This window comes from Ensifer sp. Root558 (genome assembly GCF_001427045.1).
Taxonomy (GTDB): Bacteria; Pseudomonadota; Alphaproteobacteria; order Rhizobiales; family Rhizobiaceae; genus Ensifer; species Ensifer adhaerens.
On sequence record NZ_LMGC01000035.1, the window covers coordinates 52,247 to 108,658 of the forward strand.

Below are 56,412 nucleotides of genomic sequence, written 5' to 3' on the forward strand. Positions count from 1 at the left end.
TGACGGATGCGACGCTGTATCGTCAATTCACCGGCCTTGCCGGTCAACCATACCACCCGCATTCGTTGGCGGGACTGGATAGGAGATCACTATGTCGAATCCTGTTTCCCTTACATTTCCTGATGGCTCGGTGCGCGAATATCCCTTCGGCACGACCGGCCGCGACGTGGCAGAATCGATTTCGAAGTCGCTCGCCAAGAAGGCGGTTGCGATCGCGCTCGACGACGAGCTGCGCGATCTGTCCGATCCGGTGACTAATGGTCGCCTGGAAATCGTCGTTCGTGACGACAAGCGCTCGCTCGAACTGATCCGCCACGATGCCGCGCACGTGATGGCGGAGGCCGTTCAGGAACTGTGGCCAGGAACGCAGGTGACCATCGGCCCGGTCATCGACAACGGCTTCTATTACGACTTTGCCCGCAACGAGCCCTTCACGCCCGACGACCTGCCGCTCATTGAAAAGCGGATGAAGGAGATCATCGCCCGCAACAAGCCTTTCACCAAGGAAGTCTGGTCGCGCGATAAGGCCCGCCAGGTTTTTGCCGAAAAGGGCGAGGCCTACAAGGTCGAACTCGTCGACGCGATCCCCGAAGGGCAGGATCTCAAGATCTACTATCAGGGCGACTGGTTCGATCTTTGCCGCGGCCCGCACATGGCCTCGACCGGCCAGATCGGCACCGCCTTCAAGCTGATGAAGGTGGCCGGCGCCTATTGGCGCGGCGACAGCAACAACGCGATGCTGACCCGCATTTACGGCACCGCCTGGCACACCCAGGAAGAGCTCGACCAGTACCTGCACGTGCTCGCTGAAGCCGAAAAGCGCGACCACCGTCGCCTCGGCCGCGAAATGGACCTGTTCCATTTCCAGGAAGAAGGCCCGGGCGTCGTCTTCTGGCATGGCAAGGGCTGGCGCATGTTCCAGACGCTGGTTGCCTACATGCGTCGCCGGCTCGCCAACACCTATCAGGAAGTCAACGCGCCGCAGGTGCTCGACAAGTCGCTCTGGGAAACCTCGGGTCACTGGGGCTGGTACCGGGACAACATGTTCAAGGTGACCGTTGCCGGTGACGAGACCGACGACGAGCGCATCTTTGCGCTGAAGCCGATGAACTGCCCGGGCCATATCCAGATCTTCAAGCATGGCCTGAAGTCCTATCGCGAACTGCCGGTGCGCCTCGCCGAGTTCGGCAACGTTCATCGCTACGAGCCGTCGGGCGCGCTCCACGGGCTGATGCGCGTGCGCGGCTTCACCCAGGACGACGCGCATGTCTTCTGCACCGACGAGCAGATGGCGGAAGAATGCCTGCGCATCAACGACCTCATCCTCTCGGTCTACGAGGACTTCGGCTTCAAGGAAGTCGTGGTCAAGCTCTCCACCCGTCCGGACAAACGCGTCGGTTCCGATGAGCTATGGGATCGCGCCGAAAGCGTGATGACGGACGTCTTGAAGACGATCGAGGCGCAGTCGGAAGGCCGAATCAAGACCGGCATTCTGCCGGGCGAGGGCGCCTTCTACGGTCCGAAGTTCGAGTACACCCTGAAGGACGCGATCGGTCGCGAATGGCAGTGCGGCACGACCCAGGTCGACTTCAACCTGCCGGAGCGTTTCGGTGCCTTCTACATCGACAAGGAATCCGAAAAGCGCCAGCCGGTGATGATCCACCGCGCGATCTGCGGCTCGATGGAACGCTTCCTCGGCATCCTGATCGAGAACTTCGCCGGCCACATGCCGCTCTGGGTTTCGCCGCTGCAGGTCGTCGTCGCGACGATCACTTCGGAAGCCGACGACTACGGTCGCGAGGTTGCCGAACTCCTGCGTGATGCAGGGCTGACTGTAGAGACCGACTTCCGCAACGAGAAGATCAACTACAAGGTCCGCGAACATTCGGTCACGAAGGTTCCGGTCATCGTGGTCTGCGGCAAGCGCGAAGCCGAAGAGCGCTCGGTCAACATCCGCCGTCTGGGCTCGCAGGCCCAGACCGCCATGTCGCTCGACGAGGCGATTGCATCGCTTGCGCTCGAAGCCATGGCGCCGGATCTCAAGCGCAAGGCAGAAAAGAAAGCTCGGGGTTGAGACCCCGAGCACTTGCTTTGTCAGCAAACTGTCATATTAGCGGAATATCCGGATAAGATCGTATCCATCGGAGATTTCCGTGCAGTTCAAAGAGCTGTCCTACGCCAATGAGAACGACCGGCGCCTGAAGCGCTGGTTCATTCGCTCCATGGAAGGCCTGTCGGGCCGCAACCGCTATGCCAAGCTTTATACGCGCTGGCGGTCCGACATCGTCGGCAAGAGCGAGCGCGTCTTCGGGGAGATGTTGCAGCTCATCGATGTGACGCTGCAGACAAAAGGCGAGTGGCCGCCGCGGAACCTGCCCGATACGCCGATCGTCATCATCGCCAATCATCCTTTCGGCATCGGCGACGGCATCGCCGTGCTGGCGCTTGCCGAACAGCTCGGCCGTCCCTTCCGCGTCCTCATCAACAACGAACTGCTGAAGGTGCCGGAAATGGCGCCTTACTCGCTGCCGGTATCGTTCGAAGAGACGAAGGAGGCGCTGGCCGTCAACATGGCGACACGCCATGAAGCGCTGCGACTGCTGAAGGAAGGCGTGACCATCGTCATCTTCCCGGCCGGCGGCGTGGCGACCGCGCCGAAGGGTTTTGGTCGGGCCGAGGACCTGCCGTGGAAGATCTTTCCGGCAAAGCTCATTCAGGCGGCGCGGGCGAGCGTGATCCCGATCTACTTCGAAGGGCAGAACGGCCCGTTCTTCCACCTGGCGAGCAAGATTTCACTGACGCTGAGACTGTCGCTCTTGATCCGCGAATTCCGGCGTCTGTCCGGAACGACGATCGCGGCGCGCATCGGCGGCGTGCTCACGCCCGAGGATCTCTGTGCCTGTGGCGATCGCAAGGACCTTTTGGCGCGCATCTATGAAGCGGTCTTTTCCATGGCGCCGCCGCGTCGGCGGTTCATGCGACGGGCAGGCTGACGTTAGGTCAACTGCGTTCCGTTACGTCGAAGCTCAGTCCTGTGCTTCCGACACAACGCTCGCATTGGTGTTCGCATTGTTGCCGCCGCTGCTGAGCAGCACTTCCACGTCCATATTGACGCCGGCCTTCACGGTGAAGTCGCGCTCGTAGATCTTGTCCTTGTAGCGCGCCACGGCGGAATAGCTGCCTTCGAGCAGGACCTGCGTCGGGAAGGCGCCGTTGGCTTCGCTCACCGTATCGCCGGCGGAGGTGAGGATCGTCCAGGCGGTGTTGGCGATCGCTTCGCCGCCCGGTTCCGAAACCAGCTTGAGCGTGAGCTTGGCGGCGCGGTGCTGCATGGTTGCTTCGGTCAGCTTGCCCGCTTCGACCTGGATGTCTGCCGCGGTCGAGGCGTTGGTCGTGCCGCCATAGCTGGAGGTCACGTGATAGGTTCCGGCACCCAGCCGGACCACCGTGTTCGGCTTGACGTCCTCGACAATGAGCGCCCGTTCGCCGTCGCTCTTGGTGTCGGCGGAATAGACGTCGAAGCTGAGTTCGGCCGGTGGGATGCGCACGTCGCTGCCGGAGACCGCATTGAGCTTCATGCCGCCGGCATCGAGCACCAGCACCTGCTTGTCGAGCGCGCCTTGCTCCGGCACGCGGACCTTGCGCGTGGCCGAGGCGCGTCCAAAGGAGACATTGACGAAATATTCGCCCGGTACCAGATTGAACGCTGTCGAGCCGCCTTCCGACGTTGCGAGAAGCGGCAGCTTGCCGTCGCTTCCGGGGATCGGGCTGAACACACGCCAGGTGAGCCCAGCTTCGACCGGTCCGCCTTTTTCGGTCAGCAGCGCCTCGAGCTTGATATCCTTCAGCGTGCCGTCCGCCAGCGGATCCGATGTCATCGGGCTGAAGCCCGTCAGCTTCGGCATCTTGCGCGGGCCGGCGATCGAGGGGAAACTTTCAAACGCCTGGGTCGCATCCTCTGCGAACACATTTCCCGTAGCGGTGCCGGCGACAAGGATCGCAAGACCGGTCTGAAGGAAAATACGAGAGCGTGCACGCATGAGAACAGTTGACTTCCTGACTGAGTGACTCCACTTGGGACGCCGGTATGGCATTTTCGTGGCTGCCTGTGGGGCGGCAAATTAGTGGAATTCATCTGACATGAAAACCGAAATTAAGCTCGTCGACTACCTGACGTCCCGTCGCTCCATCCCCGCTTTCCAGATGGGAGGTCCCGGTCCCGGCAAGGCCGAGGTCGAGGAAATGCTGAAGCTTGCTTCGCGCGTGCCGGACCACGGCAAACTCGCGCCCTGGCGCTTCATCGTCTATCGCGGCGAGGAGAGGGTACGCATCAGCGCCAAGCTGAAGGCAATGGCGCTTGAGCTGAAGCCGGATCTGTCGGAAGAGATGATCAAGGTGGAGGAAACTCGCCTGTCGCGTGCGCCTGTGGTCGTCGCCGTCGTCAGCACCGCCGCGCCGCATTTCAAGATCCCGGAATGGGAACAGGTCATGTCCGCTGGTGCCGTCTGCCTCAACCTGCTGATGGCCGCCAACGCCCTCGGTTACGCATCCAACTGGCTGACCGAGTGGTATGCTTTCGACGAGCGCGCCTATCCGCTGCTGGGCGTGAAGCCGGGCGAGAAAATTGCTGGCTTCATCCATATCGGTACCGCCATGGTGCCACCGACGGAGCGGCCGCGGCCGGAGCTGGCCGAGATCGTCACCTGGGTTGGCGAGGAAGCCTGATGTTTTACGATACGACCTCGAACAGTCACGGTCTGCCGCATGATCCTTTCAAGGCGATTGTTTCGCCGCGGCCGATCGGTTGGATTGGCACGCGGTCGGCCGAGGGCGCGCTGAACCTCGCGCCCTATTCCTTCTTCAATGCCATCAGCGACCGGCCGAAGCTCGTGATGTTTTCATCGAGCGGCTATAAGGATTCGGTTCGCAACATCGAGGCAACCGGCGAGTTCACGGCGAGCTTCGCCAGCCGTGACCTGGCGGCCGCCATCAACAAGACGTCGATCCCGGCGCCGCATGGCGAGAGCGAATTCGAGATCGCCGGATTGACGCCGGTCGACGGCGCGCTGGTTGGGGCGCCGTTCGTCGGTGAAGCCTATGCCGCGCTCGAATGCCGGATGACCGAGATGTTCCAGCCCAAGGATCTGGATGGTGCATTGTCCGACAACTACGTCGTCATCGGCCAGGTCGTCGGCATCCACATTCGCGAAGATGCGATCCGCGATGGCCGTTTCGACATGGCGACGGTCAAGCCGCTCGCCCGCCTCGGCTACATGGACTATTGCGACGGCGGCGACGTCTTCCAGATGACCCGCCCGACGCGCTGACGGTTACCGCGCCGGCTCGGCGTCATACGCTGCCGGCGATGACTGCTTGCTCGGGCGAGCGGCAGACGACCGAAGCGAATCCGTCGTTACTGCTTTGTGAAAGCGCCCAGCGTGTGGCTGCAGCATCGGCGGTGGGCGGCAGCACCTCATAGGCGCGGATGCCGGCGTCATGGGCCCTTAGCACCACATTGGCGCGACCCGCGAGCACGGGCGCGGCCACGCCCTGATGCGCGGCACTCGCCGGCTCCTTGCAGCCGACTGCCTTTGCCAGCGCCGAGCCGTTGAAGATCAATCCTTCCAGTCGCTGCGAGCACCCCGCCAGTGTGTGCGGCGACAGCAGGCCTTCGGGTGCTGCGCCGTATTCGGCGTAAATCCGGGTGCGATTGGCTGGAAGGCCAATCCTTGCTTCGGCAACCCGCAGCATCACGTCGAGCTTCTGTATGTCCGCGCGGCCGCGGCATCCGGTAAGCACGACGCCATCGATGCCGCTATCAAGCAGCCGGTGTACGTCGTCTTCATGGAGCAGCCCTACCGGTTCCACACAGGCGAGCAGCGCGAGATCGCGTCCTTCCATCCGGGCGAGGCCAAGACGCGTTTCGTGGCCGAGGCCGGCAGTCAGGATCAGCCCAGCCAATGTGTTGAGAACGCTCACGTCCAGGCTAAGCGCGTCGTCGTCCGCAAACAGCAGCGGCCTTATGGTTTGGAGGCGGTTAACAGACATGGTGAACCAATCTTAAACCTTTGCTCGCTAGGCTCAGAACATCGGTGGCATTGGCGTGGTCTAGTGGGGCGTAGGTGATCATACAAGCATTTCTTCGCTGGGTGGAAACGGCGAGAACAGGCGAACGCATTCGCGCCGCCAGCGCGCTCGGCCGCGCCTATGTTGACGCGCAACTGAATGGCCTCGATCGTCGCGCCGCCGAGATGGCGATGACCTTCCTGCTGGACGATCCGTCGCCCAAAGTTCGCCTTGCCTTGGCCGAAGTCCTTTGCGGTTGCTCTTCCGTGCCGCGCGCCATCATTCTTGGTCTTGCCGGGGACCAGCCTGAAATTGCCTATCTCGTCGTTTCGCATTCTCCCGTCCTGACCGACGACGACCTGGTCGACCTCGCGGCTCGGGGAACGCTGGAGACCCGCGCGCTGATCGCGGCGCGCAGTTTCGTTTCGCGCGGGGTCGCCGCTGCGATCGCCGAAATCGGCGACGAAGACGAAATGCTGATCCTGCTCGAAAACCCCGGCGCTCTTCTGTCGCGCCGTTCGCTGAAGCGCATTGCCGAGCGTCTTGGCCATTCGGCTTCGGTTCGTGACCTGCTTCTTGCGCGCAACGACCTGCCGAGTGCCGCCCGCCACGCGCTTGTCGAAGAAGTCGGTGCAGCACTTGCCGCCTTCGGCCTCGTACAGGTGACGATTGGAGAAGGTCGCGTGCAGCGGGTCACCCGCGAAGCCTGCGATATCGCCGCCGTCGGCATGGTTGGAACGACGGCCGTCGAGGAGCTGCCGGACCTCGTCACGCATCTGCGCGAGACCGGCCGCCTGACGCCCGCCTTCCTGCTGCATGCGCTCGTGACCGGCCGTGCAGAGTTTTTCTCGGCCGCAATCGTCGACCTCTCCGGCGTCAGCGAAAAACGCGTGCGTTCCATCCTGTCCGGTGGGCGCGTCCACTCGATCCGTGCCCTGTTCGAAAGCGCCGGGCTCGGCCGCGACGTCAGCGAGACGTTTGCGACAGCGGTCCTCCTGTGGCGTCAGGACGGGCCGGGTTCAATCGGCGGCCACGCGACGGTCTCGGCAGAACTGCTCGTGCGCCTGCGACGTGGACGGGCAACATCGCCGACCGACGCAGCGATGATCGATCTGCTCGAGCGCCTGGCATTCGCCGAGGAACGCCAGTCGGCCCGTGACTACGCGGAACTTGCCGCACGCCAGGCCGCCTGATCGCGACCCGCTTTAGCGAGGAATGGACCCATGAACGCGAGGACCGCGACCGTTGCCGTGACCGGAATCGGCGGTTTTGTCGGACGGCACGTCGCGCTCGCCTTGCTGCGCGAAGGTTATCCTGTGCACGGCACGGTTCGCGCGCTCGGGCGCGCCGAGGAGATCGAGCGATCCATTCGCGCGGCCGGTGGTACGGATGCCGCGCGCCTGACGTTTGGAGAGGCGGATCTCCTGGAGGAGCGGGGCTGGGCTGAGGCCTTTGCCGAGGTTTCCTACGTCGTCCACACCGCCTCGCCATTTCCGGTTCGCTTGCCTGCCAATGAAGATGAGCTGATCGGGCCGGCCCGTGACGGCACGCTGCGTGTGCTCAGGGCAGCCCATGCGGCCGGTGCCAAACGCGTCGTGCTCACGTCGTCGGTCGCCGCGGTCATCTACGGGGCAGGGCGCGCGCCGTTTACGGAGGACGATTGGACCGATCCGCAGTCATCGCTTGCGACACCCTACTACCGCTCCAAGACCTTCGCCGAACGCGCGGCCTGGGACTATGCGGCTGACAGCGGCCTGGAGCTTGTGGTCATCAATCCCGGAATCGTCCTCGGGCCGGTTCTTGGCCATGAGATCGGCACATCCGTCGCCGTGGTGCGCAACCTGCTCAAGGGGAACTATCCCGCCTTGCCGAAGTTCGCCGTGCCGGTTGTCGACGTCCGCGACGTGGCGGATGCGCATGTGCAGGCCTTAAGCGTCGCCGCAGCGGCAGGCGAGCGTTTCCTGATTGCGGGAGAGGCGCTTTCCCTTGCGGATATCACGGCCATCCTCCGGCGCAGGTTCCCTGAACATGCGGGCAGGCTTCCGAGGTTCGTGCTGCCCAATTGGCTGGCAGGGCTTGCCGCCCCCTTCGATGCGGGCCTGCGCCTCATCGTGCGCGAACTCGGGCATGACCCCCGCATTTCCAACGAAAAGGCGCGCCGTGTTCTCGGGTGGCAGCCGCGCTCTGCCGAAGAGGCCGTCGTGGCCTCGGCGAACAGCCTGATTTCGGCCGGCCTCGTCTGAGGCGTGCTTGGCGCGTCAGTCGGTAAAGCGGCGCGCGACCCAGGAATAGCCATCTTCGACATAGCGCACCGGCTTCGTGACGATGGTCTTCAGCTTCTCCCGATCGGGGATGGCGCCCGACAGGAAAGCCAGCGTGCGTTTCGGCAATCCTTGCTCGGGTTCCGGCTCCGCTGCCGGAACGGGCAGCGCCTGGTTCTGCTGGGCGCCCGGTGGCGGCGCGGGGATTTCGGCGACGCTGGGCGCCGAGCTCTCGCATACCGCAACGACGACCGGATAGTTCGCATTGGAAAACTTCGGCAGTTGCGCGTTCGAAGCCGTGTCGCACTGCGCGATCGATGGCCAACTGCCGTTGACCGTCGAGATGTACTGGCATTGGCTGACGTCGTGGTCGCAGCCGAGAATGGTCATGACTATCAGCGCCGCTTGCATCGCATTCCCATCGTCTTTGCAGGTTGTGGTGGATCAACCTATGCCTGCATGATTCTCCTCGAAATAGGGCGATGCTGCCGGCAGCGCGGAACAAATTGTTTCAGCCTGTTAGGCGGATTGATGGGGAGGCATACGAGCCTGCGCCATTTGACGTATTGGTCCGGGCGTAGGCCGGCGGTAGTTTGGCGCAAAACCACGCCTGAATGAAAAGGACGACCGATTGCCTGCCGTAATCATAGCCCAGGAGACGCCGCGCCAAGCTGAAGTTCTGCGTCTCCTGGAACTCTCTGACGCCTACGCCGCCTCGCTCTACCCCGCCGAGAGCAATCACATGGTCGATCTGTCGAACCTGGAAAAGCCGGAGGTATCGTTCTTCGTCGCACGGCGTGGCGGCGATACCGTCGGCTGCTGCGCCCTGGTTGATGCCGGTGACGGGACTGCGGAAATCAAGCGCATGTTCGTCGATCCCGAGGCGAGGGGGCTGAGGGTCGGCAAGTTGTTGCTGCAGGCGCTGGAGGTGCGCGCGGCGCAACTCGGACTGGTGGCAATCCGCCTCGAAACAGGCATCTATCAGCCCGAAGCGATAGGCCTTTACAAGGCGGCCGGCTACGTCGAGCGCCCGCCGTTCGGGGGGTATCAGCCGGATCCGCTGAGCCTCTTCATGGAGAAGCCCGTTCACGTTGCGTAAGCTCGAGCGGCCTTCAAACCCTGAATACAGAAACGGCGGCCTGTGAGCCGCCGTTTCTGTATGGATTATTGTGATCCTGCTTGCCGGCAGAAAGCCGGCTCAGATGTCCAGGTTGTCCGCAAAGACAGCGCGCTCCTGGATGAAGCGGAAGCGGGCATCCGCCTTCGTGCCCATCAGGTTGTCGACCGCTTCGCGCGTGCCCTCGAAATCGACATCGTCGATCTCGACCTTGAGCAGCGTGCGGAACTTCGGATCCATCGTCGTTTCCTTGAGCTGCGCCGGCAGCATCTCGCCGAGACCTTTGAAGCGGCCGATCTCGACCTTGCCGCGACCGGCAAACTCGGTGCGCATCAGCTCCTCGCGGTGCGCGTCGTCGCGGGCATAGAGCGTCCTTGCGCCCTGGCTGATGCGATAGAGCGGCGGCACGGCGAGATAGAGGTGACCGCCGCGGATCAGTTCGGGCATCTCCTGGTAGAAGAAGGTAATCAGCAGCGAGGCGATATGTGCGCCGTCGACGTCGGCGTCGGTCATGACGACGATGCGCTCGTAGCGCAGATCCTCTTCCCGGTACTTGCTGCGGGTGCCGCAGCCAAGCGCCTGGATGAGGTCGGCAATCTGCTGGTTGGCGCCGAGCTTTTCTCGACCAGCGCTCGCCACGTTGAGGATCTTGCCGCGCAAGGGCAGGATCGCCTGGTTGGCGCGGTTGCGCGCCTGCTTCGCCGAGCCGCCTGCTGAGTCCCCTTCGACGATGAAGAGTTCGGCGCCTTCAGCGGTGTTCTGCGAGCAGTCGGCAAGCTTGCCGGGCAGGCGCAGCTTGCGCACGGCCGTCTTGCGGTTGACTTCCTTTTCCTTGCGCCGGCGCACGCGCTCCTCGGCGCGCTCGACCACCCAGTCGAGCAGCTTGTCGGCCTCGGCCGGATTGTCGGTAAGGTAATGGTCGAAGGGATCGCGCAGCGCATTTTCGACGATGCGTTGTGCTTCGACTGTCGCTAGCTTGTCCTTGGTCTGGCCGACGAATTCCGGTTCGCGGATGAACACGGACAGCATTCCGGCGGCCGAGATCATCACGTCATCGGTGGTGATGAGCGCTGCACGCTTGTTCTGCTTCAGCTCGGCATAGTTCTTCAGTCCCTTGGTCAGCGCGATGCGGAAGCCCGCCTCGTGTGTACCACCCTCAGGCGTCGGAATGGTGTTGCAGTAGGAATGAACCTGCTGGTCGCCGCCATACCAGGTGACCGCCCATTCTAGCGAACCGTGACCGTTGGCCTTCTCCGATTTGCCGGCGAAGATCTCGCGGGTAACGGTGAATTCCTTGCCGAGCGTCGCCGCCAGGTAGTCCTTCAGGCCGCCCGGGAAGTGGAAGACGGCCTTGTCCGGGATCTCCGAACCTTCCTGCAGCAATGACGGATCGCAGGACCAGCGGATCTCGACGCCACCGAAGAGATAGGCTTTCGAGCGCGCCATGCGGAAAAGCCGGCCGGGCTCGAAATGCGCGTGCGGTCCGAAAATATCCGGGTCCGGATGGAAGCGGACGCGCGTGCCGCGGCGATTGTGCACGTCGCCGAGTTCCTCGAGCCCGCCCTGCGGAATACCGCGGGAGAAGCGCTGGCGATAGAGCTTGCGATTGCGGGCGACCTCGACTTCGAGCGCGTCGGAGAGTGCGTTGACGACGGATACGCCGACGCCGTGCAGACCGCCCGAGGTCTCGTAGGCCTTGCCATCGAACTTGCCGCCGGCATGGAGCACCGTCATGACGACTTCGAGCGTCGACTTGCCGGGGAATTTCGGATGGTTTTCGACCGGGATGCCGCGGCCGTTGTCGGTGACTGTCAGGAACCCGTCCGCGTCGAGATGGACCTCGATGAAGTTCGCATGGCCGGCGACCGCTTCGTCCATCGAGTTGTCGATGACTTCGGCAAAGAGATGGTGCAGCGCCTTCTCGTCGGTGCCGCCGATATACATGCCCGGGCGACGACGGACCGGCTCAAGGCCCTCGAGCACCTCGATCGCCGACGCATCGTAATCGCTGCCATCGCTGCCTTTCGGGGCAGGGCGCGGCTCTTCGCGCGCGATGGGGGCTGCAGCCACGGCCGGCTTGGCGCTCGGCTGTACGGCCTTCGGTTGCTCGGGCATTGAGAAGAGGTCGCTGTTGTCGTCCATGGGGCCGTTCGGATCGTTCCTGTCGTTCGGGAATGCCAGAGGCCATAGCAAGCCCCAGGCTCTGCCGCCATCCCCCGGCGGTCGAATCACCTGAATTCTGCCAGACTCTCACAGGATACGCGAACAAAAGGAGAATTTCTGGCGCCGGCCGCCGATGATTTTTCGCACGAACGGCCGTGTTTCGGGCCAAGTGTTGCTTTGCGGTGCGGCCAATGGCAAGGCTTGCGGCGAAAGAGGGAGCCCGTCATTTGGCCGTGTCCACAGTTGTTTTTCCGTTTCGTGCCTGCCTGTTCGCCCTAGCCTTGGCAATTGCCGCCTCGTCGGCAGAGGCGCAGACGCTCAAGCCCTACAAGGACGATCTGTTCTCCTATGCCAAGGTGCTCGACCAGGAGGATGGTGGTGACGACCTGACGGTCGACTACCAGGAACTGCGGGATATCAACGAACGCGACGAAATCCCGGAACGCCGGGTGAAGCGCGCCTATGTGTCGCTTGGCGTGAAGAACGAGCAGGTCAATGAAACGCTCGATATCGGTGGCCGCGCGCTCGACGTGACCCGTGTCGGCCCCGATCGCGGCGCCAGCTTCTCGGTCATCTTCATCCATGGCCGCAGCGGCGACCGTCGGCTCGGTGCCAACGACTTTTCCTTCGGTGGAAACTTCAACCGGCTGAAGAACCTCGCCGTCGCCAATGGCGGCGTCTACTACGCCCCGAGCGTCCGCTCCTTCGATACGGCAGGTGCCGCCGATATCGCCGGCCTGGTTCGATACGCGTCCGAACGTTCCGGAGGCCGTCCGGTCGTGCTCGCCTGCGCCTCGATGGGAAGCTTCATCTGCTGGGGTGTCTCGCGCGACGCCTCCGCCGTCGCAGCACTCTCCGGCATGATGGTCATGGGCGGCGTCAGTGATCCGGACTTCACGAAAAGTGCCGCCTACAAGGCGAAGCTGCCGATGTTCTTCAGCCATGGAAGCCGTGACAGCGTCTATCCCGCCGAAGGCCAGAAGGCGCTCTATCGCTCTCTCAAGGCCAAGGGCTATCCGACGCGCTTCGTGCTTTTCGAAACCGGCTCGCACGGAACGCCGGTGCGCATGACCGACTGGCGCGATGCGCTGAACTGGATCGGCAGCCGCTAATGCATGTCGCGCAAAAGTGTGCAGCGGTTTTGCTGCAGCGACATGCATCAAAACAAGAGCCTAAGGCCTGGTGCGTGAATCTTCGTTCACGCGACAGGCGATAGGCGTCGCCCTGCTGCTGCGGATTTGTTAACCAGCCCGCCAATTTGCGAGCGAAACAAAGGCCTGCGTTTCCACTCTGGAAAGTTGAAGTCGTGATGATACCGGCAACTATGGCTGGGATGGACTTCATGGACGCGCGCACCGAGACACGGCACATTCCGCTGTGTGTGGATCTTGACGGCACTTTGCTGGCCGCCGACACCCTGTGGGAAGGGGCGGCGATCATCCTGCTGCGCAATCCGCTGATGCTGTTTCCGATGCTGGTCTGGCTGGCAAAAGGTAAGGCACGCCTGAAGCACGAAGTGGCCCTTAGATCCGGCCGCCGTGCGGAAGACTGGCCTTATCGGCAGGCCGTCATCGACCGGCTCATGGAGGAAAAGAAGAGCGGGCGAGAACTCGTGCTCGTGACCGGCGCAGCACCGTCCGTTGCAAACGACATTGCCGCCCATGTCGGCATGTTCTCCTCGGTCATGCATTCGACCGACGCGCTCAACCTGACGAGCAGCAACAAGCGCCGGGCGCTGGTAGAGCGGTACGGCGACGGCGCCTTCGACTACATGGGCAACAGCCGTGACGATATCGCCGTCTTTGAGGTGGCACGCCGCGCGATCGTGGTCTCGCCCGATGCGGCCGCGGAAAGATGGCGTCGCAACCATGATGCCGAACGGCTCGATACCGGCAAGGTCAGCGCGCTTGCGCCGATGAAGTCGATCCGCGTGCATCAATGGGCGAAGAACGTGCTCATCGGCGTGCCGATGATCCTCAACCACGAGGTACTGCACTTCGATGCGATCGTCAGCGTCATCATCGCCTTCTTTGCCTTCAGCTTCCTCGCATCCGCCGTCTACGTCATCAACGATCTTTCGGACCTTGCCAACGATCGCCGCCATGCGAAGAAACGTTACCGGCCGCTCGCGAGCGGCCAGATGTCCGTGCCGACAGCGCTGGTGCTTGCAGGCTGCCTCATCATCGCGTCCGTGGCGCTGACCGTTCTGTTGCCCTGGAAGTTTGCCGGGGTGCTCGCCTTCTACGCCTGCGCGACGACGGCCTATACCTTCGTGCTGAAGCGCAAGCTGCTCGTCGACGTGTTCACGCTCGCCGGCCTCTACACCACACGCATCGTCGCTGGCGCGGCCGCGACCGGCACGGAACTGTCCTTCTGGCTGGTGTCCTTTGCGATCTTCTTCTTCCTGAGCCTCGCGCTGGTGAAGCGTTACGTCGAGCTGCACGAATTCGAGGACAAGGACGGCGGCAACGTGCCGGGGCGTGGCTATCTCGCTGTCGACTTCGAGATGGTCGGCCAGGCCGGCGTTGCCTCCGCCTTCACCTCGGCCCTGGTTCTGGCGCTCTACGTGCACAGCAAGGAACTGCAGGAGATGTACACCACGCCCTGGGCGTTGTGGCCGCTCTGCCCGCTGGTGCTCTATATGTTGCTGCGCATTTGGATGCTTGCGCGCCGCGGCATGCTGCATGAGGATCCGGTCGTCTTCATCATGCGCGACTGGCGCAGCCAACTGACCATGCTGATCGGCGCGCTGCTGATCCTATTTGGAGCCATCGGGCCGCAATGACCCTGCAAGACCATGAAAGCTGGGGCCGCATCGACAATCGCGTGCGGCCTGGAATTTCGCCTGACGACTATGAAGACCGGCTCGGCAGCCTTGAGGCCGAAGGCTATCTGCCTTTCGGCAACGGACGCAGCTACGGCGACAGCTGCCACAACGATCGCGGTACGCTGATCGAAAGCAACCTTCACGGCCGGATACTCGCCTTCGATCCCGGCACCGGCATGATGACCTGCGAGGCGGGGGTGACGCTGCGCCAGGTGCTGGAACGGGCGATCGAGCATCGTTTCTTCCTGCCGGTGACGCCTGGCACGGCTTTTGTCACCGTTGGCGGCGCGGTCGCCAACGACGTGCACGGCAAGAACCATCACGCGCGCGGCACCTTCGGCAATCACGTGACGCGTTTCACGCTGCTGCGCTCGACCGGCGAACGGCTGACCTGCTCGCCGGTCGAAAACCCGGAACTCTACGCCGCGACCATCGGCGGTATGGGGCTGACCGGACTGATCCTCACCGTCGATATCCGGTTGATGAAGGTGCCGTCGCCGCATGTGCAGCAGCACGCGATCCGTTTCGAGAACCTGGACCAATATTTTGCCCTCGTCGACGGCGTCGATGCCGAGCATGAATACTCCGTCGCCTGGATCGACCAGCTCGCAAAGGGATCTCGAATGGGCAGGGGCGTGCTGCTCGCCGGCGATCATGCCGACGGTTCCTGCGAACTGCCCGACATCCCCAAGGGATTGAAGCTGTCCGTGCCGTTTTCGCCGCCGTTCAACCTCCTCAACCAGGCAACGCTCAAAGGCTTCAACGAGTATTACTTCCGCAAGGTGAAGCCGGGCGAGACGGTGACGACCGTTCCCTGGACGTCCTATTTCTATCCGCTGGATGCGATCGGCGCCTGGAACCGGCTCTATGGCCCGCGCGGGCTCTACCAGCATCAGAGCGTCTATCCCGCGGAAAACGCACCGGAGATCACGGCCAAGCTCATGGAAACCGCCCGCCAGGCCGGCCATGCGTCGTTTCTGACGATCCTGAAGCGTTTCGGCGACATCGGCTCCCGGGGCATCTTGTCCTTCCCGCGTCCCGGTTTTACTTTGACGCTGGACTTCGCCAATCAAGGTGAACGGACAGTAAAGCTGCTCGATGCGCTCGATCGCATCGTAGTCGAGGCCGGCGGTGCGATCAATCCGTACAAGGATGCCCGCATGAGCCCGCAAGTCTTTGAAAAATCTTTTCCTTTCTGGAGAAAGATCGAAACGTTGCGCGACCCTGCGCTGGTTTCGAACTTCTGGAAACGCACGGCTCTGGCTTTGCCAGAATGAGAATGCAGACAATTTTATTCAATTAAATGCGCAAACTTCACGGAATATCCGTCTCTTGCCCGTAAGTAGATTTTCGGGACTGGGAGTAAAACTATGAAATATATTCCATTCATTCTCTTTACCGTGCTCACCAACGCCGCCGCTCAGCTGATGCTGAAGCAGGGCATGATGACGCTCGGACCGATTTCGATGACTGCCGAAACCGCGATCGTCCGGCTGTTTCAGATCGTCTTCAACCCATGGGTCTTTGCCGGTCTTGCGACCTTCGTCATCTCGATGGCGTCGCATCTTTATGTGCTGTCGAAGGTCGAGCTTTCCTTTGCCTATCCGTTCCTGAGCCTCGCTTACGTTCTCGTTGCGGTCTTCGCCTATTTCGTCTTTCGCGAAGACCTCAATGCCTGGCGTATCGCCGGCATCGCGCTGATCTGCGCCGGAACCGTTCTTATCGCCCAGTCGGGCATCTCATCCAGCGCCGACGAGAAATCGGCTGATGCCGCCGGGGTGAGCACCGCAGAATTCGGGAGCAAGTCATGAAACACATCATCTTTGGTGGCGACGGCTTCGTTGGCCGTCATTTGGCGGAACGCCTCGTCAAGGAAGGCGAGGACGTCGTTGTCGCCGATATCGTCAAGTCCGACCTGCCGCACTACGGCCGCGTCCGCTTCGTCCATTGCGACGTCACCGATCTGGAAGCCGTCCAAAAGGTCGGCATCGGCGCCGACGACATGATCTACAACATGGCGGCCAAGATGCTGTCGCCGTTGCAGGTCCGCGCCAAGCGCTGGGAGTTCTTCTGGCCCGTCAATTATTACGGTGCCGAAAACATCATGAAGGGGATGGATACCGCCGGCGCATCACGCCTGGTGCAGTTCACCACCGACATGATCTATGGCCACACCGTCCAGTCGCCGCAAACCGAGACCCATCCGGCAAAGCCGCTCGGCGAATATGGCAAGTCGAAATGGGCAACCGAGCAGCTGGCCATGCAGTGGCGCAAGCAGGGCATGAACATTTCGATCTTCCGCCCGCGCCTGATCATCGGTCCCGGCCGTCTCGGCATCCTCGAGAAATTGTTCAAGCTGATCGACCTGAACCTGCCGGTGCCGATGATCGGCTCGGGCAAGGTGCCCTACCAGTTCATCTCGGTCTTCGATTGCGCCGAAGCTGCGCGCCTTGCCTGGAAGGGCGGCGTGCCGAACGAAGCGTACAATCTCGGCTCTGACAATCCGCCTTCGGTGCGGGAGTTGCTCGGCAACCTGATCAAGCACGCCGGCTCGAAGTCGTTCCTGCTGCCGACACCGGCCTTTGCGGTGAAGCAGACGCTGGCGCTGTTCGACCTGATCAACAAGCCGATCATGGATCCGGAGCAGTACCTGATCGCCGACGAAATGTGCGTGCGCGAGACCGGCAAGCTGAAGCGCGAGCTCGGCTGGCGCGCGGAGTTCAACGATGGCGACATGTTGATCGCCGCCTATGATGAATATCGGGCCAAGAAGATGGGCGCCGCAGTTCCTGCAACTGTCGCCGTGCCGGCCGAATGAGGGGAGAGATCATGCTGGACAGACCGAACCGTATTGCCGTTGCCGCCCCTTCGCTCGGTGGCGGCGTTGCCAGGCCCGATCTCATCACCGTCGAACAGGCGAAAGCCATGTCGATCGGCGACATCACCTCCGCGTTCAAGGAACACCTGAACCCGGGCCAGCTCCACTTCATGAAGCTGCTCGGCTTCCACAAGGTGAAGATCGAGAGCGCCGAGGGCATGTTCTACACCGACCAGAACGGCCGCCAGATCCTCGATTTCTTCGGCGGATTCGGCTCGCTCGCCTTCGGCCACAACCATCCGCGCATTCTGGAAGCCCGACAGAAATTCCAGGACGAAAAGCGCCACGAGATCGCGATCGCCTTCATGTCGCAATATGCAGCGGCGCTGGCGAAGAACATCGCGGCCTGCTCGCCGGGTGATCTCGACATGGTGTTCCTCGGCTCTTCCGGTTCGGAGGCCATGGAGGCTGCCGTCAAGCTTGCCGAACGTGCCGCCGGCCCGAAGCGGCCGAAGGTCGTCTATGCGGAGAATTCCTTCCACGGCAAGACCAAGGGCGTGCTCGCCATCACCGATGGCCAGCTTTACCGCGCCGACTTCAAGATCACGGACAACACCGTGCGCGTGCCCTTTGCCGATATCGACGCGGTGGAGAATGCCTTCAAGTCCGACCCGGAAATCGGCGTCATCGTGCTCGAAACCATCCAGGGCGGCGGCGGCATCATCCAGGCACCGGCGGAGTACTGGCAGAAGCTGCGTGCGCTCTGCGACAAATACGGCGTGCTCTGGGTCGCCGACGAAGTGCAGTGCGGCTATGGCCGCTCCGGCCGCTTCTATGCCTTCGAGCATTACGGCGTCGTGCCTGACGTGACGGCGCTCGCCAAGTCGCTGGGCGCCGGCAAGGCCGCCGTCGGCGCGATGATTGCCCGCCGTGAGGTCTACATGAAGGCTTACGGCACGCCGAAGACCGCCATGATCCATGCGATGGCCACGTTCGGCGGCATGGGCGAGGCCTGCGTCACGGCGATTGAAGGCATCAATGTGCTTTACGACGAGCACCTGATCGACCGCGCCGCCGACAGCGGCAACTATCTGCTCGAGCGTCTGCAGGCGCTGAAAGAGAAGTATCCGAAGATCATCAAGGACGTCCGCGGCAAGGGCTTGATGGTCGGCCTGGAATTCCAGGACTTCAGCCAGACGCTGCCGATGGTGCTGCGTCCTGTTGTCTCGATGCTCGACGACAAGCTCAAAGGCTCGCTCTCCGGCTTCATCGGCGCGCTGCTCCTGCGTGACTACGACGTGCTGGTGGCCTTCACCGAATACAATCGCAACGTCATCCGGCTCGAACCGCCGCTGATCTGCGAGCGCGGTCATGTCGACCAGTTCATCGCCGCCCTCGACGACCTGCTCGGCCGCGGCATCGTGCGGATCGTCAAGGATTTCGTCGGCAGCCAGATCGGTTGATCGAGAAGCCTATCGACTTGCAAAGGACAGGGGCGTTCAGCGCCTCTGCCCTTTGATGTTCATGTCGAACTCGACGACGTTGGAATAGATCGGCGTGCCGACATCCATGCCGTAGGGTGATCGGTGGATATTGCCGCGGATGTTGAAGGCGATCGAGCCGCGGTTCCAGTCAAGCAGCGTTACCGAGAAGCGCTCCTTTCTCGACGTGCCGCGCGCCGTCAGCGTTCCCTCGACCGCGGCCGTGTCCGGTCCGGTCTGTTTCACGGTCGTCGAATGGAATGTGACGGTGCTGAAGTTTGCGGTATCGAAGACGGCGCTCGACTTCAGGAAGTCCTCGATCCGCTTTTCTCCGGTTTTCACGCTCTCCGGGTAAAGCGTGAATTCGACCGTCGAATGGCCGACATCATTTCGGTCGATGCGGAAGTTGCCGGAAAACTTGGCGAAATCGCCGACAATGCCGCCGCCGCCCGCTTGCGCAACGGTGAAATGGATACGCGAAGCCGGCGTGATCCCGTAGTTGCCGGCAGCATCGGCAAGGTCCGGCGCGGCTGCCGTGGCGGGCGACGGAATGCTCCCGAGCGCCAGCAGCAGCGTGAAGGCAATGGCCTTTGTTGGTGATTGCGAGTGCAGTGTCATGGTTTCTTCCTTCCGGCGATAACCGGATCCGAACCAGCCGCTTGGGAGGAAGCGCGTTGGCGTGATCCGGTCTGAAGCATGCGGACGAGGACGTCGTCGCGGCGTGCGAAGTGATGGTAGAGGGCGGCCAGGACGTGAAGCGCGACGAAGCAGAGCAGGAGGTAGGCGAGCGTCATATGGACGAGCGTCCAGAGGTCTTCGGCCGCTTCCGATTTCGCCATCGGCAGGTGGGGGATGACGATCCAGTTGAAATAGAAGCTCGGTATGTTCAGCGTCGATGTCGAGGCCACCGCCCAGCCGGCAAGCGGAACGGCGAGCGCGAGGAGGATGAGCACCACATGGGTGGCGCTGGCTGCACGGCGCTCGAGCGCGTTGAGGCCTGCGGGCGGACGCGGACGAACCTCGACCAGGTGCCAGAGCGCGCGGATTGTCGCCAGACCGAGCGCGGTGAAACCGAGCGACTTGTGCCATTGGTAAAGCGAAAACTGCAGCACCGGATCGACGGGCGTTCGCCGCATGCTGAAGCCGAGGCCGAGTAGGGTGAGGATCAATGCCGCAATCGCCCAGTGAAGGACGATGGTGATCCACCCAAATCCGGCTTTGTCGTTGCGCAGCATGTTCGACCCCATGGTCGCTCGCCCGGCCGCTATTGGCTCGGCGACTGCGGTAAGACTCATGAGTTCGTGCTTTTATTCGCCTAGAATACCATAAAATTGCACTGAGATCTTGTTGATCTCGGCAAGCTATGGTCCATTTGCTGGTGGAGGGGACACGGAGGGGTTGTTCCTGGGAGCATGTGGACTGGCGTACATGACAAAGAAGAAAACGACACCAATGAACCCGCACGAGCGGGAAGCCTACGAACACGGCCGCGCGGGCATCCGGCTTGGAACCGAAGGCAACTATGGCGAAGCGGTCGACGCCTGGCGTCTGGCATCCAACATAGCCGATGTCCACCTCGCTTTCACGGACATGTATTATTGGGTCAAGAGCGGCTACGGCGCCGCCCTTTGCGATGCCGGGCACCATCGGGAGAGCATTGCCGTCTCCCTGCTTGCCCGTGAGTGGACGCTCGCGCGGCGCCAGCCGCTCTCGTCGCTTTCGATCGCGCGCGCTTATCTGGCGCTCGGCGAAGGCGAGGCGGCAGCACCCTATCTCCGCGAGGTTCACGCCCTGATCGGCGACGCGATCTTCGAGCAGTTCGACGAGGACGCTGAAGCCGACGTTCACGCGGCGATCGCCGGCTTGGAGAACGGCGGCAATCAGCCGACGGCCGGCCGCCCGAAGTGAAGGCAGGCGTATAGCCTAGTAACAGCGGTGCCGGAATCTGGCGAGATGCCGGCAGTTCTGACTTTGGCGTTTTCTCGCCATGATTTCATTTTATCCGCCGATTGCCCCTTTAACGGGTGATTCGAGGTCCGCCGGTCTGGTTTGGGCCTTTTTTTAACATTTTGATTTTTCTAAGGAGTTTCCCGTGAGTGAAACCGTATTGCCGTCCGATGCCGAAATTACCCTTCGGCGCATATCAGCCTTGACCGTCTGCGACGTCTGCGAACTCAGCGAGACGCTGAGCGACGAACAGCGCAACATGGTGGCGGACAACGGCACCTCGATCGCCGAGGCGCATTTTTCCGAGAATGCCTGGTTCCGTGGGGTCTATGCCGATGAGACGCTCATTGGCTTCATCATGCTGCACGAAGGATCCGACTGGGATGACGGCATCGATTGCCCGGGAGTCTATCTCTGGCGCTTCATGATCGCTCGGCCTTTCCAGGGCAAAGGGTATGGCAAGCAGGCGATTGCCCTTGTCGTGCGCGATCTGAAGGCGCGGGGCCTGCATGAGCTCTACACGAGTTACGGGCAGGGCCCTGGCAGCCCTGAGGGCTTTTACCAAGGCCTCGGCTTCAAGCCGACGGGCGAGTACTATGATGACGAGCTTGAGGCTGTGCTGAAATTCTAAGGGCGCCGGGATACGGGGAAAAAACCTCCCGTGTCTCTCCCAGATGTTCAAGAGTTGGAACATGAGTATTGATCTTCACGAGGCCAATCGCCTCTCGTGGAATGCCGCGACCGTCGCGCACAACAGTCACAAGGGCGACCAGGCCGCTTTCTTCCGCGCCGGCGGCTCCACGCTCTATCCGGAAGAGATCGAGTTGCTCGGCGATATCGCTGGGCTCGACGTCCTCCACCTGCAATGCAATTCCGGCCAGGATAGCCTGAGCCTGGCGCGGCGCGGCGCGAACGTGACCGGCGTCGATATCTCGGATGAGGCGATCGCCTTTGCCACACGGCTTTCGGCGGAAAGCGGCATCGCCGCCGTCTTCGAGCGGTCCGACCTGTTCGGCTGGTTCGACGACGCCCGCAAGGCCGGCCGCCGGTTCGATCGCGTCTTTGCTTCCTATGGTACCATTTGCTGGCTATCGAACCTCGGTGTCTGGGCGCGTGGCATTGCCGATGTGCTGAAGCCCGGCGGGCGTTTCGCCTTCGTTGAATTCCATCCCTTTGCGATGGTTTTCGATCAGGGCTGGAAGCCACACTACGACTACGCGCCCAAAGACCCGGTCGCGGAAGCGGGCGTCGGTGACTATGTCGCCGACTCGGGCGCAGGCCTTGCCCATGGCGGCTATCAGGAGGGCGTGGTGGGATTCGCCAATCCGCACCCGTCCTTCGAGTTCAACTGGGGTATCGCCGATGTTGTGCAGGCGCTGATCGACGCCGGGCTCCGGATGGAAGTCCTGAAGGAATACCCCTATGCCAATGGCTGGGTGGCGTTTGAAGGCATGCGCGACCTTGGCGGCGGGCGCATGGCGCCGCCGGCGGCCATGCCGAGCCTGCCGCTGATGTATGCGATTGTGGCCGCAAAGGTCGGGTCGACGGCGGAATATCGCGAGAAGGCAGGGCGTCCTTCGTCATGATGCTGGCGACGCGCAACGCCTGATGGCGGGGCAGGGCAACCGGCCCCGCGGCCCATGAATAATCGCCGGCGGTGCTTTTATTTGCCGGCTGCATTTGCTAGGCCGCTTCCGGAGAAAAGTACCCGGAGGAAATAGCATGACGCCCGATATCCGCCCGCTCGTCGCCGGCAACTGGAAGATGAACGGAACCCGCGCTTCGCTCGATCAGATCAAGGCGATGGCCGAAGGGGTCAAGGGCGAACTCTCCGCCAAGGTCGAAACGTTGATCTGCCCGCCGGCAACGTTGCTCTACGTGGCGACGGCGCTTTGCGACGACAGCCCGCTGCTGATCGGCGCGCAGGACTGCCACCAGAAGCAGTCGGGCGCCCACACTGGCGACCTTTCCGCCGAAATGATCGCCGATTGCTTCGGCACCCACGTCATTGTCGGCCATTCCGAGCGCCGCACCGATCATGCCGAAAGCGATGCGCTGGTACGCGCAAAGACGGAAGCGGCCCATTCGGCCGAACTCGTCGCGATCGTGTGCATCGGCGAGACCGGTGATGAGCGCAAGGCCGGCAAGACGCTCGATGTTTTGAAGCGCCAGCTCGCCGAAAGCCTGCCGGATGCAGCAACCGCGGAAAACACCGTGATTGCCTATGAGCCCGTCTGGGCGATTGGCACCGGCCTGACGCCGACGGCCACGGATGTCGAGGAAGCCCACGCCTTCATGCGCAAGGAGCTGATCGCACGCTTTGCCGACGCCGGCGCCAAGATGCGCATCCTCTATGGCGGCTCGGTCAAGCCGTCCAATGCGAAGGAATTGATGGGCGTTGCCAATGTCGACGGCGCACTGATCGGTGGCGCAAGCTTGAAAGCCGAAGACTTCCTCGCCATCTACCGGGCTTATGAAGAATTGACGGCCTGATCGCCCGGGTTACCGGGCAGGGGCTTTTAATGGCGCACGGCATGGTATAAAGAGGCGCGAAAATTGCGCCCGGCCATGCCGAGTTTGCGCAGGGTTTGATTCGTGTGCCCCAAGGGCAGGACTGGAAGCTGATGCAGACCGTACTACTCGTCATCTATCTCATGGTCGTCGTCGCCCTGATCGGCGTCGTACTCATTCAGCGTTCCGAAGGCGGTGGCCTGGGCATCGGCGGCGGCTCGGGCTTCATGTCCGCGCGCGGCACGGCCAATGCGCTGACCCGCACGACGGCGATCCTTGCCGCGCTCTTCTTCGTCCTGGCGCTCGGCATGGGCATTCTCGCGCGTTACCAGCCGCAGGCGACCGACATCCTCGACCGTATCCCGGGCACCAGCTCGAACGGCGGTGGCGTTCTCAATTCGCTCGGTGGCGGCGCTCCGGCTCCGGCTGGCGGTGCGACTGGACAGCAGCCGGCAACCGGCAACGCCGCTCCGGCCGACAATGGCGTTCCCTCGACGACCGCACCGGCAACGACGGGCGAAGCCCCGGCCGGCGGCGCAACGACCCCGGCGCCCGCCGCTGGCGCCAACAGCAATACGGGATCGCAAGTTCCCAGCGGCCAATAAGGTCGCAATTCTGAAGAACCCGCCGGCGGATGTTTCATCCGCCGGTTTTGTTTTGTGTGAAATCTGCCTCCATCCCAAGACGAAAAGTTCTGGAACATGAATTTTTCGGTGGCGGAATCATTTGTTAAAAGGTATCCGGTGACTCCCATGGCGCGATATGTATTCATCACAGGCGGCGTGGTTTCCTCCCTCGGAAAAGGCATCGCTGCAGCGGCTCTCGGAGCACTGCTGCAGGCGCGTGGCTACCGGGTGAGACTGCGCAAGCTCGACCCCTATCTCAACGTTGACCCGGGCACCATGAGCCCGACCCAGCACGGTGAGGTTTTCGTAACCGACGATGGCGCGGAGACAGATCTCGATCTCGGCCACTATGAACGCTTCACAGGGCGTTCGGCGACGAAGACCGACAACATCACCACGGGCCGGATCTATAAGAACATCATCGACAAGGAACGTCGCGGCGACTATCTCGGCGCAACCGTTCAGGTGATCCCGCACGTTACCAACGAAATCAAGAACTTCGTCACCGAAGGCAACGACGACTACGACTTCGTTCTCTGCGAAATCGGCGGCACCGTCGGCGACATCGAGGCGATGCCCTTCATGGAGGCGATCCGCCAGCTCGGCAACGACCTGCCGCGTGGCACCGCCGTCTACGTCCATCTCACTCTGATGCCCTATATCCCGGCTGCCGGCGAACTGAAGACCAAGCCGACGCAGCATTCCGTCAAGGAACTGCAGGCCCTCGGCATCCACCCTGATATCCTCCTCGTTCGTGCGGACCGCGAAATTCCGGAGGCCGAGCGTCGCAAGCTCTCGCTCTTCTGTAACGTCCGCCAGTCGGCAGTCATCCAGGCGCTCGACGTTGCCTCGATCTACGACGTTCCGATCGCCTACCACAAGGAAGGCCTCGACAACGAAGTGCTGGCAGCCTTCGGCATCGAACCGGCGCCGAAGCCGCGCATGGACGCCTGGGAACGGGTTGCCGATCGCATCCGCACGCCGGAAGGCGAAGTCACGATCGCGATCGTCGGCAAGTACACCGGCCTCAAGGATGCCTACAAGTCGCTGATCGAAGCGCTTTACCATGGTGGCATCGCCAACCGGGTGAAGGTCAAGCTCGAGTGGATCGAATCGGAAGTCTTCGAGAAGGAAGACGCAGCGCCCTACCTTGAAAAGGTACACGGCATCCTCGTTCCCGGCGGTTTCGGCGAACGCGGTTCGGAGGGCAAGATCAACGCGGCGCGCTTTGCCCGCGAGCGCAAGGTGCCGTATTTTGGCATCTGCTTCGGCATGCAGATGGCTGTCGTTGAAGCTGCCCGCAACCTCGCCGGCATCGAGAAGGCGTCCTCCACCGAGTTCGGTCCGACCAAGGAACCGGTCGTTGGTCTGATGACCGAGTGGGTGAAGGGCAACGAACTCGAGAAGCGTTCCGCATCGGGTGATCTCGGTGGCACGATGCGGCTTGGCGCCTATCGCGCATCGTTGAAGGCCGACACCAAGATTGCCGAGATCTACGGTTCGACCGAGATCTTTGAGCGTCACCGCCACCGCTACGAAGTCAACGTTGACTACAAGGATCGGCTTGAGTCCTGCGGTCTGGTGTTTTCGGGCATGTCGCCGGACGGCATCCTGCCGGAGACGGTCGAGTATCCGGATCATCCGTGGTTCATCGGCGTTCAGTACCACCCGGAACTGAAGTCGCGTCCGCTCGATCCGCATCCGCTGTTTGGAAGCTTCATCGAAGCTGCACTGGAACAGTCGCGTCTCGTTTGAGGCGCACAGGAAAGACAAGCAAAAGGCCGGTCGCAAGACCGGCCTTTTTCATTTCTGCCGTTGCGCTGCGGCCGAGCTGCGACGCCTGGAGCCACTAACTGCGACGGGCGATGTGGTAGCTATAGAGCGCTGCAATTGCGACCGGCAGCAGCAGCGCGGCGATCGTCGCTGCGGCAAGCGCTGGACCGGTGCTCATGACGAGGGCCAGCAGCGCCAGGGTGATACCGGCGCAGACCATCAGCAGGCCCGCAAGCCGGTGCGTTGCCCGCCAGTTGGCGTTATCGGCGAGCGTCCACGGCAGCCGAATGCCGGCAAGGCCGTTCGGCTGCGATTTCGGCAGGACGTTGCCGACGACGATCGACAGAAGTCCGAGGCCGAAGGCGATCACGCGCGTCATCGAGAGGTCGCCGCCAAGCCCGATCAGCACGATCACAGTTTGAATGGCGGCAAAGAGCGCGAGGATCGCCGGGAGGGTGACTTCGGCGATATGCCGGCCCGCCTGAAGCTCGGCCTGTGGTGCGAACCGACCGACGACGAACGAGAATGCGGCAAGCACGGCGACCGCCACAGGCGCCAGCGCTAGCGCCCGGTTACGCGGCCAGAAGGCATCGGCCGTGCCGTCAACACCCCAATGGATCGGAAGCAGCGCCTCGGCGGGGATTGCGAGATAGCCGACGAGCGTCGCGGAAAAAAGTATGCCGCCAGCGACCAGCGCGATCGGGGAACGCAAAAGCAAGGTCATGGTGCTTGATCCCTTGTGCTGAGGAGACCGCCGAGCGCCTCTTCGAGAATGGACATGTTGAGGTGGTAGATGAGGCTCGTGCCGCGCCGCTCGACCGCGACGAGTTCTGCCTCGCGCAGCTTGTTGAAATGCACGGAAAGCGTCGGCTTGGTCAGGTCGAAATGCTCGGCGAGTTCGCCGGCGCTCATCGGCCCGGCCTTCAACAGTGCCAGGATCTGCCGCCGCACGGGATGAGAAAGCGCCTCGAAAACCCTGTTGATCCGCATCGTCTCCGCTCGCTTGTTGTCTCAATATTTAGACAAACATCTAATTAGAGTCAAAGCGAAATAGTGCCGAACTGCGTCTCAAGCCAGGAAGCGAAAATGCCCAGCGCCGAAGGCGCCGGGCAGCATTGGTTGCGGGAATTGGCTGGTGTCCGTCAGCGCGCCTCCGCCGGGCGGCGCCACTGCGGCACGCGGCCGATGGTGATGAAGCGCAGGATCCATTCGAGCGGGCCATAGGCGAAACGGGCCATCCACCAGTGGCTGATGAAGAGCTGGGCGGCAAAGATCGCAAGCGCGATCAGCACGCTTGCCAAAGGCGCGACCTGGCCGATGAGACCAAGGCCGTAACCATGGAAGATCAGCGCCGCGATCAGCGACTGCAGCAGATAGTTGGACAGCGCCATGCGGCCGGCAGGCGCCAGCAGGTTGCGCAGGCTGTGGCCGGTTTCGGATCCGAAGAGCAGCATCATGGCGCCGACATAGGCGCCGGTGAGAAGCGGGCCGGTGGCGAGCCCGATCGAAAGCGCGATGACCGCGATTGGCGATTCGGGCATCTCGACGCTGACATAGGCATAGATGACGGCGCCAGGCAGGCCGATCCAGAGACCGGTACGAACGAGGCGCTGGAACAACGCCGTGTTCTCCTCCGGCCGCGCCAAGGTCTTGCGACGCCCGGCGATCAGGCCGAGCAGGAACATCGCCAGCGCGCACGGCGCTTGCAGCAGGACGAGGATGATCCAGACCGAGTTGAGCTCCGTAAGGTGCTGACCGATGACGGCTTGCCAGTCGCCTTGGAAGGCAAGCTCGGCCGCCTCCGCGGCGGAAAGAATGGCAGACCGATCGAGCGGTACCGGATCCAGCGTGATGAGGATGCCGAGTGTGCCCCAGACCACTGCAAGGATAAGGACCAGCCATTTCGCCAGGCGGAAGAGGGCCCCATCGCTGCGGTTTTTGAGCATCAGGAGGACGATGCCAAGCACCGCGTAGGTGGTGAGAATATCGCCATGGAAAAGCAGGACCGCATGGGCAAGCCCGATCAGCCAGAGGCCCATCTGTCGGCGCAGGAGCCTGGGAACGAAGGCCTCGCCGGATTTTTCCGCCGAACGCATCTGCAGGGTGAAGCTGTAGCCGAACAGGAACGAGAAGAGCAGGTAGAATTTCATTTCGAAGAACAGGGCGATCACGAAATGCACGCTGCGATCGAGGATGCCGCCGAAGGCGGGGTCGGAAATTTCCAGCCCGTAGAAGGCGGAGGCGAAGGCCATGATGTTGACAAGGAGGATGCCGAGCAAGGCAAAGCCACGCAATGCATCGACGTCGTCGATGCGGTCTGGGGTACTCATTCGTGTTCTCCGTTACGGGAGGCGCTATAAATTTGCGCCGTAACCGATTGAAAAAGTTTGCTTTCAGGAAGCTGCGACCATGTGCCTGATCCCCGCCGATCTTGGTGCGCGAGAGCATTCGTTCATCGCCGATGCTCGTAGCATTTAATAAATAGACTAATCTATCTAATAATTGGCATGAACATACGTCAAGAGGGCCGCGCGATGTTGCTGCGGCCTCGTTCATGATGCGTGAAGAGGGTGTTTAGCCTTTGTGGGGAGCGTTTTGCCGAAGCCAGGCAATCTGGCGACGAGCGCGCAGCAGGGCCGTAAGCGCAGCCCCAGTCGAGATCGCAAGGAGCGCGATCCACAGCAGTTCGCCATCGCCGAGCCAGAGGCCTTCGAAGGCGGACACCACGGCGGCCAGCGTCATCGTCGCCATGCGGTGTTGTTTGGCCATCGGGCCGGAGAAATCGCCCGGCGCGCCATTGGCACGGCCGAGCTCGCGCACGTAGGCGGTCAGCACGCCGAAGGTGGCCGCGGCAAAACCGAGAGCCGGCACGCCGATGGCAAATCCGGCGCCGACGAAGATGAAGATGTCGGCGATGCGATCGGGAAACTCGTTCCAGAAGGGACCATCGGCCTCGCCCTTGCCACCCTCGACGGCGACCATGCCATCGAAAAGGTTGCAGAGCAGGCGCAACTGGCAGAAGAGCGCGGCGGCGATGAACAGGCTCGCCCTTACGCCGTCCTCGCTTTCGCCCGTGAGCCAGAAGGAAAGGCCGGCAAGGGCGGCCGCCAGCATGCTTGCCTGCGAGATCCGGTTTGGCGTGAGGTTCATCGATGCCAGGCGGCGCGCAGTGGCCTGCGCCCAGCGGGTGTTGCGGCTTGCGAGCGGCCTGCGGTCACCGGTCTCGGTCATGTTCGCCTCGGCTGATGGAATAGTTGTAGATGGCGGCGTAGGTGGTCGAAACCGTGAGCGGCAGCGCAATCGTTTTCAGGATCTCGGGCGTGCCGCTGGCGGCATGGATCGCGACCAGAATTGCAGACGAGCCGAGGCACGCGAAGAGCGGTGGCAGAACCAGGCGCCTGGCGCCGTTGAACCGCCTGGAAAGCGCATCGATCGCCGTCTTGAGGTAGAGGGTAAGCAGCGCCGAAAGCGTTCCCTGGACGAGGCCGGCAACAAGCGGCTTGGGCATGGGGTGATGGCGGTTGGCGAAAAGCGCCCAGCCGCCCATGGCGAAAAAGGCGAAGGCCACATGTACGACCCCGCTTGATGCCAGCCCCTTCAGTTTCGCGCTCATGTCAGCGACCACCAGTAGCGCGTCAGGTGGAAGAAGATCGGCGCGGAGAAGACGACGGAATCGAGCCGGTCGATCAGCCCGCCATGGCCTTCGATCAGATGGCCCCAGTCCTTGACGCCGCGGTCCCGCTTGATCGCCGACATCACGAGCCCGCCGAAGAATCCCATCAGGGTTATGATGAGCGACATCAACGCGGCTTGCGCCGGGGTGAACGGGGTAATCCACCAGAGCGAGGCGCCGATCAGCGTTGCGCTCGCAACGCCGCCGACGAAACCCTCGACCGTTTTCGACGGCGAAAGGGTTGGCGCGATCTTGGTTTTGCCGAAGAGCTTGCCCCAGACATATTGCAGCACGTCGCTCGACTGAACGACGATGACGAGGAAGGCGATGAGAAGCACGTTGCGTCCCTCATAGCCCGGAATCTGCAGCGTTAGCAGCGCCGGCACGTGCGAGGCGCAGAAGACGCAGATCATCAACGCCCATTGCACCTCGGAGATCCGGACCAGGAAGTCGCGCGTGTCGCCGCGAAGAACCGCAACGATCGGCATCAGCAGGAAGGCGTAGACCGGCACGAAGATCGAATAGATGCCGTATTGCTCGGCCCAGAGCAGGAAGTAGTTGATCGGCAGGACGACGAAGAAGGCGCCTGCGATCGCCCAGTGGTCGCCGCGCCGCGTGTTGATGAGCGTGATGAACTCGCGCAGCGCCGCAAACGAGCAGAAGGCAAAGAGCAGGAGCACGCCGACCCGTCCGGCAACGAAGGCGATGGCGATCAGCACTACCATTGCCCACCACGCCTTGATGCGGGCGTTGAGGTTCTCGATCGAGCCGTTCGACCCGTCAGGCGACAGCTTCTGCTTGAGCATGTAGCCGACGCTTGACGCCAGCACGAGAACGCCGCCGACGCCGAAGAGCAGCTTGAGCATGTCCAGGCTGGCCGCGCTCATGCGCCGTCATCCGTCGATGAAGGCGCGAGCGAAAGCAGGGCGGTCTCGGCGCGAGCGATGAACTCTTCCTTCGTCTCCTGCGCCTTGAGGCGCATCGGTTCGCCGAAATTGACGGTGCAGATGAGCGGGATCGGCACGAACTCCCCCTTGGGCATGACGCGGTTGAGATTGTTGATCCAGACGGGAACCAGCGCCACGTCCGGGCGCTTGCAGGCGAGGTGATAGAGCCCGCTCTTGAACGGCAGCAGTCGCGCTTCGGTCTGGTTGCGCGTTCCCTCGGGAAAGAGAATGAGCGACGATCCGTCGTTGAGCACGGCCGTCATCTGCTCGACCGGGTCCTGCGTGCGCGCATCCGGGTCGCGCTCGATCAGCACCGCGTCGAAGACGTCGCGGCCGATGAAGGTCGAAAGCTTCGATTTCAGCCAGTATTCGGCACCTGCGACCGGCCGCGCGCGTTCCCTGAGCCAGGGCGGCAAGACCGCCCAGATCAGCACGAAATCGCCGTGGCTGGAGTGGTTGGCGAAATAGATGCTCTGCTTCGGCGGCAGGCCGGTCTCATGCCAGAGGGCGCGCGCCGCCGTCAGCGCCCGCGCAAACATCATGATGGCGATGGAAGCCAGCTTGGCCATCATCTCGCGCATCATGTGGGTTTGTGCCCGGTTGGGAGCCGAGTCAGTGTGCCGAAGCGCCCCTTGGCGTGACTCGGCCGTGCCCGGATGCGTTTCTTGTCTTGCGACTCAATAATCAAATGCTGCCCCTCAGCCTGCTGCCCGGCATAACTCCAGGCTGCAATGACGAATTTTACGCAATTGTGACGGCTTCTCAAGCGGTTGAAATCATGCGCAACATGATAACGCGCAGACCATGCCGGATATTCGTTCGCCGACACCATGACGGAGAAACCATTGCGGCGGCACGTCGCAGCCGTGGGCCTCCGTTCGCGTTGACCATCCGCAACTTAGCCGCTAGCTTGCGGCTTCCAGTAAGGGGAGCGTCGTCCAATGCGCCAGTAATGCCCGGTGAAAACCGAATCGCCTCAACTTCGCTTGCGAAGAAGATGGACGATGGCATTGCTGCGATCCGCATCGACGGACGAACGCTAGGGCATTTCTGCCTGCGATCTCCATTCGCCTTCGTGAGCGGTCACATCAGGACAAGTTCCAGGGACCGAACATGCAAGACATTTCCTCCTCCAATCTCGATATCATCGATCACAATCGCCAGGCGTGGGACAGGCAGGCAAGCCAGGACTGCGAATGGTCCCGCCCGGTCACACGCGAGATGATCGCCGACGCCCGCAAAGGGCAGTGGCAGGCGCGGCTGACGCCCGGCGATCTGCCTGAGGGCTGGTTGCCCGACGTCAAGGGCAAGAAGATCCTCTGCCTGGCGTCCGCCGGCGGGCAGCAGGCGCCGACCCTGGCCGCCGCCGGTGCGGACGTTACGGTCTTCGACCTCTCCGAGGGACAGCTCGAACAGGATCGGCGCGTCGCCGAACGCGAAGGGCTTTCGCTTTTGACCGTGCAGGGCGACATGCGGGACCTCGCGACCTTTGCGGACGAAACCTTCGACATCGTCTTTCATCCGATCTCGAACCTCTATGTTCCCGACATCCAGCCGGTCTGGCGGGAGTGCCACCGGGTGCTGAAGACCGGCGGTCGGCTGCTTTCGAGCTTCTACAATCCGATCGTTTTCGTCGGCGACCGCGATCCGGCCCATGCGGAAAAGGGCCTTATCCGCCCGGCTTACCGGCTCCCCTTTGCCGAGGTGGAGCATCTCGCGCCCGATGTCGTGCAGGCCAAGGTCGATCGGGGCGAGGCCCTGGTCTTCGGACACAGCCTTTCTGCGCAGATCGAGGGGCAGCTGAAGGTCGGTTTCCTGTTGGCCGGCTTTCACGAGGATTGGCAGCCGTCGGCTCGTTTCCTGATCGACAGGTTCGTGCCGACTTTCATCGCCACCTTTGCCATCAAGAGCGATCTTCATCCCTGATGCGGCAGGCCCGGCGCTCTGTTCGGGCCCGCAAGCTCGCACGCAACGAGGGCAGTCGCAGCGGCCGGAAGGCGCTGCGGTTGCCGATCCCGGCTTCCGCACCGCCTTTTTTAACTCGCGTTACTGTTACGTACTCGCCAACGCATCGGTTTCGTACTTTCCTGTCGTCAGCGAAACTGGAAAGGGGTCAATCCATATGCGCTTCATCGCTTTGTTGTTCGTGCCTTTGGCGGTTGCCGTGCTGGGGCTTTCGGGTTGTGCCTCGACGTCCTCGACCAATACATCCTACACGCAGCCCCAGACGTTCGCCCCCGGTCTCGGTGCGGGGAACACGGCGAACGCCACGACGGCGCCGGGCTACTACTGACCTTCCGGCGGTTCGTCTCCCGCTGACAGGCATAATCCGCGGCGGGCGCAGCCGGCCGCGGACGGCTCACTTTGCGGCAACGGCCCGAACCCGGATGGCCGATCCGGCCCCTGGCGGTGACCCGGCTTGCATTCGCCGGCCAAAAGTTGCAAACAGCGGCGAACCATCAGGGAACACGCCATGAGCCTCTCCAAGCGCACCACCCGCCCGCTCGATCACCTCGTGCTGCCGGTGGATACGCTTACCCAGGCGCGGCGTCGGCTTTCCAATCTCGGCTTCACCGTCGCCGACGATGCCCGCCATCCGTTCGGCACCGAAAATGCCTGCGTCTTCTTTGCCGACGGCACCTATCTCGAACCGCTAGCCATAGCGTCCCGCGAGGAGTGCGAGGCGGCGGCACTCGACGGCAACGCCTTTGTGGCGCGTGATCAGGCGTTTCGTTTCCGCCAGGGACCGGAAGGCCTCTCGGCGCTGGTCTTCGGCACCGAGGATGCGGCGAGCGACCACATTCGTTTTAGGGCGCGGGGCATCTCCGGCGGTGACATGCTGGAGTTTTCCCGGCCGATGAAGTTGCCGGATGGCCGCGAAGGACTGGGCTCGTTCCGTCTTGCCTTTGCGGCCGACCTGCGCGCGCCGGATCTCTTTCTTTTCAGCTGTCAGCGCGTTCGCGCACTCCCCACCGATCGGGCGGCGCTGGAGCGACACGACAACGGCGTGATCGGCATAAGCGAAGTGGTGCTGTCGGAAGCCAATCCGACTGATTTCCAGTATCTGCTGCAGGAAGCGGTCGATGAGCGCGAGGTTTCGGCGCATTCCTTCGGCATGGATGTCGCGACCACCAACGCCAAGATCTCGGTGCTGAACGCCGCCGGCATGGAAGCCTTCTTCGGTCGCTCGGTGCGCGGTGCCGAACGGGGCCTTCGCGGACGGGCGGTCGTCTTCCGTGTTGCCGATCTCGAGGCAACGCGGGCGCTCTTTGCCGAGAACGATATCGAATTTGCAGAAATGGGCGGGCGCCTCATTGTCCCCGAAATGCCGGGGCAAGGGGTGATCTTCGCGTTTGGAGCTTGATGATGAAAACCAATGCCAGAGTCGTTGTCGGTGAGGGCGCCCGTCAGGTCGCCTTCGCACAGACCGAGAAGTTGTCGCTGATCGCCGGCCCCTGCCAGATGGAGAGCCGTGAACACGCCTTCATGATGGCGGGCGCGCTCTCAGAACTCTGCAACAAGCTCGGCCTCGGCCTCGTCTACAAGTCCTCCTTCGACAAGGCCAACCGCACCTCCCTTTCGGGCAAGCGTGGCATCGGTCTCGACAAGGCGATGGAAATCTTCGCCGACCTGAAAAGGGAATTCGGCTTTCCGGTTCTGACCGACGTGCACACCGAAGAGCAATGTGCTCTGGTCGCGCCGACGGTCGATATCCTGCAGATCCCGGCCTTCCTGTCGCGCCAGACCGATCTTCTGGTCGCAGCCGCCAAGACCGGCCGCGCGATCAACGTCAAGAAGGGCCAGTTCCTGGCGCCCTGGGATATGAAGAACGTGTTGGCGAAGTTCACCGAGAGCGGCAACCCCAATGTCATGCTCTGCGAGCGTGGCGCTTCCTTCGGCTACAACACGCTGGTCTCCGACATGCGCTCGCTGCCGATCATGGCTTCGCTCGGCGCGCCGGTCGTCTTTGATGCGACCCATTCGGTTCAGCAGCCGGGCGGGCAGGGCGGCTCTTCGGGCGGTCAACGAGAATTTGTCGAGACCCTGGCGCGTGCGGCCGTGGCGGTTGGCGTCGCAGGTGTGTTTGTCGAGACGCACGAAGACCCGGACAACGCACCCTCGGACGGCCCGAACATGGTGCATCTGAAGGATATGCCGAGGCTGCTCGAAAAGCTGCTGGCTTTCGACGCGATCGCCAAGGGCTGAGACCCGCGCGACGCTTCGTGAAATTTTCATGAACCGCAATGGCGCGGTTGTTTTTGCATATTGCGCGCCATTGTAATTTCGAGGCCTTGGCGTATGACAGGCCCCGACCACCCACCGTCCTCAACAGGGAAGAGATCATGACTGCAATCATCGACATCATCGGCCGAGAAATTCTGGACAGCCGCGGCAACCCGACCGTCGAGGTCGACGTGTACCTGGAAGACGGAAGCTTCGGCCGCGCGGCAGTCCCGTCGGGCGCCTCGACCGGTGCCCATGAGGCTGTTGAGCTGCGCGATGGTGGTACGCGTTACCTCGGCAAGGGCGTTGAACGTGCCGTCGAAGCCGTCAACGGCGAGATCTTCGAAGCGATCGGCGGTCTCGATGCCGAGAACCAGATCCAGATCGACAAGACCATGATCGAGCTCGACGGCACGGCGAACAAGTCGCGCCTCGGCGCCAACGCCATTCTCGGCGTTTCGCTTGCCGTTTCCAAGGCTGCCGCCGAAGCTGCCGGCCTGCCGCTCTACCGTTACGTCGGTGGTCCGAACGCCCACGTGCTCCCGGTTCCGATGATGAACATCATCAACGGTGGCGCGCACGCCGACAACCCGATCGACTTCCAGGAGTTCATGATCGTTCCGGTTGGCGCCGACACGATGCGTGATGCTGTTCGCATGGGCTCGGAAGTGTTCCACACGCTGAAGAAGCAGCTTGCAGCCGACGGCCACAACACCAATGTCGGCGACGAAGGCGGCTTCGCGCCGGGTCTCGCTTCGGCCCCGGCAGCGCTCGACTTCATCATGAAGTCGATCGAGAAGGCTGGCTACAAGCCGGGCGAAGACATGTTCATCGCGCTCGATTGCGCAGCGACCGAATTCTTCAAGGACGGCAAGTACGTACTCGAAGGCGAAGGCCGCACGCTGGAGCCGGGCGCAATGGCTGAATATCTTGCCGAACTCGCCGCCAAGTACCCGATCTTCTCGATCGAAGACGGCATGGCCGAAGACGACTGGGACGGCTGGAAGGCTGTGACCGATCTCATCGGCAACAAGTGCCAGCTCGTCGGGGACGACCTGTTCGTCACCAACTCGGCCCGCCTGCGCGACGGCATCAAGATGGGTGTCGCCAACTCGATCCTCGTCAAGGTCAACCAGATCGGCTCGCTGTCGGAAACGCTCGACGCCGTCGAGACCGCACACAAGGCGCGCTACACCGCCGTCATGTCGCACCGTTCGGGCGAAACCGAAGATGCGACGATCGCCGATCTCGCGGTTGCCACCAACTGCGGCCAGATCAAGACCGGCTCGCTTGCCCGTTCGGACCGGCTCGCAAAGTACAACCAGCTGATCCGCATCGAAGAGCAGCTTGGCCCGCAGGCCAAGTACGCCGGCCGTTCGATCCTGCGCGGTTGATCGCCGCCTGATTTTTGTCTGAAAACTGAGCCCGCCCACACAGCCCCGTGTGGGCGGGTTTCTATTTTCCTGCCGTTCATGGTCAACGGTCGGTTAATCAATCGACGCTAATCTGATTGCCGTACTGCGTATCAGGGCGGGAATGCATGTGGACACGGCATCATAAGAAACGGAAACTGGGTCGGCTGGTGATGCCGCTGATCGCGGTCGCCTTTCTCTCCTACTTCGGCTATCATTCCATTCACGGCGGCTATGGCCTGAAGGCGACCGAGCAATTCGATCGTCAGATCGTCGAGCGGCAGGCGCGGCTGGATAAGCTCACGAAGCAGCGAATGATCCTCGAAAAGGAGGTTCAGCTGATGAGTGATGGGTCGCTGGAACGGGACATGCTGGATGAAAAGGCTCGCCTCGCGCTGAACATGTCGCGAAGTGACGAGATCGTTATTTTTCACCGTGCCGCAAATTAACCAGAATTCAGTTAATTGAAATTTGTAAAGCAAAATCAATTATTTGCGTGGAATGTGAGCCATGCAAATATGGCATTGCTGTGTCTGCTTTCTTTCCCTATGGTAACCGCAAAAGGCTAACCATTGGGAGGAACGAATGGCTCCGCGAAAATCCGCGTCCGTTTCCAGCCGCAAGAGTGCCGCAAAGCCGGCGAAGAAAGACTTCAACGGCGGCACGTTCGCCGACTTCTCCAAACAGGAAGATCTGAGTGCCTACCGCGAGATGCTGCTGATCCGGCGTTTCGAGGAAAAGGCCGGCCAGCTCTATGGCATGGGCTTCATCGGCGGCTTCTGTCACCTCTACATCGGCCAGGAAGCCGTTGTCGTCGGCATGCAGATGGCGCTGAAGGAAGGCGACCAGGTCATCACCGCCTACCGTGATCATGGCCACATGCTGGCCTGCGGCATGAGCGCCCGCGGCGTCATGGCCGAACTCACCGGTCGTCGCAGCGGCCTTTCCAAGGGGAAGGGCGGCTCGATGCACATGTTCTCCAAGGAAAAGCACTTCTATGGCGGCCACGGCATCGTCGGCGCCCAGGTGTCGCTCGGCACCGGTCTTGCCTTTGCCAACCGCTATCGCGGAAACGACAATGTGTCCGTTGCCTATTTCGGTGACGGCGCTGCCAACCAGGGCCAGGTCTACGAAAGCTTCAACATGGCGCAGCTCTGGAAGCTGCCGGTGATCTACGTGATCGAGAACAACCGCTACGCCATGGGTACTTCCGTTTCGCGGGCTTCGGCACAGACCGACTTCTCGCAGCGCGGCGTCTCCTTCAACATTCCGGGCTTCCAGGTCGACGGCATGGACGTGCGCGCGGTCAAGGCCGCTGGCGACGAGGCGGTCGAGCATTGCCGCTCGGGCAAGGGTCCGATCATCCTTGAGATGCAGACCTATCGCTACCGCGGTCACTCGATGTCCGATCCGGCGAAGTACCGCTCGAAGGACGAAGTGCAGAAGATGCGCTCGGAGCATGACCCGATCGAGCAGGTGAAGGCGCGTCTGACCGAAAAGGGTTGGGCGAACGAGGATGAGCTGAAGCAGATCGACAAGGAAGTCCGTGACATCGTTGCCGACAGCGCCGATTTTGCCCAGGCCGATCCGGAGCCGGATGCATCCGAGCTCTACACCGACATCCTGCTTTGATCCGGGGAGGGACAAACATGCCAGTAGAAATTCTTATGCCCGCCCTTTCCCCGACCATGGAGGAAGGCACGCTCTCGAAATGGCTGAAGAACGAGGGGGACAAGGTGTCCTCCGGCGACGTCATTGCCGAAATCGAGACCGATAAGGCAACGATGGAAGTCGAAGCCGTCGATGAAGGCACGATCGGCAAGCTCTTGATTGCCGCCGGCACCGAAGGCGTCAAGGTCAATACCCCGATCGCCGTGCTGCTGCAAGACGGCGAAGGCGCTGGCGACATCGCCGCTCCGAAGGCCGAAGCGCCGAAGGCAGCCGCTGCCGAAGCGCCGGCCGCTTCCGCGCCGGCTCCGGTTGCAGCCCAGCCGAAGGTCGAAGTCGCTGCTGATCCGGCGATCCCTGCCGGCACCGAAATGGTGACGATGACCGTTCGCGAAGCACTTCGCGACGCCATGGCCGAAGAAATGCGCGCAAGCGACGACGTCTTCGTCATGGGTGAAGAAGTCGCCGAATATCAGGGCGCCTACAAGATTACCCAGGGCCTGCTGCAGGAATTCGGCGCCCGCCGTGTCATCGATACCCCGATCACTGAGCACGGCTTTGCCGGCGTCGGCGTCGGCGCTGCCATGACCGGCCTTCGTCCGATCGTCGAGTTCATGACCTTCAACTTCGCCATGCAGGCGATCGACCAGATCATCAACTCCGCTGCCAAGACACTCTATATGTCCGGCGGCCAGATGGGCGCGCCGATCGTCTTCCGTGGCCCGAGCGGTGCCGCTGCCCGCGTGGCCGCCCAGCACTCGCAGTGCTACGCCGCCTGGTACAGCCATATCCCGGGCCTCAAGGTCGTCATGCCCTACACGGCTGCCGACGCCAAGGGCCTGCTCAAGGCTGCGATCCGCGACCCGAACCCGGTCATCTTCCTCGAAAACGAAATCCTCTACGGTCACTCCTTCGAAGTGCCGAAGCTTGACGATTTCGTGCTGCCGATCGGCAAGGCCCGTATCCACAAGATCGGCAAGGACGCAACGATCGTTTCCTTCGGTATCGGCATGACCTACGCCGTCAAGGCGGTTGCCGAACTCGAAGCCCAAGGCATCGATGTCGAACTGATCGACCTGCGCACCATCCGTCCGATGGACCTGCCGACGGTCATCGAATCCGTCAAGAAGACCGGCCGTCTGGTCACCGTCGAAGAAGGCTATCCGCAGTCTTCCGTCGGCACCGAGATCGCAACCCGCGTCATGCAGCAGGCCTTCGACTACCTTGACGCCCCGATCCTGACGATCGCCGGCAAGGATGTGCCGATGCCTTACGCCGCGAACCTCGAGAAGCTCGCGCTTCCGAACGTCGCAGAGGTTGTCGATGCGGTGAAAGCCGTTTGCTACAAATAAGGGGAGGGCCCTTCGATGCCTATCAACATCACAATGCCTGCCCTCTCCCCGACGATGGAAGAAGGCAATCTGGCCAAGTGGCTCGTCAAGGAAGGCGACAAGGTCAAGTCCGGTGACGTGATTGCCGAGATCGAGACCGACAAGGCGACGATGGAAGTCGAAGCCGTCGACGAAGGCACCGTTGCCAAGATCGTCGTTCCCGCCGGCACCGATGGCGTCAAGGTCAATGCGCTGATCGCCGTTCTCGCCGCCGATGGCGAGGATGTCGCCGCCGCCGCCAAGGGCGGCAACGGCGCGGCAGCACCGGCACCCGCCGCCAAGGCCGAAGCGCCTGCACCGGCAGCGCCGAGCGCTCCGGCTGCGGCTCCTGCCGCTGCACCGGCAGCAGCCCAGCCGGCCAGGGCCGAGGGCGGCGCACGCGTCTTCTCCTCGCCGCTCGCACGCCGTCTGGCAAAGGACACGGGCATTGACCTGTCGGCAGTTGCCGGCACCGGTCCTCATGGCCGCGTCGTCAAGAAGGACGTCGAAGCCGCCGTCTCCGGTGGCGCTGCCAAGCCCGCCGCCGCACCGGCCGCCGGCGCTGCTGCTCCTGCAGCCGCACCGCTTGCCAAGGGCATGTCGGAAGACGCCGTTCTCAAGCTGTTCGAGCCGGGTTCCTACGAACTCGTGCCGCATGACGGCATGCGCAAGACGATCGCCAAGCGTCTCGTCGAATCCAAGCAGACGATCCCGCACTTCTACGTGTCGGTGGACTGCGAACTCGACGCGTTGCTGGCACTGCGTGCGCAGCTCAACGCAGCGGCTCCCGAGCAGGGTGGCAAGCCGGTCTACAAGCTCTCCGTCAACGACATGGTCATCAAGGCCCTGGCGCTGGCACTGCGCGATGTTCCGAACGCGAATGTCTCGTGGACCGAGAGCAACATGGTCAAGCACAAGCACGCCGACGTCGGCGTTGCCGTGTCGATCCCGGGCGGCCTGATCACCCCGATCATCCGCCAGGCGGAACTGAAGAGCCTGTCGGCCATCTCCAACGAGATGAAGGACCTCGGCCAGCGTGCCAAGGACCGCAAGCTAAAGCCCGAAGAATACCAGGGCGGCACGACTGCCGTCTCCAACATGGGCATGATGGGCGTCAAGAACTTCGCCGCCGTCGTCAACCCGCCGCATGCCACGATCCTCGCGGTCGGCGCCGGCGAGGAGCGCGTCGTCGTCAAGAACAAGCAGATGGTCATCGCCAACGTCATGACCGTCACGCTTTCGACCGACCATCGCTGCGTCGATGGCGCGCTCGGTGCCGAACTGCTCGGTGCCTTCAAGCGCTACATCGAAAACCCGATGGGCATGCTGGTCTGAGTTGGATGAGGGCCGGCCTTCGGGCCGGTCCGTTCCTTTTCGCGCAGTCGAAGGCGGGCCCGGACGATGAAAACAGTTCTCTGCTATGGCGACAGTCTGACCTGGGGCTATGATGCCACGGATGGCGGTCGACATGCGCTTGCCGATCGCTGGCCGAGTGTCTTGCAGAAGGCGCTGGGGCCGGACGTCCAGGTCATCGCCGAGGGGCTGAACGGCCGCACGACCGCCTACGACGATCACCTCGCCGATTGCGACCGCAATGGTGCGAAGGTGCTGCCGACGCTGCTGCACAGCCACGCGCCGCTCGATCTCATCATTCTTCTTCTCGGCGCAAATGACATGAAGCCGGTGATCCACGGAACCGCCTTCGGCGCCGTGAAGGGCGTCGAGCGGCTGGTCAATCTGGTGCGCCGTCACGATTGGCCGGTTGAGAGTGAGGACGGCCCGGAGATCCTGATCGTGTCGCCGCCGGTGCTTTGCGAAACTGCCGACGCCGGCTTTGCCGCAATGTTCGCAGGCGGCATCGAGCAGTCTTCGATGCTGGCGCCCCTTTATCGCGATCTCGCCGACGAACTCGATTGCGGCTTCTTCGATGCCGGATCAGTGGCGGTGACGACGCCGCTCGATGGCGTGCATCTCGATGCGGAAAACACGCGTGCGATTGGCCGGGGTCTGGAACCGGTCGTGCGGATGATGCTCGGGGTCTGAGAATGGTCGGGGGCGTCACCATACGTCCGGCCGAAAGACGTGAGGCGGCGGAACTCGCCATCCTCGTCGATATCGCCGCGCATGGCTTTGCCACCTGGCTCTGGTACGGCGCCGTCCAGCATGGGGTGACGGATACGGCTTTTGAGCGCGGGCGCAACAAGCTGCGCGAAGAGCCGGGTCCGGGGAACTGGCGTGATGCGCTGGTTGCCGAGGTCGATGACGAGGTTGCCGGACTGTCGCTCGGCTATGGGGTCGGGCCGGAAGCGGCTGAGATTGTTGCCGGGCACCCGGTTCTCGAGCCCCTGCTGGCGCTGCAGCGGCAGATCGTCGGCCACTGGTTCATAGAGAGCCTGGGCGTCTATCGCCATCAGCGCGGCCGGGGGATCGGCAAGGCGCTTCTGGCAAAGGAATTCGAACGCGCCGGATCGGCGCCGGTGAGCCTGATCACCGAGAGCCACAACGGCAGGGCTCAGGCACTATACAGGGCAAACGGTTTCGGCGAGGCAGCGCGCGCCGAGGCGGTTCCGCTCTTTGAGGAAAGCAAGAAACACGACTGGGTGCTCTTCACCCGCAAAGTCGCTTGAGACAAAGGCAGGAAACACATGGCTGAGAATTACGACGTCATCGTCATCGGTTCGGGTCCGGGGGGCTATATCGCCGCCATTCGTGCGGCACAGTTGGGTCTCAAGACCGCGGTCGTCGAGCGCGAGCATCTGGCCGGCATCTGCTCCAACTGGGGCTGCATCCCGACCAAGGCGCTGCTGCGCTCCGCCGAAGTTCTGCACTACGCCCAGCACCCGGGCAGCTATGGCATCAAGATCGAAGGCACGGTGACGCCGGACCTGAAGGCGATCGTTGCACGCTCGCGCGGCATTGCCGAGCGCATGAATGGCGGCGTCGGCTTCCTGATGAAGAAGAACAAGGTCGATGTGATCTGGGGTGAAGCCAAGCTCACGAAGCCCGGCGAAATCGTCGTCGGCAAGTCGACGAAGCCGGTCGTCCAGCCGCAGGCGCCGCTGCCGAAGAACACCAAGGGCGAGGGCACCTACACCGCCAAGCATATCATCATCGCGACCGGCGCCCGCCCACGCGCGCTGCCGGGTATCGAGCCCGATGGCAAGCTGATCTGGACCTACTTCGAGGCGATGAAGCCTGAGGAAATGCCGAAGTCGCTGCTGGTCATGGGCTCGGGCGCGATCGGCATCGAATTCGCCTCCTTCTACCGCACCATGGGTGTGGACGTGACGGTCGTCGAAGTGATGCCGAACGTGATGCCGGTCGAAGATGCCGAGATTTCGAACATCGCCAAGAAGCAGTTCGAAAAGCAAGGCATGAAGATCCATCTCCAGGCCAAGGTGACGAAGGTCGAGAAGGCTGCCAACTCGATCACCGCCCATGTCGAGATGAAGGACGGCAAGGTCGAGAAGATCACCGCTGACCGCATGATCTCGGCCGTCGGCGTTCAGGGCAACATCGAGAACCTCGGCCTCGAAACGCTCGGGGTCAAGACCGACCGCGGCTGCATCGTCATCGACGGCTACGGCAAGACCAACGTTCCCGGCGTCTACGCCATCGGCGACGTCGCCGGACCGCCGATGCTCGCACACAAGGCCGAGCATGAGGCCGTCATCTGCGTCGAAAAGATCGCTGGCCTGCCGAACGTCCACCCGATGGACAAGCTGAAGATCCCGGGCTGCACCTATTGCCACCCGCAGGTCGCCTCCGTCGGCCTTACGGAAGCCAAGGCCAAGGAACTCGGACGCGACATCCGCGTCGGCCGTTTCCCCTTCGTGGCCAACGGCAAGGCGATCGCGCTCGGCGAGGACCAGGGCATGGTCAAGACGATCTTCGACAAGAAGACCGGCGAACTCTTGGGCGCCCACATGGTCGGTGCGGAAGTCACCGAACTGATCCAGGGCTTCGTCGTCGCGATGAACCTCGAGACGACCGAAGAAGATCTGATGCACACGATCTTCCCGCATCCGACGATCTCCGAGACGATGAAGGAAAGCGTGCTCGACGCCTACGGCCGCGCGCTCAACGCCTGATGGTTTCGGCGCCGGCGTTTTTGGTGTAGCTTTGGCATTGATAATGGGCGCATTTTCAATGCACGGAGACCAAAATGAGCGTGAACGGCGTCGGTATTTTGGCTGCGATCATCGTCGGCGGTTTGGCTGGGTGGCTCGCGGAGAAGTTCATGGGCAGCAGCATGGGGCTGATCATGAACATAGTGCTCGGCATCATCGGTGCGGTGGTGCTGAATTTCGTCCTGGCGGCCTTCGGCATGGCCTATGCCGGCTGGGTCGCCTACCTGATCATCGGCTTCATCGGCGCATGCCTGTTGATCGCCGCTGGTCGGGTCGTAAAACGATAGTCTGCCGGGCCTTCTGTGCTTCCGTCGGGCTTCGAAAATAGACGGCCTGACATTTCTGGTCGGGCCGTCTATATAGAGCGAAAATGGGTCATCCGGCCTGATGCCGAACCCGCCGCGACGAGGAAGACAGTATGGTAACGGTGTTCGATGCCGTCTCTGACCGGGCGCAACGCGTCCGCCACCCGGAAAAGGCCCACAAGCCCGACACGGAAGTGATGCGCAAGCCGGAGTGGATCCGCGTCAAGGCGCCGATGTCCAAGGGCTACCAGGAGACGCGCGAGTTGGTGCGTTCGCACAAGCTCGTGACCGTGTGCGAGGAAGCCGGTTGCCCGAACATCGGCGAATGCTGGGACAAGAAGCACGCCACCTTCATGATCATGGGCGAGATCTGTACCCGCGCCTGCGCCTTCTGCAATGTCGCGACCGGGAAGCCGAATGCGCTCGACATGGAAGAGCCGGCCAACATCGCCAAGGCCGTCAAGCAGATGGGCCTCAGCCACGTCGTCATCACTTCGGTCGACCGTGACGATCTGGAAGATGGCGGCGCCGAACATTTCGAGAAGGTCATCTGGGCGATCCGCGAGGCCTCGCCGACGACGACCATCGAGATCCTGACGCCGGACTTCCTGAAGAAGCCGGGCGCTCTGGAGCGCGTCGTTGCCGCCAAGCCCGACGTCTTCAACCACAATATGGAAACGGTTCCCGGCAACTACCTGACGGTCCGCCCCGGTGCGCGCTACTTCCACTCCGTCCGCCTGCTGCAGCGCGTGAAGGAACTGGACCCGACCATGTTCACCAAGTCCGGCATCATGGTCGGCCTCGGCGAAGAGCGCAACGAAGTGCTGCAGTTGATGGACGACCTGAGGACCGCCGATGTCGACTTCCTGACGATCGGCCAATATCTGCAGCCGACGCGCAAGCACCACAAGGTCGAAGCGTTCGTCACGCCCGAGGAGTTCAAGTCCTACGAGACCGTCGCCTACACCAAGGGCTTCCTGATGGTGTCGTCGAGCCCGCTGACGCGCTCGTCGCACCACGCCGGCGACGACTTTGCGCGGCTGCGTGCAGCCCGCGAAAAGAAGCTGGCGGCCGTGGCAGGCTGACGGCTCGGCTGCTCAAAAAAGACCGAAACTCCGGCCCCGCGCCGGAGTTTCGTATTGGGTTTCGTTGTTCCCGAGTTCCGCGGGAGTTTCCATGGACCTGCTGTCAAAACCGGCAATCGTCAACTATGTCGACGATGCCGTTGCCGCCGACCATATTCGCAGTGCCAGGCGTATCCTCGTTGTCGGGTGCTCCGGCGGCGGCAAGTCGATGCTTTCACAGAAGCTCGCCCGTCAGTTCCAGTTCACCTACATCTCGATCGATCGCGATATCCGGTGGTTGCCGGGTTGGGCAGAGCGTGACCGGGCGGAGCAGCGCCAGCGCATTGTCGAGAGGATCGCCGCCGATCGCTGGGTCATGGATGGCACCGGTCCGTCCACATTCGATATCCGGGTGCCGAGGAGCGACATCGTGATCTGGGTGCGTATGCCGCGGCTTGTCTGCATATGGGGCGTCGTCACCCGCTGGCTGAAACATTTCGGCCGCACCCGCCCGGAGATGGCGCCGGGCTGCATCGAAAAGGTCGATTGGGATTTCCTTCAGTTCATCTGGACGTTTGAGCAGAAGTTTACGCCGCACATCGTCGCAGGTCTGGCGAAGCACGGCCCTAACGTGCCAGTTCTGCAGTTGAAATCGCGGCGCCAGATGCGCAGGCTCCTTGATCTTCTCGGTTCTCCCGCTTAACTCCCCTCTATGCCGCATTTCGAAACCAACCACGTCGTCAAGCACACCGCAGACCAGATGTTCGACCTCGTTGCCGACGTCGAGCAGTATCCGCAGTTCCTGCCGCTCTGTGAGGCGCTGACGGTGCGCTCGCGCAAGGAGCGCGATGGCAAAGTGCTGCTGCTTGCCGATATGACCGTCGGTTACAAGGCGATCCGCGAGACCTTCACGACGCAGGTGCTGCTGAACAAGGCAGAGCGGACGATCGACGTCAAATACATCGACGGGCCGTTCAAATATCTCGACAACCGCTGGCACTTCGAGCCTTCGGGCGAGGGGCAGTCGATCGTGCACTTCGACATCGACTACGAGTTCAAGAGCCGCATCCTCGGGGCCTTGATGGGCTCGATGTTCGACCGTGCCTTCCGCATGTTCTCCGACGCCTTCGAAAAGCGCGCCGACAGCATCTATTCGGCCTGAGCGATCTGCGTGAGCAGATCGAGTGCGGTGCGGATGGTCGCAAGCCTTATGTTGCTGCGGCCGATATCGCCGTAGCGCATCTCGCGATGCAGCAGCGCGCCGTTTCGCCCTGCCGCAGCGAGATGCACAAGGCCGACAGGCTTTTCAGCCGAACCACCGCTCGGCCCGGCGATGCCGGTGACGGCAACGGCGAAGTCAGCCGCCGAATGCGCGATTGCGCCCTGTGCCATCTCGATCGCCGTCTGCCGCGAGACGGCACCGTGGGCGACGAGCGTCGCCGTCTCGACGCCGAGCATTGCGACCTTTGCCTCATTGGAATAGGTGACGAAGCCGCGGTCGAGGACTGCCGACGAACCGGAGATCTCGGTCAGCGCACCGGCGATCAGGCCACCAGTGCAGGATTCGGCGGTCGCGACCTTGCGGCCATTTGCCGTGAACTGCGCGATGATCTCACCGGCTTTGACTTCGATGTCGGCGGACCACATCACGAAAGGTTCCCATAGACGACCGTCGCCGTGGCGATCGCGGCGATGCCTTCGTCGCGGCCGACGAAACCAAGGCGTTCGTTGGTCGTTGCCTTGACCGAGCACCGGTCGAGTGAAATCCCCAGCATGTCCGAGAGATTTTCGCGCATCGTCAGGCGGTGCGGCCCGACCTTCGGCGCTTCGGCGATCAGCGAAACGTCTGCATTGGTGATGATGCCGCCGCGCTCGCGCACGATTTTGGCCGCGTGCTCCAGGAAAATGCGAGACGGCGCGCCCTTCCATTGCGGATCGGACGGCGGGAAATGATCGCCGATGTCGCCGGCGCCACAGGTGGCGAGCAGCGCGTCGGTGAGCGCATGCAGCGCCACGTCGGCATCGGAATGGCCGGAAAGTTTCTTGGTGTGCGCAATGAAGACGCCACAGAGCGTGACGCCGTCGCCCTCGACGAGCTGGTGCACGTCGTAGCCGTTTCCGGTGCGCACATCGGGCAGGGCAATCCGATTGAGTTTCTCGTCGGCCATGGCGATATCCCTTTTCAGCGTAAGCTTGACGTTGTCGACGGCGCCTTCGACGAGCACGACCTTGAGGCCGGTCCATTCAGCGATCGACGCGTCGTCGGTAAAATCCGTGCGGCCGCTTCTCGCCGCCTCCCGGTGAGCGGCAAGAATGGCCTGGAGATCGAATGTCTGTGGCGTCTGTGCGCCGTAGAGGCCGTCGCGCGGCACGGTTTCCGTGACCATGCCATCCTTGCCGGCACGCTTCAGCGTGTCTGCGACGGCGACCGCCGGCAGTACGGCCCTGACGTCCTCACTCAATGCCGCAGCGCACCGCGACAGCAGCGCGTGATCGGCAAAGGGGCGCACCGCATCGTGGATCATCACGCGGCGCGCGCCGATGTCGGCCAGGGCTTCGAGGCCGGCGAGCACCGATATCTGCCGGGTCGCGCCACCGTGGACGATGATCACGTCGCTGGCCACGGAGCGCTTGCATGCAGCGTCGAACAACGCCTCGTCGTCCGGATGGATGACGACGACGATCGGACCGGCGCCCGGCCATGTCGCGAAAGTGTCAAGCGTATGGGCGATAACGGGGCGGTCGCCGATGGTTCGGTACTGCTTCGGGCCCTCGGCGGATTGCCCGGCGCGTTCGCCGCGTCCTGCCGCGACGATAACCACGCCGCACTTGAACTGTTCTTGAGGCTGCATTTTCTGTATGAGGTCCCGCATTCGCCGATCTTCGCCGTGATGTACCGCGAAGGGTCGTGCTTTGCCAGCTGAGCTTAGAATTTTGCGCGCCGCGCCGAAATCGCTTGGCAAGTCCGAGAACAGTGTCTAAAAATAGTGCAGGAACAACATGTGCCTGAAAGATATGCATTTGCCAATTCCGGCTCTTTCGTCTCCGCTTCGCATCGGATCCATCGAAATCCGCAACCGAGTTGCGCTCGCGCCTATGTCCGGCGTCACCGATCTCCCATTCCGGCGGCTTGCCTGGCGCTTCGGTGCGGGTTTCGTCGTGACCGAAATGGTGGCTAGCCGTGAACTGGTCGGCAATGCCCAGGAATCCTGGGCGCGGCTGAAGAACTCCGGGATCGAGCCGCACATCGTCCAGCTTGCGGGCCGTGAGGCCCACTGGATGGCGGAGGCCGCGAAGATCGCTGCCGACAATGGCGCCGACATCATCGACATCAATATGGGCTGCCCGGCAAAGAAGGTGACGGGCGGTTATTCCGGTTCGGCCCTGATGCGCGACCCCGATCACGCGTTGTCGTTGGTCGAGGCGACCGTCAACGCCGTCGATGTGCCCGTTACGCTGAAGATGCGGCTCGGCTGGGATGAAAACTCGATCAATGCGCCGCTGATTGCCAAGCGCGCCGAAGAGGCGGGCGTGAAGGCAATTACCGTGCACGGCCGCACGCGCATGCAGTTCTACAACGGCAAGGCGGATTGGGATGCGATCCGATTGGTCCGCGAGGTCGTCACCGTGCCGCTGGTCGCCAATGGTGACGTGGAGACGGTCGCCGATGCAGAAGAGATTCTCCGCCGATCGGGCGCGGACGCCGTCATGGCCGGCCGGTCCTCGCAGGGGCGCCCGTGGCACGTCGGGCTTCTCGCCGGGGCGGTCACGCATCCGTCAGCGGCGGAGGTCGCCGATATCTTTGCGGAGCACTACGAGATGATGCTCGAGTTCTATGGCGTTGAGGTCGGCCTCCGGCATGCCCGCAAGCATGTCGCCTGGTATCTCGATCGCGCCGCCCCTGACCTTGCGGGCCCGGAAAAGGCCGCAATCCTGACATCGACCGATGCCCGTTTCGTCCGTGACAGGGCCCGTGCGGCGATGCTCGACGCCACCTCGAGTAAGCCGGAAGGCGAGGCGGTAGCAGAAGGAATTGCCGCATGACCGAGAAACCGAGCATGCCGGATGCCGTCGCCAACGGTCTGTCGATGGCGGTTCTGAACGCCATCCAGAACCCGGTGATCATGGTGGACGCCAAGGGTCTCGTCGCCTTTGCCAACTGGGAGGCCGAATCGTTTTTCGGCGCCAGCGCCAACCACCTGGCGCGCCATGACATCAGCGCCTTCATTCCCTTTGGTAGTCCGCTGCTGACGCTGATCGAGCAGGTGCGCGAGCGCAAGGCGCCGGTCAACGAGTATCGCGTCGACCTGAGTTCGCCGCGCCTTGGGGCGGACAAGCTGGTCGATCTCTATGTCGCCCCTGTACTGTCCGAGCCGGGTGCGGTCGTCGTCGTCTTCCAGGAGCGTTCGATGGCCGACAAGATCGACCGGCAGCTGACGCATCGCGGTGCTGCCCGTTCGGTGACCGGTCTCGCCTCGATGCTGGCGCATGAAATCAAGAACCCGCTCTCGGGCATCCGAGGTGCTGCGCAACTGCTGGAGACCTCCGCCAACGACGAGGACCGCGCGCTGACGCGACTGATCTGCGACGAGACCGACCGCATCGTTTCGCTGGTCGATCGCATGGAGGTGTTTTCCGACGAGCGCCCCGTCGATCGCGTGCCGCTGAACATCCATTCGGTGCTCGACCACGTGAAGGCGATCGCCAAGGCCGGCTTCGCCCGCCACATCAAGTTCGCGGAGCACTACGATCCGTCGCTGCCGCCCGTCTATGCCAACCGCGATCAGCTGGTTCAGGTGTTCCTGAACCTGATCAAGAATGCGGCCGAAGCGATCGGCGAACGCCACGACGGCGAAATCCTGCTGACGACCGCCTACCGGCCGGGCATTCGCCTGTCGGTTGCCGGGACGCGCGAGAAGATCTCGCTGCCGCTGGAATTCTGCGTGCACGACAATGGCCCAGGCGTCCCTCAGGACCTGCTGCCGCTCTTGTTTGACCCCTTCATCACCACCAAGACCAATGGTTCAGGCCTGGGTCTCGCTCTGGTTGCCAAGATCATCGGCGGCCATGGCGGGATCGTCGAATGCGACAGCCAGCAGAACCGCACCACCTTCCGCGTGCTGATGCCTGCCTCCAAGGGCCAGGCCGCGGATGACGACGACATGCCGATGACAAAAGGAAACCTTGCATGACCGGTGCCACGATCCTCGTCGCGGATGACGACGCCGCCATTCGCACCGTGCTGAACCAGGCGCTGAGCCGCGCCGGCTACGATGTCCGCATCACCTCCAACGCGGCGACGCTGTGGCGCTGGATTGCGGCGGGCGATGGCGATCTGGTCGTGACCGACGTGGTGATGCCGGACGAAAACGCCTTCGATCTTCTCCCGCGCATCAAGAAGGCGCGCCCCGACCTGCCGGTGCTGGTCATGAGCGCCCAGAACACATTCATGACGGCGATCAAGGCCTCGGAGAAGGGCGCCTACGACTATCTGCCGAAGCCTTTCGACCTGACCGAGTTGATCGGCATCATCGGCCGGGCGCTGTCGGAGCCGAAGCGCCGGCCGGCAAAGCTCGACGACGACACCCAGGACGGCATGCCGCTGGTCGGCCGCTCGGCTGCGATGCAGGAAATCTACCGGGTGCTGGCGCGCCTGATGCAGACCGACCTGACCCTGATGATCACCGGCGAGTCCGGCACCGGAAAGGAGCTTGTTGCCCGCGCGCTGCACGACTATGGCAAGCGCCGCAACGGTCCGTTTGTCGCGATCAACATGGCGGCGATCCCGCGCGACCTGATCGAATCGGAACTGTTCGGCCACGAGAAGGGCGCGTTTACCGGCGCGCAGATGCGCTCGACCGGGCGTTTCGAGCAGGCCGAAGGCGGAACGCTCTTCCTCGACGAAATCGGCGACATGCCGATGGACGCGCAGACGCGTCTTCTACGGGTCTTGCAGCAGGGGGAATATACGACCGTCGGCGGACGCACGCCGATCCGCTCCGACGTGCGTATTGTCGCGGCAACCAACAAGGACCTGAAGCAGTCGATCAATCAGGGCCTGTTCCGCGAAGACCTCTACTATCGTCTGAACGTCGTGCCGCTGCGGTTGCCGCCGCTGCGCGACCGTGCCGAGGACATTCCGGACCTCGTGCGCCACTTCGTCCAGCAAGCGGAAAAGGAAGGCTTGGACGTCAAGCGCTTCGACCATGAGGCGCTGGAGCTGATGAAGGCGCACCCCTGGCCAGGCAACGTTCGCGAGCTGGAGAACCTGGTGCGGCGCCTGACGGCACTTTATCCACAGGATGTCATCAGCCGCGAGATCATCGAAAACGAGCTTCGCTCCGAGATCCCGGATAGCCCAATCGAGAAGGCGGCGGCGCGTCCGGGCTCGCTGACGATTTCGCAGGCGGTCGAAGAAAATATGCGCCAGTATTTCGCAAGCTTTGGCGAGGCCTTGCCTCCGGCCGGCCTTTACGACCGGGTACTTGCGGAAATGGAGTATCCGCTGATCCTCGCAGCGCTCACCGCCACCCGCGGCAACCAGATCAAGGCGGCCGATCTGCTCGGACTCAACCGCAACACGCTGCGCAAGAAGATCCGTGAGCTCGGTGTTTCGGTCTATCGCAGCTCACGCAGCGCTTGACTTGGCCGCACCCACCGTTGCATTTTCGCCACAATGCGTTGCTTGAACGGATAACGGCCGCCGAATCGCGCGTCGTTGCCGTCCTGTTCAATCGATTTGACCCAATCGATTGACGGGGGGCCGCGCGGCAGCCCATCTGGGTGGTGAGGTCAACCTTTGACCCGAGAATGCAAGCAAGAGATGCCGTCGCCGGCCGGCGACGGTTGGGGGAACGCTTTTCATGGTGGACGCAATGGCCTTGCCGCTGGGCACAGATGAGGGACTGGCGGCGCAGGATCGCCGTGGCTCCTTTGCCCTGCCGGGCCTGATGTTGGCAACCGGCGCGCTGATCTGTGCGACCGTCTCCCTGCTCGTGCTTCTCGGCCTGACGCCAATCAAGCTCGAACGAAATATCGTCATCGCCTGTGCGGCGATCAACAGCCTCTTCGTCGTCGGCCTCATCTATCTGATCGCCCGTGAAATCCTGCGTCTGCTGCGCGCCCGCCACAAAGGCCGTGCCGCAGCCCGACTGCACGTGCGCATCGTCGCGCTGTTTTCGATCGTGGCGATCACGCCGGCGGTTCTCGTCGCGATCTTTGCCAGCATCACGCTCGATGTCGGCCTTGACCGCTGGTTCTCGCTCCGAACCCAGGCGATCGTCCGCTCCTCGATCAACGTGGCGCAGGCCTACGTGCTCGAGAATGCCAGCTATCTCCAGGGCCAGACCGTCTCGATGGCGAACGACCTCGAGCGCAACCGTCAGCTCTACAGCCTCGACCGTACGGGCTTTGCCGAGCTGATGACCCGCCAGGCGCGCGGACGCGGCATGCTTGGCGCCTTTCTTGTGCGTGCCGACGGCAGCCCCATCGTGCAGGCCAACATCTCGACCGATCGGCCGCTGCCGGCGATCCCGCCGGATGCGTTGAAGAGTTCCGTCTCCGGCCAGCCGACCCTGATCCCGCCAGGGATCACCAACCTTGTCGGCGCAGTCATCCCGCTTGACGACATCCCGGGCACCTTCCTCTACACGGTTCGCAACGTCGATCCGGAGGTGATGCGCTCGCTCCGGCTGATGGAGGAGAACACCGCCGAGTACAAGATGCTCGAGGCCGGGCGAACCTTCACCCAGATCGCCTTCGGCGTCCTCTATCTCGGCTTTGCCCTCATCGTACTGCTGGCCGCGATCTGGACCGCGATCGCCGTCGCTGACCGGATTGTCCGGCCCATCCGCCAGCTGATCGGTGCCGCCGACAGCGTCGCTTCCGGTAATCTCGATGTCGTCGTGCCGGTGCGCGCCGTCGATGGCGACGTCGGTAATCTGTCACGAACCTTCAACAAGATGGTTTCTGAGATCCGCAGCCAGCAGGAGCAGATCCTGGAGGCCAAGGACGAAGTCGACCACCGCCGCCGCTTCATCGAGGCGGTTCTGTCGGGCGTGACCGCGGCTGTCATCGGTGTCGGTCGTGACCGCCAGATCACCATTGCCAATCCGTCGTCCGAAGATTTCCTGAAGAAGGCCGCGCCGGATCTTCTCGGTGCCGATCTCAGGCAGATCGCGCCCGAGATCGAGGAGGTCCTGGTCGAGGCCGAAGGGCGCCATCGCAACGATTACCGCAAGCAGATCAACGTTATGCGCGGCGGAACCGAGCGCACGCTGAACGTTCAGGTGACGCGCGAAGAGGGCGGCGAGGCGAACGAATCCTACGTCATCACCATCGACGACATCACCGATCTCGTCATCGCCCAGCGCTCGACCGCCTGGGCGGACGTGGCGCGCCGCATCGCCCACGAGATCAAGAACCCGCTGACGCCGATCCAGCTTTCCGCCGAGCGCCTGAAGCGGCGCTACGGCAAACAGATCAATCAGGACGACAAAGCCGTTTTCGACCAGTGCACGGACACCATTGTGCGCCAGGTGGAAGACATCGGACGCATGGTGGACGAGTTCTCGGCCTTCGCGCGCATGCCGAAGCCGACAAAGGAACGGGCGGATCTTCGCGCGATCCTGAAGGATGCAGTGTTCCTGCGCGAAATGGGCAACAACCACATCAACTTCGTGCGCGATCTCGGCGAGGAGCCGCTTGAGGGCTCGTTCGACGGGCGCATGCTCGGTCAGGCCTTCGGCAACATCGTCAAGAATGCCGTGGAATCCATCGAGGCGGTGCCGGCAGATGCGGTCCGCGGCCAGCCTGTCGTCGTGGCGCGTGCGCGAACCGATGCGGCGACCGGCCAGTTTGTCGTCGACATCATCGACAACGGCAAGGGTCTGCCCACGGAAAACCGGCACCGTATTCTGGAGCCATACATGACGATGCGCGAGAAGGGCACGGGCCTGGGTCTCGCCATCGTCAAGAAGATCATTGAGGACCATGGCGGACAATTGGAATTGCACGACGCGCCTGCCGAATACGACGGCGGTGTCGGGGCGATGATCCGCGTGATCCTGCCGCCTGCCGGAGAAACCGGGGGCGAAGAGAGTTTGAAGGATAAGGGTGCGAGCGATGGCCGCTGATATTCTGGTTGTGGACGATGAGGAAGATATCCGCGAGATCGTGTCGGGTATCCTGTCCGACGAGGGGCACGAAACGCGCACCGCCTTCGACAGCGACAGCGCGCTGGCGGCGATCAGCGATCGCGTGCCGCGGCTGGTCTTCCTCGACATCTGGATGCAGGGAAGCCGCCTCGACGGCCTGGCGCTGCTCGACGAGATCAAGGGGCGGCACCCGGATCTTCCGGTTGTCATGATTTCCGGTCACGGCAACATCGAGACCGCGGTCAACGCCATCAAGCGCGGCGCCTATGATTTCATCGAGAAGCCCTTCAAGGCTGACCGTCTGATCCTGATCGCCGAACGGGCGCTGGAAAATTCCAAGCTCAGGCGCGAAGTCTCGGAGCTGAAGAAGAAGTCCGGCGATCCGGTCGAGCTGATCGGCACGTCCGTTGCCGTCTCGCAGCTTCGCCAGACGGTCGAAAAGGTCGCGCCGACCAACAGCCGCATCATGATCCAGGGGCCCTCTGGTTCCGGTAAGGAACTGGTCGCGCGTATGATCCACCGCAAGTCGACGCGATCGACGGGCCCCTTCGTGGCGCTGAACGCAGCGGCGATCACGCCGGACCGAATGGAAATCGCGCTCTTCGGGACCGAGGGCACGCCGGGCCAGCCGCGCCGCACGGGCGCGCTCGAGGAAGCCCATGGCGGCATCCTTTATCTCGACGAGATCGGCGAAATGCCGCGCGAGACGCAGAACAAGATCCTGCGCGTGCTCGTCGACCAGCAGTTCGAGCGTGTCGGCGGCACCAAACGCGTGAAGGTCGACGTCCGGATCATCTCGTCGACGGCCTACAATCTCGAAAACATGATCTCCGAGGGCCTGTTCCGCGAAGACCTGTTCCACCGGCTGGCGGTCATTCCGGTTCGTGTTCCGGCACTCGCCGAGCGGCGCGAAGACATTCCGTTCCTCGTCGACATGTTCATGCGCCAGGTCAGCGAGCAGGCGGGCATCCGTCCGCGCAAGATCGGCGACGACGCGCTGGCGGTGCTGCAGGCGCATGACTGGCCGGGCAACATCCGCCAGCTTCGCAACAACATCGAGCGGCTGATGATCCTTGCCCGCAGCGACGGTCCGGATACGCCGATCTCGGCCGACATGCTGCCGACCGAAGTGGGTGACACCCTGCCGAAGATTTCGGCCCAGGGCGACCAGCACATCATGACCTTGCCGTTGCGCGAGGCTCGCGAAATGTTCGAACGTGATTATCTGATCGCGCAGATCAACCGATTCGGCGGCAATATTTCGCGCACGGCGGAGTTTGTCGGTATGGAGCGGTCGGCGCTGCATCGGAAGCTGAAGTCGCTGGGCGTCTGAACCGGAATTTCCGGCCAACCCGCCCGCGCTCGCATGTGAAAGAACGACATGAAGGTAGTCATTTGTGGCGCGGGGCAGGTCGGTTACGGCATTGCCGAGCGACTGGCGCAGGAAGACAACGACGTTTCGGTGATCGATACGTCGGCGGCGCTGATCGCCAACATCACCGAGAGCCTCGACGTGCGCGGTTACGTCGGCCATGGCGCGCATCCGGATGTGCTCGCCAAGGCGGGTGCTGACCAGGCCGACATGCTGATTGCGGTCACGCTGTCCGACGAAGTCAACATCGTCGCCTGTGAAGTGGCGCACGCGATCTTCAACGTGCCGACGAAGGTTGCGCGCATTCGGGCGCAGAGCTATCTCGCGCCTGAGTATGCGAACCTGTTTTCGCGCGAGAACGTGCCGATCGACGTCACCATCTCGCCCGAAGTTGAGGTCGGGCGGCTCGTGCTGCGGCGCATTTCCTTTCCCGGCGCGATCGACGTTGTGCGTTTCGCCGATGACCGCATCGCCATGGTCGCCTTCGAGTGCCTGGAAGACTGTCCCGTCGTCGGCACGCCGCTGCAACAGTTGAGCGAACTGTTTCCTGACCTGCTTGCGACCGTCACCGGCATTTTCCGCAACGGCAAGGTGATCGTGCCCCATTCCGACGACCAGTTGCAGGCGGGCGATATCGCCTATGTCGTTTGCGATCGGGATCATGCGCGGCGCACGCTGACGCTCTTCGGCCACGAAGAGCAGGAGGCGCGGCGCATCATCATTTTCGGCGGCGGCAATGTCGGCTATTTCGTCGCCAAGACGATCGAGGAACACCAGCCGCGCACGCGGGTGAAGCTGATCGAGAGCGATCGCGACCGCGCGGTGATGATGGCCGACAAGCTGAGCAGCACGGTTGTCCTCAACGGGTCGGCCATGGACCAGCGGATCCTCGCGCAGGCCGATGTCCAGGACGCCGATCTCGTCGTGGCGCTCACGAACAACGACCAGATCAACATCCTCGGCAGCATGATGGCGAAACACCTGGGTGCAAAGTCCACACTCGTCCTCATCAACGAACCGTCCTACCAGGATTTTGCCGCGACTGCCGGCGTCGACGCCTATGTGAACCCGCGCGCGGTGACCATTTCGCGCGTGCTGCAGCATGTCCGCAAGGGCCGCATCCGCTCGGTCTATGCGGTGCAAAAGGGCATGGCCGAGGTGATCGAGGCCGAGGCTCTGGAAACGTCCCCGCTCGTCGGCAAGGCCCTGCGCGACCTCGAACTTCCCGACGGAATCCGCATCGGCGCGCTCTATCGCGACAAGACGTTCATCCGCCCCGATGGCGCCACCCGGATCAAGGCGAAGGACCGCGTCGTGCTCTTCGCCACCGCCGATGCGGTGCGCCATGTCGAGCAACTGTTCCGCGTCAGCATCCAGTATTTCTAAGGTCGAGACGATGTCCCGAATTGCCTATGTCAACGGCGCCTACGTGCCGCACGCGGACGCCGGCGTCCATATCGAGGACCGCGGTTATCAGTTCGCCGACGGGGTCTACGAGGTCT

At 62.6% G+C, this 56,412-nt stretch carries 56 protein-coding genes (1 of these 56 running past the window's edge); 41 read left to right on the forward strand and 15 right to left on the reverse strand.

Going from position 1 to position 56,412, the window contains the following annotated elements; translation table 11 throughout:
* The first annotated feature begins 91 nt into the window (after positions 1-91).
* A complete protein-coding gene (gene thrS, locus ASD63_RS26600; RefSeq protein WP_034795946.1) occupies positions 92-2,074 on the forward strand; it encodes a threonine--tRNA ligase in 1,983 nt (660 codons plus the stop codon).
* A 79-nt stretch (positions 2,075-2,153) separates the two neighbouring features.
* Positions 2,154-2,993, forward strand: coding sequence for a lysophospholipid acyltransferase family protein (locus ASD63_RS26605; protein ID WP_034795943.1), 840 nt, complete (start codon positions 2,154-2,156; stop codon positions 2,991-2,993).
* 33 nt (positions 2,994-3,026) lie between these two features.
* Here the strand turns inward: ASD63_RS26605 and ASD63_RS26610 are convergent, their stop codons facing one another.
* A complete protein-coding gene (locus tag ASD63_RS26610) occupies positions 3,027-4,040 on the reverse strand; it encodes a hypothetical protein (RefSeq protein ID WP_034795940.1) in 1,014 nt (337 codons plus the stop codon).
* Between the two features lie 100 nt (positions 4,041-4,140).
* Between ASD63_RS26610 and ASD63_RS26615 the strand changes: the two genes are divergently transcribed.
* Together ASD63_RS26615 and ASD63_RS26620 are read left to right on the forward strand one after the other, a co-directional pair.
* Positions 4,141-4,725, forward strand: coding sequence for a nitroreductase (locus ASD63_RS26615; protein WP_034795936.1), 585 nt, complete (start codon positions 4,141-4,143; stop codon positions 4,723-4,725).
* Complete coding sequence (locus tag ASD63_RS26620) at positions 4,725-5,327, forward strand: flavin reductase family protein (protein ID WP_034795932.1); 603 nt, start codon at positions 4,725-4,727, stop codon at positions 5,325-5,327. Before ASD63_RS26615 ends, ASD63_RS26620 begins: the two co-directional genes overlap by 1 nt.
* A gap of 22 nt (positions 5,328-5,349) precedes the next feature.
* On the opposite strand, the gene ASD63_RS26625 is transcribed toward ASD63_RS26620, so the two are convergent.
* Positions 5,350-6,048, reverse strand: a complete 699-nt coding sequence (locus tag ASD63_RS26625; RefSeq protein ID WP_034795930.1) for a hypothetical protein — start codon at positions 6,046-6,048, stop codon at positions 5,350-5,352.
* A gap of 74 nt (positions 6,049-6,122) precedes the next feature.
* Here ASD63_RS26625 and ASD63_RS26630 point away from each other — a divergent pair, with 74 nt between their 5' ends.
* Together ASD63_RS26630 and ASD63_RS26635 are read left to right on the forward strand one after the other, a co-directional pair.
* Complete coding sequence (locus ASD63_RS26630; protein ID WP_034795928.1) at positions 6,123-7,259, forward strand: DUF2336 domain-containing protein; 1,137 nt, start codon at positions 6,123-6,125, stop codon at positions 7,257-7,259.
* 30 nt (positions 7,260-7,289) lie between these two features.
* Positions 7,290-8,309 carry an aldehyde reductase gene (locus tag ASD63_RS26635; protein ID WP_034795925.1) on the forward strand — a complete coding sequence of 340 codons (1,020 nt, stop codon included), beginning with the start codon at positions 7,290-7,292 and terminating at the stop codon, positions 8,307-8,309.
* Positions 8,310-8,324: 15 nt separating this feature from the next.
* On the opposite strand, the gene ASD63_RS26640 is transcribed toward ASD63_RS26635, so the two are convergent.
* A complete protein-coding gene (locus ASD63_RS26640; RefSeq protein WP_034795922.1) occupies positions 8,325-8,738 on the reverse strand; it encodes a hypothetical protein in 414 nt (137 codons plus the stop codon).
* A gap of 220 nt (positions 8,739-8,958) precedes the next feature.
* Here ASD63_RS26640 and ASD63_RS26645 point away from each other — a divergent pair, with 220 nt between their 5' ends.
* Positions 8,959-9,426 carry a GNAT family N-acetyltransferase gene (locus ASD63_RS26645; RefSeq protein WP_034795918.1) on the forward strand — a complete coding sequence of 156 codons (468 nt, stop codon included), beginning with the start codon at positions 8,959-8,961 and terminating at the stop codon, positions 9,424-9,426.
* A gap of 99 nt (positions 9,427-9,525) precedes the next feature.
* Here ASD63_RS26645 and parE read toward each other — a convergent pair whose 3' ends face one another.
* Positions 9,526-11,586, reverse strand: coding sequence for a DNA topoisomerase IV subunit B (parE, locus tag ASD63_RS26650; protein ID WP_034795915.1), 2,061 nt, complete (start codon positions 11,584-11,586; stop codon positions 9,526-9,528).
* A 212-nt stretch (positions 11,587-11,798) separates the two neighbouring features.
* Here parE and ASD63_RS26655 point away from each other — a divergent pair, with 212 nt between their 5' ends.
* The 6 genes from ASD63_RS26655 to ASD63_RS26680 all read left to right on the forward strand — a co-directional run bounded on the left by ASD63_RS26655 (position 11,799) and on the right by ASD63_RS26680 (position 18,715).
* Positions 11,799-12,719 (forward strand): alpha/beta hydrolase, encoded by a 921-nt coding sequence (locus ASD63_RS26655; RefSeq protein WP_063979520.1) that lies wholly within the window; start codon positions 11,799-11,801, stop codon positions 12,717-12,719.
* A 230-nt stretch (positions 12,720-12,949) separates the two neighbouring features.
* On the forward strand, positions 12,950-14,392 hold the full coding sequence (locus tag ASD63_RS26660) for a UbiA family prenyltransferase (RefSeq protein ID WP_034796036.1): 1,443 nt from the start codon (positions 12,950-12,952) through the stop codon (positions 14,390-14,392).
* On the forward strand, positions 14,389-15,711 hold the full coding sequence (locus ASD63_RS26665; protein ID WP_034795908.1) for an FAD-binding oxidoreductase: 1,323 nt from the start codon (positions 14,389-14,391) through the stop codon (positions 15,709-15,711). The genes ASD63_RS26660 and ASD63_RS26665 overlap by 4 nt, the downstream gene beginning before the upstream one ends.
* A gap of 93 nt (positions 15,712-15,804) precedes the next feature.
* The gene (locus ASD63_RS26670; RefSeq protein ID WP_034795905.1) at positions 15,805-16,245 is read left to right on the forward strand and encodes an EamA family transporter; all 441 of its coding nucleotides are present in this window, start codon (positions 15,805-15,807) and stop codon (positions 16,243-16,245) included.
* A complete protein-coding gene (locus tag ASD63_RS26675; protein ID WP_034795903.1) occupies positions 16,242-17,252 on the forward strand; it encodes an NAD(P)-dependent oxidoreductase in 1,011 nt (336 codons plus the stop codon). Before ASD63_RS26670 ends, ASD63_RS26675 begins: the two co-directional genes overlap by 4 nt.
* Positions 17,253-17,263: 11 nt before the next feature.
* Entirely contained in the window at positions 17,264-18,715 is a 1,452-nt protein-coding gene (locus tag ASD63_RS26680) for an aspartate aminotransferase family protein (RefSeq protein WP_034795901.1), read from the forward strand.
* A 36-nt stretch (positions 18,716-18,751) separates the two neighbouring features.
* Here ASD63_RS26680 and ASD63_RS26685 read toward each other — a convergent pair whose 3' ends face one another.
* Both ASD63_RS26685 and ASD63_RS26690 read right to left on the reverse strand, forming a co-directional pair.
* On the reverse strand, positions 18,752-19,351 hold the full coding sequence (locus tag ASD63_RS26685; protein WP_060516885.1) for a YceI family protein: 600 nt from the start codon (positions 19,349-19,351) through the stop codon (positions 18,752-18,754).
* Positions 19,348-19,968: a cytochrome b gene (locus ASD63_RS26690; protein ID WP_034796035.1), complete on the reverse strand. Its 621-nt coding sequence runs from the start codon at positions 19,966-19,968 to the stop codon at positions 19,348-19,350. Before ASD63_RS26690 ends, ASD63_RS26685 begins: the two co-directional genes overlap by 4 nt.
* A 193-nt stretch (positions 19,969-20,161) precedes the next feature.
* Here ASD63_RS26690 and ASD63_RS26695 point away from each other — a divergent pair, with 193 nt between their 5' ends.
* The 6 genes from ASD63_RS26695 (at position 20,162) to ASD63_RS26720 (ending at position 25,572) form a co-directional block, all read left to right on the forward strand.
* The gene (locus ASD63_RS26695; RefSeq protein ID WP_060539243.1) at positions 20,162-20,641 is read left to right on the forward strand and encodes a hypothetical protein; all 480 of its coding nucleotides are present in this window, start codon (positions 20,162-20,164) and stop codon (positions 20,639-20,641) included.
* A 184-nt stretch (positions 20,642-20,825) separates the two neighbouring features.
* Entirely contained in the window at positions 20,826-21,311 is a 486-nt protein-coding gene (locus tag ASD63_RS26700) for a GNAT family N-acetyltransferase (protein WP_034795892.1), read from the forward strand.
* Positions 21,312-21,372: 61 nt separating this feature from the next.
* Entirely contained in the window at positions 21,373-22,266 is an 894-nt protein-coding gene (locus ASD63_RS26705) for a class I SAM-dependent methyltransferase (protein ID WP_051659339.1), read from the forward strand.
* Positions 22,267-22,402: 136 nt separating this feature from the next.
* Entirely contained in the window at positions 22,403-23,173 is a 771-nt protein-coding gene (gene tpiA / locus ASD63_RS26710; protein ID WP_034795878.1) for a triose-phosphate isomerase, read from the forward strand.
* 131 nt (positions 23,174-23,304) lie between these two features.
* Complete coding sequence (secG, locus tag ASD63_RS26715; RefSeq protein WP_034795875.1) at positions 23,305-23,796, forward strand: preprotein translocase subunit SecG; 492 nt, start codon at positions 23,305-23,307, stop codon at positions 23,794-23,796.
* Between the two features lie 138 nt (positions 23,797-23,934).
* On the forward strand, positions 23,935-25,572 hold the full coding sequence (locus tag ASD63_RS26720) for a CTP synthase (RefSeq protein WP_082572995.1): 1,638 nt from the start codon (positions 23,935-23,937) through the stop codon (positions 25,570-25,572).
* Positions 25,573-25,666: 94 nt separating this feature from the next.
* On the opposite strand, the gene ASD63_RS26725 is transcribed toward ASD63_RS26720, so the two are convergent.
* The 7 genes from ASD63_RS26725 to ASD63_RS26755 all read right to left on the reverse strand — a co-directional run bounded on the left by ASD63_RS26725 (position 25,667) and on the right by ASD63_RS26755 (position 30,791).
* Positions 25,667-26,314 carry an SdpI family protein gene (locus ASD63_RS26725; RefSeq protein WP_034795869.1) on the reverse strand — a complete coding sequence of 216 codons (648 nt, stop codon included), beginning with the start codon at positions 26,312-26,314 and terminating at the stop codon, positions 25,667-25,669.
* A complete protein-coding gene (locus ASD63_RS26730) occupies positions 26,311-26,580 on the reverse strand; it encodes an autorepressor SdpR family transcription factor (protein WP_197067148.1) in 270 nt (89 codons plus the stop codon). The genes ASD63_RS26725 and ASD63_RS26730 overlap by 4 nt, the downstream gene beginning before the upstream one ends.
* A 152-nt stretch (positions 26,581-26,732) precedes the next feature.
* Complete coding sequence (locus ASD63_RS26735; protein ID WP_034795866.1) at positions 26,733-27,920, reverse strand: DUF418 domain-containing protein; 1,188 nt, start codon at positions 27,918-27,920, stop codon at positions 26,733-26,735.
* Positions 27,921-28,164: 244 nt separating this feature from the next.
* Positions 28,165-28,821 (reverse strand): CDP-alcohol phosphatidyltransferase family protein, encoded by a 657-nt coding sequence (locus ASD63_RS26740; protein WP_034795863.1) that lies wholly within the window; start codon positions 28,819-28,821, stop codon positions 28,165-28,167.
* A complete protein-coding gene (locus ASD63_RS26745; protein ID WP_034795860.1) occupies positions 28,805-29,203 on the reverse strand; it encodes a hypothetical protein in 399 nt (132 codons plus the stop codon). Before ASD63_RS26745 ends, ASD63_RS26740 begins: the two co-directional genes overlap by 17 nt.
* Positions 29,200-30,150, reverse strand: coding sequence for a phosphatidate cytidylyltransferase (locus ASD63_RS26750; protein WP_034795857.1), 951 nt, complete (start codon positions 30,148-30,150; stop codon positions 29,200-29,202). Before ASD63_RS26750 ends, ASD63_RS26745 begins: the two co-directional genes overlap by 4 nt.
* Entirely contained in the window at positions 30,147-30,791 is a 645-nt protein-coding gene (locus ASD63_RS26755; protein WP_034796029.1) for a lysophospholipid acyltransferase family protein, read from the reverse strand. The genes ASD63_RS26750 and ASD63_RS26755 overlap by 4 nt, the downstream gene beginning before the upstream one ends.
* 532 nt (positions 30,792-31,323) lie before the next feature.
* Between ASD63_RS26755 and ASD63_RS26760 the strand changes: the two genes are divergently transcribed.
* The 15 genes from ASD63_RS26760 to ASD63_RS26830 all read left to right on the forward strand — a co-directional run bounded on the left by ASD63_RS26760 (position 31,324) and on the right by ASD63_RS26830 (position 45,545).
* Positions 31,324-32,136 (forward strand): class I SAM-dependent methyltransferase, encoded by an 813-nt coding sequence (locus ASD63_RS26760; RefSeq protein ID WP_034795853.1) that lies wholly within the window; start codon positions 31,324-31,326, stop codon positions 32,134-32,136.
* Between the two features lie 547 nt (positions 32,137-32,683).
* Complete coding sequence (locus tag ASD63_RS26765) at positions 32,684-33,574, forward strand: VOC family protein (RefSeq protein WP_034795850.1); 891 nt, start codon at positions 32,684-32,686, stop codon at positions 33,572-33,574.
* The gene (gene kdsA, locus ASD63_RS26770) at positions 33,574-34,416 is read left to right on the forward strand and encodes a 3-deoxy-8-phosphooctulonate synthase (RefSeq protein WP_034795847.1); all 843 of its coding nucleotides are present in this window, start codon (positions 33,574-33,576) and stop codon (positions 34,414-34,416) included. Before ASD63_RS26765 ends, kdsA begins: the two co-directional genes overlap by 1 nt.
* A gap of 137 nt (positions 34,417-34,553) precedes the next feature.
* The gene (gene eno, locus ASD63_RS26775; protein WP_060530020.1) at positions 34,554-35,828 is read left to right on the forward strand and encodes a phosphopyruvate hydratase; all 1,275 of its coding nucleotides are present in this window, start codon (positions 34,554-34,556) and stop codon (positions 35,826-35,828) included.
* Between the two features lie 146 nt (positions 35,829-35,974).
* Entirely contained in the window at positions 35,975-36,295 is a 321-nt protein-coding gene (locus tag ASD63_RS26780; protein ID WP_034795840.1) for a septum formation initiator family protein, read from the forward strand.
* 136 nt (positions 36,296-36,431) lie between these two features.
* Positions 36,432-37,478 (forward strand): pyruvate dehydrogenase (acetyl-transferring) E1 component subunit alpha, encoded by a 1,047-nt coding sequence (pdhA, locus tag ASD63_RS26785; protein WP_034795824.1) that lies wholly within the window; start codon positions 36,432-36,434, stop codon positions 37,476-37,478.
* A 17-nt stretch (positions 37,479-37,495) separates the two neighbouring features.
* On the forward strand, positions 37,496-38,866 hold the full coding sequence (locus ASD63_RS26790; RefSeq protein ID WP_034795821.1) for a pyruvate dehydrogenase complex E1 component subunit beta: 1,371 nt from the start codon (positions 37,496-37,498) through the stop codon (positions 38,864-38,866).
* Positions 38,867-38,881: 15 nt separating this feature from the next.
* Positions 38,882-40,219 (forward strand): pyruvate dehydrogenase complex dihydrolipoamide acetyltransferase, encoded by a 1,338-nt coding sequence (locus tag ASD63_RS26795; protein ID WP_034795817.1) that lies wholly within the window; start codon positions 38,882-38,884, stop codon positions 40,217-40,219.
* A gap of 66 nt (positions 40,220-40,285) precedes the next feature.
* Positions 40,286-40,927: an SGNH/GDSL hydrolase family protein gene (locus ASD63_RS26800; protein WP_034795815.1), complete on the forward strand. Its 642-nt coding sequence runs from the start codon at positions 40,286-40,288 to the stop codon at positions 40,925-40,927.
* Between the two features lie 2 nt (positions 40,928-40,929).
* Complete coding sequence (locus ASD63_RS26805; protein ID WP_034795811.1) at positions 40,930-41,511, forward strand: N-acetyltransferase; 582 nt, start codon at positions 40,930-40,932, stop codon at positions 41,509-41,511.
* 18 nt (positions 41,512-41,529) lie between these two features.
* Positions 41,530-42,975 (forward strand): dihydrolipoyl dehydrogenase, encoded by a 1,446-nt coding sequence (lpdA, locus tag ASD63_RS26810; RefSeq protein ID WP_034795808.1) that lies wholly within the window; start codon positions 41,530-41,532, stop codon positions 42,973-42,975.
* 74 nt (positions 42,976-43,049) lie between these two features.
* Positions 43,050-43,301, forward strand: a complete 252-nt coding sequence (locus tag ASD63_RS26815) for a GlsB/YeaQ/YmgE family stress response membrane protein (RefSeq protein WP_034795805.1) — start codon at positions 43,050-43,052, stop codon at positions 43,299-43,301.
* 131 nt (positions 43,302-43,432) lie between these two features.
* On the forward strand, positions 43,433-44,404 hold the full coding sequence (lipA, locus tag ASD63_RS26820; RefSeq protein WP_034795803.1) for a lipoyl synthase: 972 nt from the start codon (positions 43,433-43,435) through the stop codon (positions 44,402-44,404).
* Between the two features lie 91 nt (positions 44,405-44,495).
* On the forward strand, positions 44,496-45,086 hold the full coding sequence (locus ASD63_RS26825) for an ATPase AAA (RefSeq protein ID WP_034795798.1): 591 nt from the start codon (positions 44,496-44,498) through the stop codon (positions 45,084-45,086).
* A 9-nt stretch (positions 45,087-45,095) separates the two neighbouring features.
* Positions 45,096-45,545, forward strand: a complete 450-nt coding sequence (locus tag ASD63_RS26830; protein WP_034795795.1) for a type II toxin-antitoxin system RatA family toxin — start codon at positions 45,096-45,098, stop codon at positions 45,543-45,545.
* On the opposite strand, the gene ASD63_RS26835 is transcribed toward ASD63_RS26830, so the two are convergent.
* Both ASD63_RS26835 and ASD63_RS26840 read right to left on the reverse strand, forming a co-directional pair.
* A complete protein-coding gene (locus ASD63_RS26835; protein ID WP_034795789.1) occupies positions 45,533-46,030 on the reverse strand; it encodes a CinA family protein in 498 nt (165 codons plus the stop codon). The genes ASD63_RS26830 and ASD63_RS26835 overlap by 13 nt on opposite strands.
* Positions 46,030-47,235, reverse strand: a complete 1,206-nt coding sequence (locus tag ASD63_RS26840) for a bifunctional 2-C-methyl-D-erythritol 4-phosphate cytidylyltransferase/2-C-methyl-D-erythritol 2,4-cyclodiphosphate synthase (protein WP_177235725.1) — start codon at positions 47,233-47,235, stop codon at positions 46,030-46,032. Before ASD63_RS26840 ends, ASD63_RS26835 begins: the two co-directional genes overlap by 1 nt.
* Positions 47,236-47,383: 148 nt before the next feature.
* Between ASD63_RS26840 and dusB the strand changes: the two genes are divergently transcribed.
* The 7 genes from dusB to ASD63_RS26875 all read left to right on the forward strand — a co-directional run.
* Positions 47,384-48,427 (forward strand): tRNA dihydrouridine synthase DusB, encoded by a 1,044-nt coding sequence (dusB, locus tag ASD63_RS26845; protein ID WP_034795782.1) that lies wholly within the window; start codon positions 47,384-47,386, stop codon positions 48,425-48,427.
* Positions 48,424-49,575, forward strand: coding sequence for a nitrogen regulation protein NR(II) (locus ASD63_RS26850; RefSeq protein WP_034795779.1), 1,152 nt, complete (start codon positions 48,424-48,426; stop codon positions 49,573-49,575). The genes dusB and ASD63_RS26850 overlap by 4 nt, the downstream gene beginning before the upstream one ends.
* Positions 49,572-51,026, forward strand: a complete 1,455-nt coding sequence (gene ntrC / locus ASD63_RS26855; RefSeq protein WP_034795776.1) for a nitrogen regulation protein NR(I) — start codon at positions 49,572-49,574, stop codon at positions 51,024-51,026. The genes ASD63_RS26850 and ntrC overlap by 4 nt, the downstream gene beginning before the upstream one ends.
* 220 nt (positions 51,027-51,246) lie before the next feature.
* A complete protein-coding gene (locus ASD63_RS26860) occupies positions 51,247-53,517 on the forward strand; it encodes a PAS domain-containing sensor histidine kinase (RefSeq protein ID WP_034795774.1) in 2,271 nt (756 codons plus the stop codon).
* Complete coding sequence (gene ntrX / locus ASD63_RS26865; protein WP_034795770.1) at positions 53,507-54,871, forward strand: two-component system response regulator NtrX; 1,365 nt, start codon at positions 53,507-53,509, stop codon at positions 54,869-54,871. Before ASD63_RS26860 ends, ntrX begins: the two co-directional genes overlap by 11 nt.
* A gap of 48 nt (positions 54,872-54,919) precedes the next feature.
* Positions 54,920-56,296: a Trk system potassium transporter TrkA gene (gene trkA / locus ASD63_RS26870; RefSeq protein ID WP_034795767.1), complete on the forward strand. Its 1,377-nt coding sequence runs from the start codon at positions 54,920-54,922 to the stop codon at positions 56,294-56,296.
* Positions 56,297-56,306: 10 nt separating this feature from the next.
* Positions 56,307-56,412, forward strand: partial view of a D-amino-acid transaminase gene (locus tag ASD63_RS26875; protein ID WP_034795762.1) — the 5' end (the start) only. The gene runs 758 nt beyond the window's last position; 106 of the gene's 864 nt are visible here — the first part of the coding sequence; the start codon lies at positions 56,307-56,309; its stop codon lies beyond the right edge, outside the window.

Coding starts and splice junctions, on each gene's coding strand:
- parE (WP_034795915.1), bottom strand. CDS start 11,586: ATGGACGACAACAGCGACCTCTTCTCAATGCCCGAGCAACCGAAGGCC.
- ASD63_RS26800 (WP_034795815.1), top strand. CDS start 40,286: ATGAAAACAGTTCTCTGCTATGGCGACAGTCTGACCTGGGGCTATGAT.
- ASD63_RS26620 (WP_034795932.1), top strand. CDS start 4,725: ATGTTTTACGATACGACCTCGAACAGTCACGGTCTGCCGCATGATCCT.
- eno (WP_060530020.1), top strand. CDS start 34,554: ATGACTGCAATCATCGACATCATCGGCCGAGAAATTCTGGACAGCCGC.
- dusB (WP_034795782.1), top strand. CDS start 47,384: ATGTGCCTGAAAGATATGCATTTGCCAATTCCGGCTCTTTCGTCTCCG.
- pdhA (WP_034795824.1), top strand. CDS start 36,432: ATGGCTCCGCGAAAATCCGCGTCCGTTTCCAGCCGCAAGAGTGCCGCA.
- ASD63_RS26745 (WP_034795860.1), bottom strand. CDS start 29,203: ATGAGCGCGAAACTGAAGGGGCTGGCATCAAGCGGGGTCGTACATGTG.
- ASD63_RS26655 (WP_063979520.1), top strand. CDS start 11,799: ATGGCAAGGCTTGCGGCGAAAGAGGGAGCCCGTCATTTGGCCGTGTCC.
- ntrC (WP_034795776.1), top strand. CDS start 49,572: ATGACCGGTGCCACGATCCTCGTCGCGGATGACGACGCCGCCATTCGC.
- ASD63_RS26670 (WP_034795905.1), top strand. CDS start 15,805: ATGAAATATATTCCATTCATTCTCTTTACCGTGCTCACCAACGCCGCC.
- ASD63_RS26790 (WP_034795821.1), top strand. CDS start 37,496: ATGCCAGTAGAAATTCTTATGCCCGCCCTTTCCCCGACCATGGAGGAA.
- ASD63_RS26730 (WP_197067148.1), bottom strand. CDS start 26,580: ATGCGGATCAACAGGGTTTTCGAGGCGCTTTCTCATCCCGTGCGGCGG.
- ASD63_RS26635 (WP_034795925.1), top strand. CDS start 7,290: ATGAACGCGAGGACCGCGACCGTTGCCGTGACCGGAATCGGCGGTTTT.
- ASD63_RS26760 (WP_034795853.1), top strand. CDS start 31,324: ATGCAAGACATTTCCTCCTCCAATCTCGATATCATCGATCACAATCGC.
- ASD63_RS26640 (WP_034795922.1), bottom strand. CDS start 8,738: ATGCAAGCGGCGCTGATAGTCATGACCATTCTCGGCTGCGACCACGAC.
- ASD63_RS26825 (WP_034795798.1), top strand. CDS start 44,496: ATGGACCTGCTGTCAAAACCGGCAATCGTCAACTATGTCGACGATGCC.
- ASD63_RS26840 (WP_177235725.1), bottom strand. CDS start 47,235: ATGCAGCCTCAAGAACAGTTCAAGTGCGGCGTGGTTATCGTCGCGGCA.
- ASD63_RS26615 (WP_034795936.1), top strand. CDS start 4,141: ATGAAAACCGAAATTAAGCTCGTCGACTACCTGACGTCCCGTCGCTCC.
- ASD63_RS26805 (WP_034795811.1), top strand. CDS start 40,930: ATGGTCGGGGGCGTCACCATACGTCCGGCCGAAAGACGTGAGGCGGCG.
- kdsA (WP_034795847.1), top strand. CDS start 33,574: ATGATGAAAACCAATGCCAGAGTCGTTGTCGGTGAGGGCGCCCGTCAG.
- ASD63_RS26850 (WP_034795779.1), top strand. CDS start 48,424: ATGACCGAGAAACCGAGCATGCCGGATGCCGTCGCCAACGGTCTGTCG.
- ASD63_RS26830 (WP_034795795.1), top strand. CDS start 45,096: ATGCCGCATTTCGAAACCAACCACGTCGTCAAGCACACCGCAGACCAG.
- ASD63_RS26625 (WP_034795930.1), bottom strand. CDS start 6,048: ATGTCTGTTAACCGCCTCCAAACCATAAGGCCGCTGCTGTTTGCGGAC.
- secG (WP_034795875.1), top strand. CDS start 23,305: ATGCAGACCGTACTACTCGTCATCTATCTCATGGTCGTCGTCGCCCTG.
- ASD63_RS26725 (WP_034795869.1), bottom strand. CDS start 26,314: ATGACCTTGCTTTTGCGTTCCCCGATCGCGCTGGTCGCTGGCGGCATA.
- ASD63_RS26695 (WP_060539243.1), top strand. CDS start 20,162: ATGACAAAGAAGAAAACGACACCAATGAACCCGCACGAGCGGGAAGCC.
- ASD63_RS26750 (WP_034795857.1), bottom strand. CDS start 30,150: ATGAGCGCGGCCAGCCTGGACATGCTCAAGCTGCTCTTCGGCGTCGGC.
- lipA (WP_034795803.1), top strand. CDS start 43,433: ATGGTAACGGTGTTCGATGCCGTCTCTGACCGGGCGCAACGCGTCCGC.
- ASD63_RS26740 (WP_034795863.1), bottom strand. CDS start 28,821: ATGACCGAGACCGGTGACCGCAGGCCGCTCGCAAGCCGCAACACCCGC.
- ASD63_RS26660 (WP_034796036.1), top strand. CDS start 12,950: ATGGACGCGCGCACCGAGACACGGCACATTCCGCTGTGTGTGGATCTT.
- ASD63_RS26780 (WP_034795840.1), top strand. CDS start 35,975: ATGTGGACACGGCATCATAAGAAACGGAAACTGGGTCGGCTGGTGATG.
- thrS (WP_034795946.1), top strand. CDS start 92: ATGTCGAATCCTGTTTCCCTTACATTTCCTGATGGCTCGGTGCGCGAA.
- ASD63_RS26815 (WP_034795805.1), top strand. CDS start 43,050: ATGAGCGTGAACGGCGTCGGTATTTTGGCTGCGATCATCGTCGGCGGT.
- ASD63_RS26675 (WP_034795903.1), top strand. CDS start 16,242: ATGAAACACATCATCTTTGGTGGCGACGGCTTCGTTGGCCGTCATTTG.
- ASD63_RS26860 (WP_034795774.1), top strand. CDS start 51,247: ATGGTGGACGCAATGGCCTTGCCGCTGGGCACAGATGAGGGACTGGCG.
- ASD63_RS26685 (WP_060516885.1), bottom strand. CDS start 19,351: ATGACACTGCACTCGCAATCACCAACAAAGGCCATTGCCTTCACGCTG.
- tpiA (WP_034795878.1), top strand. CDS start 22,403: ATGACGCCCGATATCCGCCCGCTCGTCGCCGGCAACTGGAAGATGAAC.
- ASD63_RS26765 (WP_034795850.1), top strand. CDS start 32,684: ATGAGCCTCTCCAAGCGCACCACCCGCCCGCTCGATCACCTCGTGCTG.
- ASD63_RS26705 (WP_051659339.1), top strand. CDS start 21,373: ATGAGTATTGATCTTCACGAGGCCAATCGCCTCTCGTGGAATGCCGCG.
- ASD63_RS26755 (WP_034796029.1), bottom strand. CDS start 30,791: ATGCGCGAGATGATGGCCAAGCTGGCTTCCATCGCCATCATGATGTTT.
- ASD63_RS26680 (WP_034795901.1), top strand. CDS start 17,264: ATGCTGGACAGACCGAACCGTATTGCCGTTGCCGCCCCTTCGCTCGGT.
- ASD63_RS26795 (WP_034795817.1), top strand. CDS start 38,882: ATGCCTATCAACATCACAATGCCTGCCCTCTCCCCGACGATGGAAGAA.
- ntrX (WP_034795770.1), top strand. CDS start 53,507: ATGGCCGCTGATATTCTGGTTGTGGACGATGAGGAAGATATCCGCGAG.
- ASD63_RS26735 (WP_034795866.1), bottom strand. CDS start 27,920: ATGAGTACCCCAGACCGCATCGACGACGTCGATGCATTGCGTGGCTTT.
- trkA (WP_034795767.1), top strand. CDS start 54,920: ATGAAGGTAGTCATTTGTGGCGCGGGGCAGGTCGGTTACGGCATTGCC.
- ASD63_RS26690 (WP_034796035.1), bottom strand. CDS start 19,968: ATGCTGCGCAACGACAAAGCCGGATTTGGGTGGATCACCATCGTCCTT.
- ASD63_RS26610 (WP_034795940.1), bottom strand. CDS start 4,040: ATGCGTGCACGCTCTCGTATTTTCCTTCAGACCGGTCTTGCGATCCTT.
- lpdA (WP_034795808.1), top strand. CDS start 41,530: ATGGCTGAGAATTACGACGTCATCGTCATCGGTTCGGGTCCGGGGGGC.
- ASD63_RS26665 (WP_034795908.1), top strand. CDS start 14,389: ATGACCCTGCAAGACCATGAAAGCTGGGGCCGCATCGACAATCGCGTG.
- ASD63_RS26835 (WP_034795789.1), bottom strand. CDS start 46,030: ATGTGGTCCGCCGACATCGAAGTCAAAGCCGGTGAGATCATCGCGCAG.